The sequence below is a fragment of the Ancylobacter sp. TW_SC_1 genome, assembly GCF_056836805.1.
Genome location: NZ_CM166365.1, coordinates 4,767,162 through 4,823,763 on the forward strand (window position 1 = coordinate 4,767,162; position 56,602 = coordinate 4,823,763).

Sequence of the window (56,602 nt, forward strand, 5' to 3'; positions counted from 1 at the left end):
CTGTCTTTCGGCGTCTTCTTCAATCAGGCGAGCACATTGCGCGTGGGTCCGCGAAGGCCCGGCGGCAGCCTGATGCTGTTTCGCGGCGCGCGGGGAGCGGCCGAACTGATGAAGCTCTCGGATGAGGAGATAGCCAGCCGGTTCAAGGCCGATCTGGAGAAGCTCTTCCCGCAGGCGCGCGGCATCGTCGAGGAGATCCTCGTCCAGCGCTGGCCGCTCGGCGCGCCGTACTCCTTTCCCGGCCGCGCGGCGCTGCAGCCGGCGCTGACGCGCGATCTCGGCAGGTTGCACCTTGCCGGCGACTATCTCGAATTCCCATGCATGGATGCGGCGATCGCGACGGCGGGGGAAGCGGCGACCGCCATCGAGGCCGCGCTCGCGCGCCCGGCGTAATGCGCCGCGCCGCGGGTCATGGCGCCATGCCGTCGCGCGCTGCGGCGGCGCGGCTCTGCTCTCGCGGCGGCATCGTCGAGCGTCTCGTAGACCATCATATGGACCGCCTCGACCTTGAGCGTTTTCATGACGCTCGCGGCTCTCGCGTCATCGTGCGGATTGCGCCGCCGACCCGTCGATCCGATGAGACCATGATCGGCGAGTGCTTGGCGATAGCGCCCGGCAGCGTCCCGCGATGCGCGTTCCGCGTTCCGTGTGATACCCACCGCCGGTAACGCGGTCCTTTCGAACCTCACCCTTGATCGCCTCCGCCCACCGGCACCACGGTTCCGTTGACATAGGACGCGTCGTCGGAGGCCAGAAACAGTATCACTGACGCGATTTCATGCAGTTCGCCATAGCGGCCCATATGCGACGATCGCACGGTCTGGTCGACGACGTCCTGCATCCAGGCTTTGTCGGCGTCGGTCAATGGATCCGTGCCGCGCGGAATTCGGCGCGTGGGCGCGCTCACTCCGCCGGACGCGACGGCATTGACCCGGATGTTCTTGCCGGCGAGCTCGAAGGCGAGCGAGGCCGTAAGCGCGTTCACTCCGCCCTTGGCGGCGGAATAGGGAATCCGGTTGATGCCCTTGGTCGCGATGGACGAGACATTGACGATCACGCCATGGCCCTGATCGAGCATGTACGGCAGGACCGTCCTGCATCCCCAGAGCGTCGGGAACAGGGAACGCTGGATCTCCGCGACGATCCTGTCCTCGTCGAACTCGACGAACGGGCGCATCCAGATGGCGCCGCCCACATTGGTCACCAGCACGTCGATCGTGCCGAATGCCTCCTTGGCGCGCGCCATGACCCGCTCGTTGCCGGAATAGAGTTCGAGATCTTCTTCGAGCGCGACGACATGCCCGGCCCCGCAGGCTGCGTCGATCTCTGCGGCGACCTCATGCACGATGGCCGAACGATCGACGATGACCAGGCGGGCGCCCTCGGCCGCAGCCTCGAGCGCGACCTGCTTGCCGATGCCTTGCGCCGCGCCGGTGACGACAAGGCACTTACCTTCGAAGCGCGGGCCGCGCGACGGCAGGCTGGACATTTCGTATCTCCCAGCTTGTTGAATCTGGAGCGCTTCGGCGCTTCCTGACGTCCAGAGACGGATTTACCAGTCAGGCCGATTCAACCTGACTGGATGCGGCTCCGGTTCGGACGGGGGTAGATCGTGCCGGCACGGACCGGACGTCGCGGGGGAACCCGCGGCGTCTCCGCTCGCCCGCGCGAACAGCCCTCGCGAGGCCATATCGACCCTTCACGGGCGCGAACAGGCCCCTCAGTCCACCATAACGTGATCGCGATGCACGACCGTTTGCGGCGCATCGGAGCGCTCCTTGGTCAGCACGACGTTGAAGGTCGTGCTGGCGAAGGGCTGGTTCAGCCCGACCTTGCGAATCTGCTCCGCATCCGTGATGTGGTCCAGCGTGACCACGAGCTCATCCCGGGTGCCGAAGGCGAAGTCCGTATAGAGGTACTTGTCGCCGGTGAAGTTGAACTGCGTCGTCAGTTGGCGATAGCCCGGCGCGGAGATGAAGTAGTGTACGTGCGCCGGCCGCTCGGCATGACGTCCGCACGCCGCCATGAGCTCGCGGGTGGCACTTTCCGGCGGGCAGCCATAGCCGTTTGGTACGATCGTCCGGGCGCGGTAGCGGCCCTCCCCGTCGGTTTCGATACGCCGACGCAGATTATAGGGCGCCTGCTCGCCGTCGATGAAGGAATAACCTCCCTTCGAATTGGCGTGCCAGATGTCGACGATGGCCCCCGGAATGGGCTTGCCGGCCTCGTCCGTCACCTGACCTTCAATGATGAAGATCTCGCCGGGATCCGTACCGTCGTCCATCCTCGCCTCGCCGGTGGACAGCGGCGCGCCGGGGACATAGAGCGGCCCCTCGATGGTGCGCATCGTGCCGCCGCCGAGTCCGGCCAGCCGTTCGGCCTCGTCGAGGCGCAGATCGAGAAAATGCTCGAGCGCGACGCCGGGAACGAGCAGGCCCAGTTCTCCGTTCTTCGCCGCCTTGCCGATGAAGGAAACGGCGGTCCAGAACTCGTCCATCGACACGTCGCATTCGTCGATCACCTGCATGATGCGGTACAGCAACTGCTCGACGACCACCTTGACGCGCGGGTTGCCGTTTTCAAGGCCAGTGCCGGACGCGCGCGCGGCGAGCTCTCGCATGTCTTCATCGGAGATCAGATTGGCAGGCATGGGATTTCCTCTTGCTATTGTTATCGTAGATATCAGCGGGTGATACGGAGCGCGCCTCAGCGATCGTCCTCGTGAATGGAAGACGGGTGGCGACAGAGTGGCGTCACCTTGATCTCCATGAAGGGGAAGAGCGGCAGCCCCGAGAGAATGTCGTGCAGGGCCTGGGTGGCGGGGACGTCGAAGATGCTGGTGTTGGCGTAGCGCCCGGCGTGGCGCCAGAGATGACGCCAGACACCCTGACGCTGCAGTTCCTGCGCCCGCGCCCTCTCCGCGCTCTTGAGCGCGTCGACCTGCTCGGCGGGCAAGTCGTGAGGAATGCGGACGTCCATTTCGACCTGAAAGAGCATCGTCAAGATCCCGTCTCGATGTGTTGAACCGTATGGAGCGAACGCGTCGCGCGATCACGGCGGAAGCGGTCGAGCTGCTCCTCGGACAGCGTTACGCCGAGCCCCGGCCCCGTCGGCACGCCGACGCCGAAGTCGGCGTAGTCCAGCGGCGTCTCCAGAATCTCCTCGGTCATCAGCAGTGGACCGAAGAGCTCGGTGCCCCATTCGATCTTGCCGAGCGTGGAGAAAAGGTGCGCCGAGGCGGTCGTGCCCACGCCGCCCTCGAGCATCGTCCCGCCGTACAGGCCGATACCCGCTGCCTCGGCGATCGCCGCCACCTTGGCGGCGGCGAACAGGCCGCCGGATTGCTCGATCTTCAGCGCGAACACGTCCGCGGCCGCGATCGAGGCGACCGCAAAGGCGGTTTCGAGGCCGTTCAGGGCCTCGTCGGCCATGATCGCCACCGAGGTCTCGCGCGCCAGCCGGGCAAGAGCGGGAAGGTTGCGCCGGGCGACCGGCTGCTCGACCAGATCGACGCCGGCGTCCGCGAGGGCTGGCAGCATTGCGGATGCGGTGGCTTCGGACCAGGCCTGGTTGATGTCGACGCGCACCGACGCCCGGTCGCCGAGCGCGCGCTTGATGGCGGCGACATGAGCCACGTTCGCCTTGGGATCACCCTTGCCGATCTTCAGCTTGAAGATGTTGTGACGTCGGCGCGCCAGCATCTCCTCGGCCTCGGCGATGTCCTGCTCGGTGTTGCCGCTGGCGAGCGTCCAGGCCACCGGCAGCCGGTCGTGCCGGCGCCCGCCCAGCAATTCGGAGATCGGCAGGTTCACGCGCTGGCCCATCGCGTCGAGCAGGGCCGTCTCGACCGCGCATTTCGCGAAGTCGTTGCCCTGGATGGACGCCGAAAGCGCAGCCATCGTCCTGGCAACGCGGGTCGGGTCGGAAGACAGCAGGATCGGGGCGAAATACTGGTCGATCGCGAGCTTCATACCCTCCGGACTCTCCGGCCCGTAGGCGAGGCCGCCAATGGTGGTCCCCTCCCCTATGCCGACCACGCCATCTGTCATATGGAGCCGCACGATCATCAGCGTCTGACGATTCATCGTCGTCATTGCCAGTTGATGCGCGCGAATGGTCGGCACATCGACCAGAAACGTCTCGACTACCCGAATTCGCGGACCGTCTGACATGGTTACGCTCCGTTTCCATTGCGACGCGCGACAGATCGGCGGCGCGCGTATGAGCGGACTACTTTGATCGTCATATGGTAACAATACCAACTAGATGTTGTTCGAGAGCATTAGTTGCGGGTTTCAGGTGTCTATATTGCCGTGCCCGGCTGCTTCATTTGATAAATTCGCCTGCCATTGCGCGTGCAACGCAGAGAGCCAGGGTCACCCGCATGGCTCTCTGCGTGGCGGCGGTCAGCGTGCGGCCGGGGCGGAGACGAGTTCGGGTTCCGCGGCGACCGCGCGCACCGTCATCGTCGCCAGCGCGGCGGCGGCCAGCGGAACGGCAAGGGCCATGAAGTATCCCGCAGGTCCGGCACCGCTCAGGAGCTGGCCGCCAATCGCCGAGCCGATGATCGCCCCGGAACGGCCGACACCTATGCCCCAGCCGGTGGCGGTGGCGCGGAGCTGCGTGGGGAAGACGTTGGCGATGAAATAGTTCAGCACGAGCTGCTGGCCACCTATGCCGAATCCCGCGAGCGCGATGAACGTGAAGACGAGGGGCCAGCGATCGCCGGAGAGGCCAAGTCCCAGGGCGACGGCGATGCCGACGGCGAACATGCCGATGAGCAGCTTGCGCGGATCGACCCTCGGCAGGAACGAAGACAGCGGCAGGGCCATGACGATGAACGCGGCATTGACGACGACCGTGCCGTACGCGGCCTGCGCCTTTTCGAGTCCGAGCGTCGTCAAAGCGGTCGGCAGCCACTGCAGGAGCAGGAACCAGGCGATCCAGTTGAAGAGATAGATCGCGGAGATCGCGATGGTGAGGTTGCGATAGCGCGGCTCGAACAGGCCGGCGATCGAACCGCCATGCCGCACCTTGGCAGGCGAAACGAGGCGGACATCGGCCGGAATCACGCGGCCGGTCATTTGCCGGAGCAGACGGCGGGCCTGATCCTGCCCGTCATTCGACTCGCGGGAGACGAGATACGCGGGCGATTCCGGCAGCAGGAAGTAAATGATGGCGATCAGTGCAAGCGGCAGGACGCCACCGAGCATGAAGATTCCGCGCCAGCCCAACAGCGGCAGCCAGCTTGCCGCGATGAGGGCACCGAGCATGGCGCCCGCAGGCAGGCCGAGCAGTACGCCCGTGATCATCATGCCGCGCTTGGAAGAGGTGCTGTATTCGCCCGCCAGCGCAAGAAGCGAAGGCGTCGCACCGCCCATGCCGAGGCCGATGAGAAACCGCAGCGCGATGATCTGCGTCGGCGACGTGGCGTAGGCGCCCATGATCGAGAAGACGCCGAACAGGAACACCGCGATCAGGATGGCCTTGCGGCGGCCGTAGCGGTCGCCGAAGCTGCCGAGGCCGATCGCGCCGATCGTCATGCCGATGATGCTGGCGGTGAGGACCCAGGTCATCTCGGCCGGCTTCATGCCGAATTCCTGCGCGATTGCAGGTCCGATGAAGGCGATCGACTGCGTGTCGAAGCCGTCGAGCAGCGCGATGACGAAGCAGAGCGCGACGACCGCCCAGCGGCGGCCCGTCATCGACCCGGCGTCGATGATCTCCTTGATGTCTTGCGTGACGGCAGATGAACCGGACATGCAACCCCCTTGAGTGTTTTATTTTGGGAACGAAACGGACAGGTCGTGCCGCAGCTCGGCGACGACGCGCTCGGCCTGTTCGATGGCGAGCAGATGCGCGGCGGGAGAGAGCTCGACGAGACGCGAGCCCCGCAAGCCGGCATGGAGAGCCTCGGCCATCTCGACGGGCGTGGCGGGATCCTCGCGGCCGGCGAGGATCGTGGCCGGCACGCTCACGTCGTTCAGGCGGGCACGGAAATCCATCCGCCCGATCGCTTCGCAGCAGGCCGCGTAGCCCTCGCGGCCGATGCCGGTGAACTCGGCCATCGCGGCGTCGACGATCGCGGGGGACGTCGCGCGGAACTGTGGCGTGAACCAGCGCTCGGCCGTTGCCGCCACGATCGCCTGCGTGCCCTCGCGCCGCACCAGCGCGGCGCGCGCCTCCCAGGCCTCCCGCGGCGGCATGAAGGCGGTCGTCGCCATGAGCGTCAGGCTCGCCAAGCGAGCCGGGTGACGCAGGGCGAAGGCCTGCCCGGTCATGCCACCGAGCGAAAGGCCGGCAAAATGCGCCCGCTGGATGTCGAGATGATCCAGCAGCGCCAGCACATCGTCCGCGAGATCCTCGATCTCGAAGGACGCCGCGCCGTGGCCGGAGCCGCCATGGCCGCGGGTGTCATAGCGCACGCACCGGTGATCGGCGGACAGTTCGTCGACGACCCTGTCCCACATCCGATGCGTGGTGCCGAGAGAATTCGAGAATATGACCGGGCGGCCGCCGCCCGGACCCGTCACGGAATAGAACAGCCGCGTACCCGACGATGTCTCGAAATACGGCATGCTCACGCCCTCGCGGGACGAAGATGCGCCGCGAGGATCGCCACGCGAGGGCGGGCGACCGCAAGCGCGCGCGCGGCGCGGGCCGAGCGGACGAGTGGCATGCCATCTCCGATTTTGGCTGTCGTGTTTTTATCTGGAGAGGGCCAGGACCCCTCCGTTCGAACGTTTCTTCCCGGACCGGAGACTAGAGGCGACGGCCTCGCGCGGACAGGACCGATTGGGTGTATATTCATGCCGTTTGGGTATAATTGAACTTTGCCCCCCATTGCGGAAGGCGGCATGAAGACTCCGCCGAGCCATGGATGTACCAGAAGCGGTCCGCTGCGTTTGAGGGGGAGCCTCTTCAGACGCCGCATTGATACCCGACAAGTATGCGTTGGCGAGCAGCAATGGATCTACGTCATCTCCGCTATTTCACGGCCGTCGCCAGCGAGGGCTCCTTCAGCCGCGCCGCGGAGAAGCTCAACATGGCGCAGCCCCCGCTCAGCCGGCAGGTGCAGCAATTGGAGGCCGAACTCGGCGTTCGGCTGCTCGATCGCCAGCGGCCTTTGCGCTTGACCGAGGCGGGCCGCTATCTGTTCGACCAGGGGCAGCAGGTGCTTCAGCGTGTCGAGGAGATGCGGGAGATGACGCGCCGCATCGGCATGCGCATGGTGTCACAGTTCAACATCGGGTTCGTTGCGTCGACGCTCTACGACACACTTCCCGAACTGATCCGCGATCTTCGGATCCTCTCGCCCGAGGTCGACGTCCAGCTTCTTGAAATGACGACGCTCGAGCAGATCGCGGCACTGAAGGACGGACGCATCGACGTCGGCTTCGGACGCCTGCGCTTCGAGGACGCGATGATCGTGCGTAAGGTGCTGCGCGAGGAGCCGCTTTGCGTCGCCATCGGAAGCGGCCATGAACGCCTGGCGCGGATGCCTCGCGTCAAAATCGCCGACGTCGCGGCAGAATCGTTGATCCTGTATCCGAAGTCTCCCCGCCCCAGCTACGCGGACCAGATCTTGTCATTCTATCGCGACGCGGGTTTGACGCCGCGCATCGGAATGGAGGCGCGAGACGTGCAGACCGCGCTCGGCCTCGTCGCATCCGGAGCCGGGATCTGCCTGGTCCCGGCCTCGATCCGCCGGCTGGGGCGCGACGACGTACATTTCCTCGATCTCGACGAGGCGTATTCAAGTCCGATCATTCTCAGCCATCGCAAGAGCGACGGATCGGCGATGCTTCTGCAGATACTCGAACTCGCGCAGCGGCTGGCCGCCCGCAAGTGAGCGGCTCGCGAACGAGGCGATGGAGGCCTGAGCGCCGCGGGGCGAGGGAGGCGCGACGACCGGCCCACGCCCTGCTGGCTCACACCCGCTCCAATGCGACGGCGATGCCCTGGCCGACACCCACGCACATGGTGGCGAGCGCGCGATGTCCGCCGATGTCGCCCAGTTCAATCGCCGCAGTGCCGACGATGCGAGCCCCGGACATGCCGAGCGGATGGCCGAGCGCGATGGCGCCGCCGTTCCGGTTCACCCGCTCGTCGTCATCCGCGAAGCCGAGATCGCGCAGCACGGCGAGCCCCTGGCTGGCGAAGGCCTCGTTCAGCTCGACCACATCGAAACGGGCGGGAGCGATGGCGAGCCGTTCGCAGAGCTTGCGGGTCGCCGGAATCGGGCCAATGCCCATTATGCGCGGGGGCACGCCCGCCGATGCCCCGCCGAGAATGCGGGCGATCGGCGTGAGCCCGTGCCGGCGGGCCGCCGTCTCGGACGCCACGATCAGCGCCGCCGCGCCGTCATTGACGCCGGAGGCGTTGCCGGCGGTGACGCTGCCGTCCGACCGGAACGGCGTCGGCAGCTTCGCCAGCGTCTCCAGCGTCGTGGCGCGGGGGTGCTCATCCTTCTCGACGATCACCGGATCGCCCCGGCGCTGCGGGATGGCGACGGGAACTATCTCCCTGGCCAGTCGACCGTTCGCCTGCGCGGCTGCCGCCTTCTGCTGGCTGCGCAGGGCGAAGGCATCCTGGTCCTGCCGCGATATCCGGTAGTCGGCAGCTACGTTCTCACCCGTCTCCGGCATGGAGTCGACGCCGTATTGCGCCTTCATCAGCGGATTGACGAAGCGCCAGCCGATCGTGCTGTCGTGGATCTCGCCGGCGCGCGAAAACGCACTCTCCGCCTTGGGCAGCACGAAGGGCGCGCGGCTCATGCTCTCGACACCGCCGGCGATGACAAGCTCGGCCTCGCCCGCGCGGATCGCCCGCGCGGCGGTGATCACCGCATCCATGCCCGACCCGCACAGCCGGTTGATCGTCGTGCCCGGCACGCCCACCGGCAGCCCGGCGAGCAGCGCCGACATGCGCGCGACGTTGCGGTTGTCCTCGCCGGCCTGGTTCGCGCAGCCGAAGATCACATCATCGACCGCCTCCCAGTCGAGCAAGGGGTGGCGGGCGAGCAGTGCCCTGAGCGGCACGGCACCGAGGTCGTCGGGGCGCACCATGGCGAGGGCGCCGCCGAAGCGGCCGATCGGGGTGCGCGCATAGGCGCAGATGAAAGCTTCGGCCATGATCGCTCCTCAGAGTTCCGTCGCCACGAGGTCGCCGACCGGGCCATCGACGTGCAGCGGCGCGCCGGTCATGGCCTGAAGGTCGTCGAAGGACAGAGACGGCAGCTTCTCGCGCAGCACGAAGCGCCCCTTCACGATGTCGATCACCGCATGGCTGGTGTAGACGCGGGTGATGCAGGCGACGCCCGTAAGCGGGAAGCTGCACTGCTCGACGAGCTTCGGCTCGCCGGTCCTGGTCATGTGCTCGGTGATGACGAAGACCTGCTTGGCGCCGTGGACGAGGTCCATGGCCCCGCCCACCGCCGGCACGCCCTTGCTGCCGACGCGCCAGTTGGCGAGGTCGCCATTCTGGGACACCTGGTAGGCGCCGAGGATCGCAACGTCGAGATGGCCGCCGCGCACCATGGCGAAGCTGTCGGCATGATGGAAGAAGGCGGCGCCCGGCTTCAGCGTCACGGCCTTCTTGCCGGCATTGATGAGGTCCCAGTCTTCTTCGCCGGGTGCGGGGGGCTCGCCGAAGTTCAGAATGCCGTTCTCGGTATGGAAGACCGCCTCGCGTCCGGGCGGCTGGTAGCTCGCGACCATTTCCGGAAAGCCGATGCCGAGATTCACATAGGCGCCGTCGGCGATGTCCTGCGCGGCACGCCAGGCGATCTGCGCGTTGGACAGTCTGGTATCGAGATGGAGATCCGTGGTCATGGGTACGCCGCTCCGGCCCGGACGAGCTCTTCTTCCTGTTGGGGATTGCCGATCTCGATCAACCGGCTGACGAAAATGCCGGGGGTGACCACCGCTTCGGGGTCGATGTCGCCGGCCGGCACGATCTTCGAGACCTGCACGATGGTGGTGGCCGCCGCCATGCACATCAGCGGCCCGAAATTGCGCGCCGCCTTGTTGTAGGTGAGGTTGCCCAGCGGATCGCCCAGATGCGCCTTCACCAGCGCGAAGTCGGCCTTCAGCCAGCGTTCCTGTACATAGGGGCGACCGTCGAACTCGGCCGACGGCTTGCCTTCGGCGAGCTCGGTGCCGTAGGCGGTCGGCGTATAGAAGGCCGGGATGCCGGCCCCGCCGGCGCGGATGCGCTCGGCGAGCGTGCCCTGCGGCACCAGTTCGAGCGCGATCTCTCCCGCCAGATAGCGCTCGGTGAAGGCGCGCGGATCGGATGAGCGCGGGAAGGAGCAGATCATCCTGTCGACCATGCCCGCGTCGATCATCGCCGCGAGGCCGATCCGCCCGGTGCCCGCATTGTTGTTGATGACCGTGAGGTTGCGCGGCCGCCGGTCGATCAGCGCGTGAATGAGCTCGATCGGCGCGCCCGATCCGCCGAAGCCGCCGATCATCACGCTCGCGCCATCGCCGATCCCGGCAACCGCGTCCGCGAGGTCGCTGACCGTCTTGTCCATCTGCACCTCCCGCCAGCGCCCGCTTTGACGTGGAGCGCGTATTCGCGAGCGAGGGATAGAGACGGTCGCGACCGGCCGCAATAATTTTGTACGTTATTTGATCTTTGTTCATATATCGTACAAAACGATCCTATGCCCGCTGTCGAGAGGAGAGAGGCCGATGGAGCCCGCGATAAAGGAAACCGATTTTGTCGGCGGGTTCGCCAAGGGCCTGAAGGTCATTGAAGCCTTCGACATGGCAAAGCCGAAGCTGACCATCACCGACGTCGCCCGGCTCACCGGTCTCGACCGGGCGACGGCGCGGCGCTGCCTGCTCACCCTCGCCGCACTCGGCTACGCCGACTATGATGGCAAGTTCTTCAGCCTCACCCCGCGCATCTTGCGCCTTGGCCATGCCTATCTGGTGGCGACGCCGCTACCATCCCTGCTGCAGCCGCATCTCGACCGACTGTCGGAGACGGTCGGCCAGAGCGCCTCGGCGAGCGTGCTCGACGACGGCGACATCGTCTACATCGCCCGGGCCGCGCAGAAGAGGGTGATGTCGATAAGCCTGGTGCCGGGCTCGCGCCTTCCGGCCTGGTGCGCCTCGATGGGCCGCGTGCAACTCGCCGCACTGCCGGAAGAGGCGATGCGGCGCCACCTCGCCGCCGCCCGCATCGACGCGTTTACTCCCTTCACCCGCACCAATCCCGAGGCGCTGGCCGAGGAGATCGGCCGAGTGCGGGCGCAGGGCTATGCGGTGGTCGACCAGGAGCTGGAGATCGGCCTGTGCTCCATCGCCGTCCCGGTGCTCGACACCGCCGGCCGGGTGGTGGCGGCGATCAATATCGGCGCCTCCTCCTCCCAGGTGCCGGCGGCCGAGCTTGTCGCGCGGTTCCTGCCCGCGCTTCGCGCCGCGCAGGCGGAGATCCGCCCGCTGCTGCGCTGATCGGAGAGCGCCTCCGGCGCCCGAAAACAGGAATGCGAGCCGGCCCACGCCAGATCATAGCAGCGGCTCGGCAGCATCATGTGGATGCCCTTGTTGCCGTCGACGAGCTGCGTAACGCGAAGATTGCCGGCCAGCGAGCAGAGCATGCAGGCTTGGTTGTGCGAGAGACTGGTGCGCTCGCACAGATGCTTCACCATCTCGCGCGTCGCCCGCTTGGCGGCATCGTCAAGGCCCTCGTCCAGCCCGATCGAGATGAGGTAGGCCGCGCTTGCGGCGAAGGGCCCGTCGAGTTCCATGTCCTTGCGCCCGGCTAGGCGGAAGGTGCCGGTGACGCCGGTTTCCAGCGCGGTGATGCAGACCATTCCAGGAAACCGCGGGGCAAGGAACGGCAATACCGTTCGGCGCCGCGATCGCTCCGGCAAGCCCTTCCTCGCACAGGCACGCAGAGCCGGGTTCAGCGCAAGCTTGGCAAGCTTCGAGCGTCCGTACGCCGTGCTCGGGACTGGAGACAATCCCGGTGGCGAGCGCATCGCCGTCGGCGCCCGTGTCATTGGCAAGCAGGCCAGGGGCGGCGACGGCGAACAACACGCCCATGCGAAGCGCAGTAAATGCAGAATTCGCCACCAAAAAGCATCATCTCATATATGCTGACATGCGATACTACAAAATAATAAACTGTCATATATAATTGTGCAGTAAATTATAATGAACAATTACATTAAATAACATATATATGTAATATAGATGTTATTATAACAACAAATAATAACATTGTTGACACCAATATTTGTTGAATTATAGCATGCGCGCTACCTGATGCACCGTTCCTTGACGTCTCGACATGAGCAGCAAATTGCAGCGCATGTTTTTGATTGCCAGCTCGCGAGTGCTGGTGCGTGGCGACAAATCTCCGCCCGCCTTCAGCCTCTTCACCGGGGTGCAGACAGAGCGCTGTTCGGACGGAGCCTTCAGTGCCCAGGCAGACAATACGAGTGGAGCAGATGACAGAGAAAATCCGTGGCGGAAAAATTCTGGCGCGTGCCCTGAAGGACAAGGGCATCGATCATGTCTTCACCCTGTCGGGAGGGTTCTGCAACGCGGCCCTCGAAGGGCTGATGGAGTGCGGTATCGACGTGGTCAACACGCCTCATGAACAGGTGGCGGGCTTTCTGGCGGACGGATACACGCGGCTGACCCGCAAGCCGGCCGTATGCTTCGTGGGCCCGGAGGGCTTCGCCAATGCCGTGGGCTCGATGATCGAGGCCTGGGGGGCGCGCTCGCCGGTCATCTACATCACCGCCTCCAGCACGCTGCGCCGCAAGGGGGCCGGCGGCTTCAAGGAACTCGACGACGTGGCCATCGCCGCGCCGCTCACCAAGTACAGTGTCGGCGTCACGGACGGCCTGCGCCTGCGTGAGACCATCGACCGGGCGTATCAGATCGCCATCGGCGGCTATCCCGGCGCGGTGCACATCTCCGTGCCCGTGGACATCATGTATGCGTCCTATCCCGAGGATGCCGGCATGGATGAGCGCCCGCTCGACTGGACGGCGAAGCCCGCGCCGCGCGCCTGGCCCGATCCGTCCGCGCTCCAGCCCATCCTCGACCTCCTCGCCGGCGCCAGGAAGCCGCTCTTCCTCACGGGCTACGGCGTGTGGTGGTCGAGGAACGAAGGCAAGCTCGACGAGGTGAGTGCCGCGCTCTCCATTCCCGTCCTGAACATGTCGGAGCATCAGAAAGCGCTCGGCCAGAGTGCGCCGGCCTATCTCGGCCTGACGGACCCGCACCAGAACCCGCCGGGCGGCACCGCCATCCAGGAGGCGGACGTCATCGTGGCGCTGGGCTGCGTGCTCGACAACACGCTGGAATTCGGCAATCCGCCGGTCTTCCCCCGGAACACGCCCCTCATCTGCGTCAACGGGTCCGACGAGGAACTGCAGTTCAATCACGGCGCCGACCGCCAGCTTCTGAGCGATCCCGGCGCCTTCCTCGATGCCGTCATGGCCCTCAAGGCCGACGGCAAATGGACCCTTGGCCCCGACTGGCTCGCCCTCAACCAGCAGCGCCGCCGGGCCTGGGCCGAGGAGACCGAGGCCAAGCTCGGCGAGGCGGACGACGTGCTCGCCGCCGGCGCGGGGCGTGAGCGCCGGGGCGGCGAGGCAGTCGGCAAGATCCATCCGCTGCACCTGTCCTTCGAGATCCAGAAGGTGCTCGGTGAAAAGGACTGGCTCGTCTATGACGGCGGCAACACCCACTTCTGGGCCGAGATCGGCGTGAATGCGGCCGGCGCCAAGGGCCAGAAGCTGGCCGGCATCCTGAATGTGGCGAGCTACAGCATGCTCGGCGTGGGCGTGCCGTGGGGCATCGCCGCCAAGCGCCTGCATCCCGACGCCAGGGTCGTGGTCATCAGCGGCGACGGCGCCTTCATGGCCGGTGGCATGTCCATCGAAGTGGCCTTCGAGGAGAAGGTGCCCGTGGTGGTGGTGGTGGACAACAATATGGGGCTCGACTGCATCTCCGAGCAGCAGGAGCGTATCTTCCCCAATGGCATCCATTTCGCCACCGATTTCAGGAACATCCCCTTCGACAAGATGATCGAGGGGCTCGGCGGCCATGGCGAGCTGGTAACCGAGCTGGCCGAGATCGGTCCGGCGGTGGAGCGGGCACTGGCCAGCGGCAAGCCGGCCGTCGTGAACGTCATGACCAAGGGCGTCATCACGCCCGTGATCGAGGACGTCACCATGCGTCGCGACAGCGCCAGCATCGAGTGAGGCGATCATGGCTCTGATTTCCGGCCATTGCCTGAACTCGGTGTTCGGAACCAACGCAGCCGGGCTCCGGCTGCGTCTTTCGAAACCGGGCGGCGCACCCGGGGCGGCGCCCGTGTTCGAGGCGGCCACCGGCCCCGACGGACGCTTCAAGCAGACCGTGGCACCCGCCACGGTCGATCCCGAGGCGGTCTACGAGATCATCTACGACACGGGTGCGCAGCTTGCGGCCGACCCCGTCGCAAGACTGGGCGGCTCCATCCTGCCGGAGAGCGTGGTGCGCTTCCGCATGCCCGATCCGGGCGCGCACTACCACTTCTCCATGGCTTTCACGCCGGGCAGCTTCACCGTGCTGGCGGTTGTGCTGAAGGCCTGAGCGACGGCCGCCTCATCGCCTCCGCAGCCTGCTCCCTCCTCCAGCGTGCCCGGAACCCGCCAGCCCAATGGGTGGCGGCGCGTCGATCGGAGGCGACCTGTGAATCTGGATCCAACCTTCGTGCACGGCATCACCGTGCTGAGCTCCCTCGGCCTTGCCGGCCTGATGAGTCCGGAACTGCTGGTGCTTGGCTTGTTCCTGGCAGGAGACCAGTGCGGTCCGCGCCTGAAGACCGCCGCCTTCAGCGCGGGAACGGTTCTGGGCCTGCTCGCCGCCATGGCGGCTGGCTTCCTCCTCGCGCCGCTCGATCTCCATCATACGCCGCACCCCTCCTGGCACGGCTTCTTCCTGCGCGTGGTGCTGGGCCTGGCGCTGATCGCGGTGGGGATCAGCCGCATCGGCCAGACGCGCAAGACGCGCCCGCCGGGCGCCGGTGCGGGACCGGGACCGGAGGAGGATGAGGAGATCCCGGCCTTTCTTCTCAAGCTTCTGCCCATTGGCGGACGAGCGGAGCGCATGTCGGCGCCGCGCGCCATCGGCATCAGCGGGCTCGTCGGCATTCTCATCGGCGCCGTCAGCCCCAAGAGGCTGCCCATCTGCATGGCGGCGGGCCACCTGCTGACCACCTTCCCCTCCCTGACCGGGCGGGTCATCGGCGCAGCGGTCTTCATGGCCCTCGCTTTGATCCCGAGCCTCCTGCCGCTGGCATTGGTGCTGGTGCGCCCGCAGGCGGCGGCGCTCGCCCGCCGGGCCGTGGAACGGATGGCGGCGCGTTACGGCTTCTGGCTGCTGGCCGGGCTCCTGATCCTTCTGGGCCTCCATCTTCTCTATGCGAGCCTGGCGCTCCTGCCGGTTTCCGCCGCCGCGCAATAGGCCGCGTCCTCTCGCCGACGACGACCGAGGGACGGAAGACGTGCGGCAATTGTGACGATGCGGCCGACTGCACCGCGCATCCGGAATTCGCGTTACAAAGCAGCGGGCAAGGACCTTAGAGGGACCGGGATGATCGGGCGCGAATGTCGAGGCGTGGCCTTTTGGTTCGTGCTGCTTCTCATCGTCCTGAGCCCCGGCAGCCTCCGGTCCGCCGCTGAGACCGCTCGGCTGGAACTCAGCGATCGCGCGACGTCCTTTTCGCTCGATGGCCATCTGTCGGCCTTTCACGATACTTCCGGCCAGATGGACCTGGCGGCCGTCGAGGCCGCAGGGGCGCGCGGCGCCTTCAAGCGGGTGGACGGCACCTTCAATCCGGGCGTGGATAATTCTGGTACGTGGTGGCTGCGTTTCGCCCTGCGCGCAACGCAGCAGACCACCGACGAATGGTGGCTTTCCATCATCGCTCATCCCCTCACAGCGATGGTGGACGCCTACGTGCCCCAGCGCGGGCAGGACGGGCGGATCCGTCATGTGTGGAGCGTCTCGGGAACGGATGTGCCGGTCGCCGAACGCGCGCTGCCGGTGCCCGCCTTCGTCTTCCGCATGTCGCTGGAGCCCGACCGCGACGAGGTGATCTATGTGCGGATGGCCGGCACCCGCCACATCCGGGCGCAAGTGAGCGTCTACCGGCTGCGCGCGCTGGTCGGCCGCATCATGTCCACGACCATCCTGCTGTCGATGATGCTTGGCGCCGGGGGCTTTCTGGGGCTCACCGCGGTGGTGATGGGCTCCTGGCTGCACGAGCGCAGGCTGGTGCTGCTCGGCATCAACACGGTCTTCATGACTGCTTTGCAGATGATGATCAACGGCCTCGCCTTGCCCGTCACCGCGGATTTGTCGACGCGCGCCATCGAGATCATTCACAGCCTGATCGTCTACATGACGGCGCTCAGCCTGGGGCTCACCATCATGGAGGTGTTCCGCGGCTTCCGTGCCATGCCGCGGATCCGGCGCTTCATGCAGGGGTTCCTGGTCTTCTGCGCGATCGGCCTCGTGCTCGCCCCCCTCGGCTTCCACCAGCGGCTGCTGCCGGTCCTGCTTGTGCTCGCCATCGCCTTCTCCCTGATGACCATGTTCGCTTCCTTTCGCTGGATGAAGGCGGGCGAGCCATCGGCCGTGTGGTACCTGATCGGCCTGTCCGCCAATGGGGTCCTGCTCACGGCCTATGCGGGGCGCGTGCTGGGCTTCCTGCCCTTGACCACGATCAGCGCCTGGGTCTTTCCGACCCTGGTCCTGGTGCAGATCGTTGGCATAGCGATCGGAATCACGGTGATGATGCAGACCAGCCTGCGGACCCGGCAGGCCCTGGAGCAGCAGCTCCTGGCCACCTCCCGGCGCAACGAGCGCGTGCTGGAAGAGGCGGTGAACGAACGCACCTCCGCCCTGAGGGAAGAGAACGAAGCGCGCCGGCAGGCGGAAGCCGCCCTGCGCCAGGCCCTGCGCGAGCAGCGCAATCTTCTTTCCATGGTGAGCCACGAATTCCGCACGCCGCTCGCCATCATCGGCGCGGCGGTGGAGGTCGTCCGCAGCGGCGGCAAGAACCTCGCCGCCCTGGAGGAGCGCGAACTGGGCAAGATCGGCCGGGCCGCGCGCCGCCTGACCGCCCTCATCGACACCTTCCTCGCGGAGGAATGGCTCAACCGCGCGCAGCTCCAGCTTCAGCCGCGGCAGGTGGACCTGCGCACCCTTCTCGTCGAGACGGCGCGCGACAGCGGCACGGAAGCGGAGCGCGCCGTCGTCATCGAAGGGCCGCCGACGCTGCCGGCGATCGTCGATCCGATGCTGATGAGGGTGGCGGTGGGCAACCTCGTCAGCAATGCGCTGAAGTACAGCACCGGGCCCATCACCCTGACCCTTGGCGCCTGTGCCGATGCCGGCGCCATCGAGATCCGCGTCGCCGACCAGGGGGCCGGCATCGACCTTGAGGAGCGCGAAGCCGTCTTCGAGCGCTATTATCGCTCGTCATCCCATGCCGCGCTGCCGGGGGCCGGCCTCGGCCTGTTCATCGTGCGGCAGGTGGCAGGGCTTCACGGCGGCACCGTGCGGGTGGAGGATGGACCGGCCGGCGGAAGCATCTTCATCATCACCTTGCCCGACCGCCTCAAGGCGGATGCGGCGTGATGCCGGCCGGAAACGGGGACGGACGGGTCCGGGAGGGAGCCATGGCAAACGCACGCGAAGCGACCCGGGTGATCATCGTGGAGGACGATGCCGATCTCTGTGAAAGCCTGTGCGCTTTCCTCAGGCTTTCGGGGATGGACGCGCGCGCGGCCGGGAGCGTCGCCGCACTTGAGCAGGAGCTAGCCCGAGAACGTGCCGATGTCATCGTGCTCGACATCAATCTGCCGGGGGAAACCGGCTTTGCGGCCGTCCGCCGGCTGGAACTGAAACAGCGGGCTGGCCTCATCCTGCTTACCGGCCGTTCGGCTCCGCACGACCGCTTGCACGGGCTGACCCTGGGTGCGGACCACTATCTCGTAAAGCCCATCGACATGACCGAACTGGTGCTGGTGATCCGCAACCTGCACGCCCGCGTGGGCGGCATGGCGCCTGCCCCCGGCTGGGTGCTTGATGCCGCGCGCTGGACCCTCACATGCCCCGATGGGCGCAGTCTGGTACTGGGCCCGCAGGAAAGCCGGCTCATGGAGCGGCTCATGGCCACTCCCGGCCGGCCTGTGCGACGCGCCGATCTCATGGCCGCGCTCCAGCCCGACGCAAGCGAGACGGCGGAACGGGAGGTGCATCTGGAGGTGCTCATCTTCCGTCTGCGGCGCAAGGTTCAGAAGGCCTTGCAATGTGACCTGCCGCTGCAATCGGTGCGCGGCTTCGGCTATGTGTTCCGGCACGATTGCCCGATGGGCATGGCGATGACGGAACAGGACGGCACTGCGCCTGAACTGCCGGCGGATTCCTTCTGACCTTCCGCGATCCGGCCTCCGCCCCGCCAGACGAAGGATCTTGGCGCGAAAAACACCCGCTTCAAACGGTTCGGTTTTCGGGGATCAGACGAGAGCAGAGCACTGGGAGCGGACGTAGCCGGTCGCCTTCGCTCCCGAGGCGTGGTCGGCCGGCGGGAACGGCCGACCGACCACGCGGGTCGCCAATCGTCAAAGAGCCGCAAGTTCAGTGACGAACTTGGTGCGCAGAAAGGCATCCAGTCCTTCGATGCCGCTCTCCGAACCGTAGCCGGACTCGTTCACGCCCCCGAACGGCGTTTCCGGCGTCGACACCGCCATATGGTTGACGCCGACGAGGCCGGCGTCGAGCGCCTCCTCGGTGCGTGCCGCCAAGGCGCCGGAGCGGGTGAAGACGAAGGAGGCCAGGCCATAGGGCAGCGCATTTGCCCGCTCGATCACCTCGTCGAAGCCGGCAAACGACGTGAGCGGGGCGATGGGGCCGAAGGGCTCATTCGACATGATCGCCGCATCCGCCGGCACGTCCGCCAGCACCGTCGGCGCGAAGAAGTGGCCCTGATTGCCGATACGTCGACCGCCGAGCTTCAGCTCCGCGCCCTTGGCGACGGCATCGTTCACCATCTCCTCCATCGCCGCGAGGCGGCGGCGGGCGATCATGGGACCCATCTGGGTGCCGGCGTCGAGGCCGTTGCCCACCTTCAGCTGCGACGCCAGCTCGACGAAGCGCTGGACGAAGGGCTGGTAGAGCGATTCATGGACGAAGAAGCGCGTCGGCGAGGTGCAGACCTGCCCGGCGTTGCGGAACTTGAAGGCGACCAGCGTGCGCGCCGCGAGGTCGAGGTCCGCGTCGCCATGGACGATGACCGGCGCGTGGCCGCCGAGTTCCATGGTGCAGCGCTTGAGCGTATCGGCCGCCAGGCGCTGCAGCTGCTTGCCGACCGCCGTGGAGCCGGTCAGCGTCACCGCCTTCGGGATCGGCGAGGCGATCAGAACCTTGCTGACATGCGCGGGCTCTCCGAACACCATGTTGAGAACGCCGGCAGGCAACCCGGCCTCCTGGAAGCAGCGGGCGATGGCCACCGCCGTGCCGGGCGTCTCCTCGGCCGGCTTGATGATGATGGAGCACCCCGCGCCGAGCGCGCCGGCGATCTTGCGGATGACGTTCGACGACGGGAAGTTCCAGGCCGCGAAGGCGACCACGGGGCCGACCGGCTCCTTGAGCACCATCTGGCGGACATGCGGCATGCGGGCGGGCACGATGCGGCCATAGGCGCGCTTGCCCTCCTCGGCGTACCAACGGGTCGCGTCGGCGGCGAACTGCACTTCCGGCACGGCTTCGCCAAGCGGCTTGCCGTTTTCCAGCGTCAGGATGCGCCCGATACGCTCCTTGCGAGCCTCGATCAGTTCGGCCGCCTTCATCATGATGGCGTAGCGAGCCTGCGCCGTCATCGCCTTCCACAGCTTGAAACCACGCTGCGCGGCCTCCAGCGCACGGGCGAGATCGGCATCGGACGCGTGCGGCACGGTACCGAGCGTCTCGCCCGTGGCCGGATTCTCCAGCACCTCGCTCTTGCCGTCGGAGCCCTGGCACCACACGCCGTCGATCAGCAGCTCGATGGTCTCGTCATATTTCGGAAGGTCGGTCATTGTCGTCTCCAGGGGCCCGAGGAAGATGCGGGCTGATTGTTGGCCTCAGCGGCAGAGGAAGCCGTCCGGCAGCGGGTCGCCTTCGGCGAGCATGAAACGGTGCTCCCCGGTGATGTGGGCAAGGCCGATGATGTGCGGGTGGATGGCGCCCGGCCGCCCGGGAATCGCGCGGGCGGTCGCGTGGAAATCGACGCCCAGTATGTTGCGGGTGCGGATCGGCTGGTCGAGGCCGATCTCGCCGCGCGCCACCAACTGGGCGAGGCGCGCCGAGGAGCCGGTGCCGCAGGGCGAGCGATCGAATTTGTTCGATTCCAGCACGACCATCTGGCGGCTGATCACGCCCTGATGGTCCGCCTGCGTCTCGTAAAACAGGATCGAGTCGACGGCCTCGCCGGCGCCGGCAATCTCGCCGGCAGCGATCATGCCGTTGAGCCGCGCCTTCAACGCGGCGCCGGTCGCCATGGCATGAAGCGCCCCCGACGGCACCAGCTCCACACTGGCCGCGCGGGCCTCGACCAGCCCGTACCAGTTGCCGCCCCACACCACATCCGCCGAGACGCTGACCCCACCAGCGGCGAGCGGCACATCGGCGGCGGCCACATAGGCCGGCACGTTCTCGAAGGTGACCGCGGCGACGGCACCTTGCGCCCGCGTGACGTGGCGCGCGACCTGGCGCGTGACGTGGACGGTGATCACGCCCGCCGGAACCTCCAGCGTGAACGAGCTTTCCGGCTGTTCGGATGGACCGATGAGACCCATGTGATCCAGCGTCACGGCAAGGCCGATGGTCGCGTGGCCGCACATCTCCAGATATTTGTAGCTGCCGAGGAAGAAGGCACCGAAATCCGCGACCCGGCTCTCCGTCATCACCACGCCCACCATCGCCGCATGGCCGCGCGGCTCGTGCAGCAGGAAGGTGCGCAGGGTATCGAAGCGGGTGCGGAAGTCGTCGCGCCGCGCCGCGACGCTGTCGCCATGGAGCACCGGAACGCCACCGGCCACCACCCGGGTCGGGTGGCCGGCGGTGTGGCTGTCGATGGTCGAGATCCAGCGGCGGAGCGCCATGTCGTTCCCCTGTGCTAGCGGCCGGACTTGATGGTGTCGGCGATCTTCTCACCTGCCATCACCGTGGTCAGCATGGTGTTGGCACTGATGACCGCCGGCATGATCGAGGCATCGACCACGCGCAGGCCCTCGACGCCGATCACCCGCGCCGCGCTGTCGACCACGGCGTGGCGGTCGTCCGGGCGGCCGATCCGGCAGGTGCCGGAGGCGTGCCAGCTGCCGCAGGCGTTCTCCCTGATCCAGTCGCGCAGCGCCTGCGGCGAGCCCATCATCTCGCGCGCCTTCAAGCCCGGCGTTATGACGTTTTCGATCATCAGCTTGCGGGACAGCGCCCCCGTGCCCATGATTCCGGCCGCTATCAGGGTCATGAACCAGTTGGTGCGGCTCACCGCGCCGAGCTTGCGCACCCGCTCGGAGAAGGTGGCGGGGAAGATGCTCTCGATAACCCCATCCATCGCCGGATCGGTGACGATGCCCCACAGCCGGTGCATGCCATCCTCGAGCCGCTTGAGGTCGCGTTCATCGGAAAGCTGGCGGAAATTGACCAAGGGCGCGGTCGCCGCATCGCGTCCGCGCAGCCGCACCTCGCCGGTCGAATAGGGCCGGTTCACGCAGACCAGGATGGACGCCAGCCGCCGGCCGAGCGGGTGCCAGGCCGCGCGGTTGGAGGGCAGCACGAACATGTCGCCCGGCGTCGTGTCCGGCAGGCCGGACGTGTAGCGGTAGCCGAGCTGGATATGGCGACGTTGCGTCGAGGGAAGACGGGCGGATTTCGGTAGATAGGCGGCGAAAGCCACCATCGGGTGGTCCTGCAGGTTCTGGCCGACGCCCGGTCGGTCGGCGCGCACCGCGATGCCGTGCTCGCCCAGATGCGCGGCGGCACCGATGCCCGCGCGCATGAGGTGCGCCGGGGTCTGCAGCGCACCGGTCGAGAGGATCACCTCGCGCGCCGTGAGCGTGACAGGCCCCTGAGGCCCGGCCGCCGTGAGTCCGGTGACGCGGCGCCCTTCGAACAGCAGCTCCTTCATCTCCGTGTCGGGAAGGATGGTGAGGTTCGGCCGCGCTCGCACCTCGCGGGTAAGATAGGCGCGTGCGGTCGAGACCCGTTGACCGTCGACATTGTTGATGGTCATCGGAAAATAGCCGTCGTCGAAGACGCCGTTATGGTCGCCGATATTGCGGATGCCCTGCTTGTCGAGGACGCGCGCGACGGTCTTGGCGAAGGGCGACCAGTCCTTCTCATGTATCCGGCGCAGCGGCAGGGGGCCGTGGCTGCCGTGCAGTTGGCTGTTGCCGAAGTCGAGGTCGGTCTCCAGCTTGCGGAAATAGGGCAGGACATCGTCCCAGCCCCAGCCTTCGGCGCCGGCCTCCCGCCAGTGGTCGTAGTCCCACGGCACGCCGCGAAAGGCGAACTGGCCGTTGATGGAGGTGCCGCCACCCATCACCCGCGCCTGCTCATAGCGGCGTCCCTCGGCCCCGGGCTTGGGATCGTTCAGATGGATGCTCAGATTCTGCCAGTGATAGAGCCGGTTGAAATAGGCGACGATCGGATAGGCGTCGAGCGTGTCGGCCGGCTCAGCACCGGGGGGCGTGTCCGGCCCGGCCTCGACGAGCGCGACCTTCAGGTTCGAGGCTTCCGACAGCCGGCTGGCCAGCACGGCACCCGCCGCGCCGCCGCCGACAACAATGTAGTCATATGCGTGTGCGGACATGTTCTCAGCCGTGATTGAGCCAGACTGTCTTGAAGCGCAGGAAGCCTTCAAGCCCCGCGCGCCCCATCTCCTTGCCGAAGCCGGAGCCTGCGAAGCCGCCCTGTGGGGTTGCGAAATCGGGTTGGCGGCCATGGCCGTTGACCCAGACCGTGCCGGCGTTGAGGCGCGCCGGCAGCGCGAGCGCCTTGGCGGCGCTGGTGGTGTAGAGGCTGGCGGCGAGCGCGTAGCTGGGGTGGTTGGCCATGGCCAGCGCCTCGTCCTCGTCGTCATAGACGTAGACGGACAGCACCGGGCCGAAGAACTCCTCGCGGAAGCCGACCGACGTATCGGGCACGCCGGCGAGCACGGTCGGCTCGACATAGGCGCCGGCATTCATGGTGGCGCAGCGCCGCCCGCCGGTCACAACGGTGGCGCCGTCGGCCACCGTCTGCGCGAGCATGCGGTCGATGCGGGCCGCCTGCTTCTCGCTGATGATGGGGGGGAGACTCGCCCGCGTGTCCCAGGTGGGACCGGCGACACGCGCCTGCGCGATGGCGACGATGCGGTCGGTCAGTTCGTCGAGAAGGCGGCGCGGCGCGATCAGCCGCGTGCCGGCGGTGCAGACCTGGCCGGCATTGGCGAGAAAGCCGCCGGCGATGGTGGCGGCGAGCGCGTCGAGATCATGCGCGTCGTCCATGACGAGCTGGGGCGTCTTGCCGCCCAACTCCAGCGTCAGCGGCTTGGTGCCAGTCATCGCCGCATCCGCCATCACCCGCGCGCCGGTGGCGGACGAACCGGTGAAGGTGATCTTGGCGGTGAGCGGATGGCGCACCAGTGCCGAGCCGGTGGCGCCCGCGCCCTGCACCACATTGAACAGGCCGGCGGGCAGGCCGGCCTCGATGGCGAGTTCGGCGATCATGACCGCCGAGGACGGGGTGAGCTCGGAGGGCTTCAGCACCACCGCATTGCCGGTCGCCAGCGCCGGGGCGGATTTCCAGATGGCGTTGATGGCCGGAAAGTTGAACGGCGCGATGGAGGCGATGACGCCATACGGCTCGGGCTTGAGGAAGGTGGTGCCGCTGTTCGCACCGGCGATCAGCGTGCCCTCGATCTTGTCCGCCCATTCGGCGAAATAGCGCACGGCGCCGGCCGCGCGGACGAGGTCGCGGGTGATGACGTCGGCCACCGGCCGGGTCGTCGTCGCCGCTTCCAGCCGTCCAAGCTCTGTGCGCCGGGCGTCGATCAGGTCGGCCCACGCCTTGAGCACCCGCGCCCGCTCCAGCGCGGTAGCGGTGGCCCAGCCGGAGGTGATGCGGGCGCCGGCGGCGTTGCGCATCGCCTCGTCCACCAGCGTCTCGTCCGCAGCCCGGAGGGTGCCGATGGGCGCGCCGTCCGAGGGGCGAATGAGAGCGATCTCCGCACCATTGCCGGCGACGCGTCGCCCGCCGATCAGATGATCGGTGATGGCGGTGACGCTGTTCGGGTCGAAATCGTGGGACATGTACCTCTCCTGAACCCGTTCCTCAGACGCCCGTCAGGCGGAAGCCCTGCTGGAACGGGTCATTGGGGTCGAGGAAGAAGTTGAAGCTGCCGGTGAGATAGGCCGAGCCGGTCACGGTGCAGCGGATCGCCGGCAGGTCGCCGACCGTGGCCTCGCCGTGGATCCGGCCGGTGAAGACGGTGTCGAGAATGCCGGCGTGGCGGAACGTGTCGCCCGCCTTCAGCTCGCCCTTGCCGTGCAGCATCGCCATGCGCGAAGCGGTGCCGGTACCGCAGGGCGAGCGGTCGATCACGGTCGGCGGGCAGACCACGACATTCTTGCCGTCGAAGCGCACGCCGTCGCCCTCGCCGATGATCTCGATCTGGTAGATCTCGTTCACATGGGCGAGCGTCGGGTGCTGGACCGGAATGTCCTTGAGCCCGGCGCGCAGCTCGGCGGCCGCGCTCACCAGCGCCCAGGCATTGTCGGTGGTCAGGTCGAGGCCGAGGTCCGCGCCCTTGACGATGAGGTAGAAGTCGCCGCCGAAGGCGATGTCGGCGCGCACCTTGCCGAAGCTCTTGGTATCGACGAACACGTCGCGCTGGTAGAGGAAGCTCAGCGGCATTTCGAGCGTGACGGAGACGGCACGACCGTTCTCCACCTTCACCCGTGCCGGCACCACGCCGGCCGGCGTGTCGAGCCGCACCAGCGTCTCGCCTTCCTGCGCCGTGATGTAGCCGGCCTCCACCGCGATGGTGGCAACCGCCATGGCGCAATGGCCGCACATGGGGGGATAGGTGTCCGGCTCCAGGATGAGCATGCCGATGTCGGCATCCGGCGAGCAGGCCTCGGTCAGCACGGCGGCGGGCATGTTGAACGAGCCGCGCGGCTCGAACAGCACGAGCTGGCGCAGCCAGTCGCGGCTCATCAGGTCGGCCCGCTTCTCCACCATGGTGGCGCCGCGGATCGGCCCGAAGCCGGAGGTGATGAGGCGGAGCGGGCAGCCGGCGGTGTGGGAATCGATGCCCTGGATGATACGGGTGCTGCGCATAATGTCTGTGTCCGTTCAGGCGAGCGTCTGGATGGTGACGGCGACGTCGGCGTCGGCGAGGATCTTCGCCACGCTGGCGAGCTGGGCGTCCGAGAAGGGAAGCAGCGGCTCGCGCGGGATGCCGACCGGCTGGCCGAGCGTGTTCATCGCCGCCTTGATGCCGGCATAGAAGCTGCCGGTCTTGAAGCAGCGGTAGATGGCGAAAAGCGCCGGCTCCAGCCGGTCCGCCGTGGCGGTGTCACCGGCGACGCAGGCGTCGAAGTAGCGGCGCACGAGGCGGCCGGAGAGCTGGTGCGCCATGGCGACAACACCGACAACACCGAGCGGCAGCGACGAGCGGATCATCGTCTCGTAGCCGACGAAGACCGCGAGCTCGCCCTTCACCTTCTGGCACAGCTCCGCGACCTGCTGGATGTCGCCCGAGGAATCCTTGATGGCGACGACGTTGGGGATCTCGGCAAGCCGGGCGACGAGATCGGGCGTGATGTTGACGCCGATGCGCACCGGGCTGTTGTAGAGCATCACCGGCAGGCCTGAGGCGGCGCAGATCCGGCGATAGAAGTGCTCGGCCTCGCGCAGGTCGGGCTTCGCATAGATCGGCGGCAGAGCGAGGATGCCGTCGCAGCCGGTGGTCTCGGCGGCCTTGGTCAGTTCCAGCACCACATCGGTGTGCAGGTCCGAGACGCCCGCCAGTACCGGTACGCGGCCGGCGGCGATCTTCACCGTCGACTCGAACAGCTTCACCCGCTCGGCCACGGTCATGGCATAGAACTCGCCCGTCGAGCCGCAGACGATGAGGCCATCGGCGCCATTGGCGATGTTCGCCTCGGCAAGCTCCTCGAAGCGGGGAAAATCGATCGGCCCCTCGGGCAGGAAGGGCGTGACGAGGACACTGTGGATGCCCTGCCAGTTGGTCTTGGTCATGTGCGGTCTCGGCTCTTGAACGTATGTGTCGGGACAAAGCGGGTGCGTGGCACGCGCGACAGGCATGCGATGGACGGTCGGACGATCGGGGAAGCGCCGGTCGGCGCGTCAGGTCTGCAGCAGCGGGCGCATCAGTTCGGCGGTGGCGTGGAAGCGGTTCACGAAGGTGCGCACGCGCTCATTGGTGGGGTGGAGCAGAACCTCCTGCGGTGTGCCCTGCGCGGCGACGGCGCCCTGGTCGAGGAACACCACGCGGGTGGCGACCTCCAGGGCGAAGCCCAGCTCGTGCGTGACCACAAGCATCGTCATGCCCTCGCGGGCCAGCGTGATCATGGTGTTGAGCACCTCGCCGACGAGTTCGGGGTCGAGCGCGGAGGTCGGCTCGTCGAACAGCATCAGCGAGGGCCGCATGTTGAGAGCGCGGGCGATGGAGACACGCTGCTTCTGGCCGCCCGAGAGTCGGCCCGGCATGCGGTCGGCGAATTCCGACATGCCGACCTTAGCGAGAAGGTCGAGCGCGCGGGCGCGGTTGGTCGCCTCGCTCTCTCCGAGAACGGTGCGAGGGCCTTCCATCACATTGGCCAGCACGTTCATGTGCGGAAACAGATTGAACTGCTGGAACACCATGCCGACCCGGCTGCGCATGGCGGCGACCGCGCGACCGCTGATGCGGGCATTGTCGTGCCCGTCCGGCGCTCGGTCGAAGATCGGCGCGCCATCGACGACAATGCGGCCGGAGCTGGGCTGCTCCAGGAGGTTCACGCAGCGCAGCAGCGTCGTCTTGCCGGAGCCGGACGAGCCAAGCAGCGCCACCACTTCGCCGGGATAGACGGTGAGGTCGATGCCCTTGAGGACTTCATGCGAGCCATAGCACTTGCGCACGTCGCGCAATTCGACCAGCGGAGCGGCGTCGGCAGGAAGACGGTTCATGGTTCGCGCCCTCTCAATGACTGTGCATCTCGAGCCGGCGCGCGAGATAGTTGGAGGGGATGAGAATGGCGAGGAAGATGAGGCCGACTACCGTGTAGACTTCCATCGGGCGGTAGGTGAACGACGACACGTAGCTCGCCTGGTAGAGCAGGTCCGGCACCGTCAGCACGGAAAGCAGCGTAGTATTCTTCATCTGGATGATGGTCTGCCCCGCGAGCGGCGGGATCATCTGGCGGAAGGCTTGCGGCAGGATGATGCGGCGCATCGCTTGCCAGGAGCGCATGCCGAGTGCCTTGGCGGCATCGGCCTGTCCGTGGTCGAGCGACTGGATGCCGGCGCGCAGGATCTCGGCATAATAGGCTCCGCCATAGAGGCTTAGCGCCAGAATGCCGGCGGCCTGCTTGCTGATGTTGATACCGGCGAAGATCGGTAGTGCGTAGTAGCTCCACAGCAGCCAGACCAGCAGCGGGACGTTGCGGAAGAACTCGACGAAAAGCCGACCGACGATGCGCAGGAGCTTGATCGGAGAGAGCTGCACCAGGGCGATCAGCAGCCCGATGATCAGGCCGAGGACGCAGGTGATGACCGTGTATTCGAGGGTGACGACCAGTCCCCAGGCGAACAGATGGGCGTTTTGGGTGATGACGGACCAGTCGAACACGGCGCAGCGACCTTGCGGGGAGGGAAAGGTCGGTGCCGGCGGCGGGCGCCGGCACCGTAGGTGACGTCGACGAGGGGGACGACGTCAGAAGTTGAATTCGGGCGGCAGCACGGAGAGGTCGATGCCGCGCGCCTCGAAGGCCTTGCGCAGCTTGCCCTGGGCGAGGCCGAGGGCGCGCTGCTGGTTCACCCAGTTGGTGAGCCAGTTCTCGTAGCCCTCATTGCCTTCCTCGCGGCGCATGCCGATGGTCGCCGGGTTGAGCAGCATCGGGCTCGGCAGCACGATCTGGCCGCTGATCGCCTTGGAGACCTCGATGGCGTCGAACACCGCGAGGATCATCGCGTCGGCGCGGTTCGCCTGCAGCTCCATGATGCCGAGCGGACGGTCTTCCACCACGATGATGTTGGCCTTGGGGGTGAGCGCCTCGGCGACGACCTGCATCGTGCCGCCCTTCTGCACGACGAGACGCACCGAGGGGTCGTTCAGCTCGGCCCAGGTCTTTTTGGTGAAGCCGGGCTTGGTGACGATGGCCCAGGCGTCGGTGAACAGCGGCACGCTGAGATAGTCCACCACGAGGCCGCGCTTCGGATTCGGGTTGAGGCCGAAGGCGATGTCGATCTTGTTGGCCTGGAAGTCGGCGGCGAGGTTGCCCCAGGTGGTTTCGACCGGCACGACCTTGACGTTGAGCAGCGTGGCGATGTCGTTGGCCCAGTCCATGTAGAAGCCGCTCCACGCACCGGTGTTGCGGTCACGGACATAGCCGGGCTCCTCGCCGATCATCACCGGTACGCGCAGCTCGCCGCTCTTGCGGATGCGGTCGAGCACGAGGTTCGGATCTGCGGCGAAGGCGGACTGGAAGGTCGAGAGCGCCAGAGCGGCGGCGGCCACGACCATGAGGATCAGGCGGCGAAAGGTGAGGCCCGTGGCCGGGGACGGCCGGATGGACGAGGCGTTGATCATCGTCGGTTCCCTAGTTCTCTGGTTTGGTGTTGAGGCGTAGGCCTATCTCAGGAAGCCGCTGCCGAGAGGATCGCCCACCTCCTGGATGAGCGTCGCCACGGCCTTGAGGTGCGCGCGTCCCGTGATCCGGGTCGTGGCGGCCACGGCGCCGCCGGCGCCATGGGTGGTGGTGATGAGTTCGCCCGAGAGGTGACCGCCGAACAGGCTGACAGCCTCCAGGCGCGCGCCCGGCATGGCCGCCCCTTCGGCGGCACGCAGCGCCAGCAGGCAGGAAAGGCCGGCGACACCCGGAGAACGGTCGAATTTCTGGCGATCGATGGCGAGGAATTGGCGCACCGCGCCGGCCTCGCCCGCCCCGTAGAACAGCACGGAGTCGATCGCCGGCTGCGCACCGTGCCGACGCGGAAGCGCCTCGTTGAGATGGCGGCGCAGGTCGTCGCCGATGGCGAGCAGATGGTCGATGCCGCCTATATCGAGCTGGAGCCCTGCAGCATCGGCATCGACGAGTGCATAGCAGTCGCCGCACATGGTGATGGCGACATCCAGATCATGCCCGTCGATGCGAGCATGTCGGCCTGCGTCGGCGACGATGGCCGGGGGCATTTCGAGCGCGATGGCGCCCTTGTCGCTCCCAACCCCGACATGCACCGTGAGGATGCCGTTCGGTACCTCAATGGTGAAGCGCGGGTGGCGCGAAAGGCGGCCGAGAGCGCGAAGCGCGGCCGTGTAGCCCATGATCGCGTGGCCGCACAGGCCGGGATAGCCATAGGACGAGATGAAGAAGGCGCCGAAATCCGCAGCGCTGGAGGCCACCGGCACCAGGCCGAAGGCGCCGGAATGGCCGCGCGGCTCATGCAGCAGCATCGGTCGCAGGCTGTCATAGCGCTCGGCGAACTGGCGGGCCTTGCCGACAACGCTGTCCGCGTCCAGCCCTTCGAGCGGCTCGATGAGGATATGGGTGGGGTGCCCCTCGGTATGGGTCTCGATGACGCGGAAGGTGCGGGCGTCCTGCGGCAGTTCGAGGCTCAGCGCGCCCTCGCCGATGCCGCCGCCGAGCCCGGCGCCGAGCCCGAGCCGGCGGTCGGTCTTCTCGAAGCTCATGGTCGAGAGGCGGTCGCTGTCGGTATTGATCCACAGCACCTTGGCCGGCACGCTGCCAGTGTTGCGCCAGCGATGGGCGATGCGGCTGTTGAAATAGGCGCCGTCTCCCGGATTCAGCACTTCCGCGTCGCGGTCGGCGAGGGCCAGTTCGAGGGAGCCCTCCAGCACATAGATGAGCTCCTCGCCCTCATGCGCGTAGAACCCGTCGCTCTCGCGATCAGGGTCGATGGTCCACACCTCGGCGTCCATCATGCGCTGCGAGACGGTGAGCTGCTCGATGATGACGCCGGGCCCGAAGGAACCGACGATGCGCCCCTGTCCATGGCGCACCACGGGGAAGTCGCGCCCCTTGGTGCCGCCCAGCAATTCCGCGAGTGTGCGACCGAACACTTCGGCGATGGCATTGAGCCGCGCGGGCGAGAGGAAGGCCACGCCGCGCTCGAACATGCTCAGGTGCGAGGCGGCGATCTCCGTCCGTTCCGAGAGCTCGCGCAGCGACATGCTGGCCTCCTGGCGCAGGCTCCGTACGCGTGCACCAAGATGGTTGAAGGCGGTAACCGGCGCCGTTTCACTCTCCGGCGCGGCGGTCGCCTCTTCCTCGCTTTCAAGAAACCGGCGGATGCCCGAAAGGCTCTGCCCCTCGACGCGGCGCATGCGGTCGATGCGGCGGATGCGCTCGATATCCGCCTCTCCGTAAGAACGGTGGCCGCCGGAAGATTTGTTGGGCGTGAGAAGCCCCTGGGTCTCCCACGAGCGGATGGTCGAGACCGCGACTCCGGTCACCTTCGCTACATGACCGATCGAAAAGGGGAAGCGGGCGGCAGCCGTCTGGGTCATCTCGATCTACATACCGACTATAGATATAGCGAACATGCGCAGACGGTATGTCGATTTATTGAACGAGTCAATCGAGCATGCGGGAGCCCGTGCCCATGCCTTCGCGCTGGATCGCGCGGTCGAGAATGATGTCGAGGTCCAACTCCTGTGGACCTGGACAGACAGTCGCCAACGTGTGGTGCGAAGCCCGAACTTCGCTGCAGAGGCTCAGGTGGCAGCATCAGGCGATGCTGCAAGAGCCATGTCTATCCCGCTCATGCGGGGCGCCGCAGGCACAGCGAGGCGCTCGTTGGCGCGCTATGGCGTAAGAATGGCAGTGGCGTGCCGACGTGGATGAAAGTGAGAACTACGTCTTCGCTGCGGCTCTCTAAGATGCGTACTTCAAGGTGGCCGACGACGCGCCAAAAGATCTCTGGCGTCGACTGACGGCGTTCAGATGGACATGCCGCCTGACACCTCGATGCGCTGCGCGTTGATCCAGCGGTTCGCCTCCGAGAGGAGAGACGCGACCATGGGGCCGATGTCGTCCGGCTGCCCCACCCGCCCGAGTGCCGTCATCTCAGCGACGCGGCGGGCCAGGTCGGGATTGTCGCGGACCATGCCACCGCTGAAATCAGTGGCGATGGATCCGGGTGCGACGACGTTCACCGCGATGCCGCGCGGGCCGAATTCCTTGGCCATGTAGCGCGTCAGGATCTCCACCGCGCCCTTCATCGCGCCATAAGGAGCGCAACCGGGAATGATGATGCGGGTCAGGCCGGAGGACAGGTTGACGATGCGCCCACCGTCCAAGATGAGCGGCAGCAGCTTCTGCGTCAGGAAGAACACACCTTTGAAGTGGACATGGTAGAGCGCGTCCAGTTCTTCTTCCGTCGTCTGCTCGATGGAGTTGTGATGTGAGGTGCCGGCATTGTTGACCAGATAGTCGAACCGGTCGGCCCCCAGTTCGGACAGAGCCTCGCGAACGCTCTGGGCGAAGGCTGCGAACGAGCCGGTATCGCTGGTGTCGAGCGGCAGCGCGATCGATCGGCAGCCAAGCTCGGCTACCTCGCCGACGACCCGATCAGCCTCGGCACGGTTCACGCGGTAGGTGAAGATTGTGTGCACGCCGCCCTTCGCCAGAGCGAGAACGGTGCTGCGCCCGAGGCCGCGACTGCCGCCGGTGACGACCGCGATCTTGCCGGAAGCCATAGTGCCCAAGTTGCCGGTCATTTCTCCCTCCTCTTCCGCGGTCATCACCGCACCGTCACTGTCTTGGTGACATCCACATTGCCTCGGACGGCATTTGAATAGGGGCAGATGGCATCCGCGCCGCGCACGAACTCCTCGGCGGTGGCCTGATCGACGCCGGCGACGACAATGGCGAGGCTCGCATGCAACACGAAGGCATCGGCCTCGTTGCGGCTGAGGCCGATCTCGGCCACCACCTCGACATCGCCGTCGGCGAAGCGGTGGCCGGACTGCCGCGCCACGCGCAGCAATGCGTTCTCGAAGCAGGCCGCATGGCCGCCCGCGAAAAGCTGCTCGGGATTGGTGGCCCCGCCCATGCCGCCCAGTTCCCTCGGGATGGCGAGCGCGAGGTCGAGGATTCCATCCTCACTCCGGATCGTGCCCTTGCGGCCGCCGGTCGCTGTAACCCTGGTCGAGTAGAGAATGGTCATGATCATTGCTCCCTTGGTGATTAGCTTGGGTGTGTCGTCGGGGCAGGCTTAGGATGTCACTTCGATCCAGCGGCGAAGCCCCTCCACCGTGCGGAAATCCGCGACGCTGCGCGTGGGAATGCCAGATGCGAGATCGGCCGCCATCCGCGCCAGCGCGTTACCGGGACCGAGCTCGAGCACACGGACCGGCCGCGCGGAGCGGCAGGCATCCATGCAGGCCGCCCAGGCCGGCACCTCGCCCGCGCTGTAGCCGGCAAAGGTAATTGGCCGCGGCGCGATTGGACCGATCACGGCCCAGGTCGCAGCAGGCAAGGAGACCGCCGCGCCTTGCGGCGCGACGGCATTGGTGGCCGCTATTGGGTCGCCTCGCCGACCTTGCGGGCGGCCTCTTCGATGACGGCAGCGACTTGCGCGGGGTGGGATTCGTAGACCGAGTGGCTGGCGCCTTCGACCACGATGAACGGCGCCTTGGCGCGCTCGTAATAAAAACGCTCGAGGTCGGGATTGATGATCTGGTCGTGGCCGGCAACGATCCCCCAGCTCGGCTTGGTCTTCCACGCCGCGGCGGTCAGCGGAGTGCTGAATACCTCGGCCTTGGCAAGCACCTGCGAGCGGGCTTCGAAATCGGCCTGTTCCCTCGGCAGGTCGGGTGCGAACAGCTTCGGGAACAGTTCGGGGTTCAGATAGGTGTAGCCGTCTGGCGTCTTCTCGATCGCGCCTGGGGTCTTGGCGAGCACGCTCGGCGTCTTCTTGCCGAGCTCACCTTCATCCTCACCGACATCGGGGGCATGGGCGGCGACATAGACGAGACCGGCCACCTTCGGATGGACGCCGGCCTCGGTAATGATCGAGCCTCCATAGGAGTGGCCTACCAGGATTGCAGGGCCATCCTGCATGTCGAGCACGCGCTTGGCGGCCGCGACGTCGTCCTGGAACGAGGTCTCGGGTTCCTGGACCATCGATACCCGGAAACCATGTTTCGTCAGGATTTCGTAGACCGGTTTCCAGCCGGAGGCATCGACCCAGGCGCCATGCACCAGGACGATGTTCTTGATCGGATCGGCCTGTGCCGCGGCGGGCGCAGCCAGGACGAGCAGCGAAGCGAACAGTGCAGCTGAATGGATACGGCGAAACAACATGGCATCACCTCCGAAAGTGAGAGTGGTTGGCCCTGAGGAACAATCCCGGCCGACCAGTACGCTGGCACGGACGCTGGGGAACTGCGAGTAAAGCTGTGAAAACGAGTGAAGTTGAATAATAGGTAAAATCTTCTTCCTGATTTCATAAATGTGCAGACGACGATTTTGCGTTTCTACGACCACAATTAGAAGGATGAACCGCAGACAGAAGTCAGTATATGCGCACAAAACGTTGCCGCTTCCCGCGAAAGCACGATCGCTGCAAATTCGAACACTGAATTTCAGCGATTTACGGGCTCTATGCCCCGTCGGCATATAGGCTCGCAAATGGCAGGGCTTTCATTGGAGGCTACGATGACCCACGGGTTGGCGCCGGATATCGACATTGCAAAGGCTGCGGATCGGGGCACTGACGGCAGCGTCCGACCTCTCCGCTCAGACGCAGATGATCCCGGACAGCAGGTCGCCGATGCCCTGACGGCCATCCTTCTCCATGCCGAAGCGATCCGCCGGCGATCGACCGACATGGGCAGCGAGCAAACGGAGATCGCCTCATCCGCTCGGCACATCGTCAGCAGCGCGAAGCAGGCGTGGAATGCTCTGGGGGGCCGCTGCGCGACATGACCCAAGGGAATCCAGCACCATGAACACCGCTCCGACGACGATCCACGTTATCCTGATGGCGCTGGCGCCCGTCTTCTTCGTCATGGCGCTCGGCTACGGCGCGGGAAGGTTTCGCGTCGTCGATAACCGCCAGGTCGCCAGTCTCAATGCGTTCGTCATGAGCTTCGCCTTGCCGGCATCGATCTTCGTGGCGACCGCTTCAGCGCCGCGCAGCGAGGTGCTGGCGCAGGGGCCGCTCTTCGCAGTCCTTGGCGCAGTCATGCTGCTGCTCTATGGCGCGTGGTATGTTGCCGTTTCCGGATCGAAGGCGGACGCCTCGCTGCAGGCGCTGACGATCGCCTTCCCGAACATGGCAGGCGTCGGCCTGCCGATCGCGTCTGCAGTCCTTGGTCCCGGCGGCGTGGTCCCGGTGGCCGTCGCGCTGTCGGCCGGCTCGCTGCTGGTCAGCCCGCTCACGCTGATATTGGTGGAGATGCACGCCGGGCGGGACGAGGCCGCCGCGGAGTCGTCGCGCACGCGGATAGTGCGGGCGCTCAGGCGCGCACTGACCAAGCCGGTCGTGTTGGCGCCAGCGCTCGGCATCGTGCTCTCGCTGTCCGACGTCGGCATCGGGTCCGTTGCGCGGGCCAGCCTTGAGCTGATTGGCAGTGCCGCCGCCGGGGTAGCGCTGTTCCTGACCGGACTCGTCCTTTCCGCACAGTCCTTCCGGTTGGACGGGAGGGTTGTCGGCGCGACATTGGCGGGGGATATCGTTCGGCCTGTCCTAACGGCGGCGATCGTGCTGAGCCTGCCCATACCCATGGATATCGCGAAGGTTGCGATCCTGCTCGCGACGATTCCTGCAGGCTTCTTCGGCATCCTGTTCGCCGTGGATTATCGGCTTGATTCGACGGCGGCGGGATCCATGGTCATCGCCAGCAGCGTCTTCAGCATCGTGACCCTCGCTGTGGTGATAGCCTTGCTCTTCCCGAGCTGAAAGCGATGGCGCGGCTGATCTCGAAATCTGCCGTCGTCAGCGCGAAACCGTCTGTATCTCGGCGAATTCCTGAATGCCACGCACGCCGTGGAGGCCGCCAACCCCGCCCTGCCAGACGCCGCCACCCGCCGCGAAAGGAGAGGGTGCGACGCCATTGATGGAAACGGTTCCGGCTCGAAGCCGACCGGCGACGGTCGCCCCGAGGTCGGCGTCGCTCGTCCAGATCGAGGCCGACGTGCCGTATCCGCTGTCATTGGCCATGTGAATCGCGTCATCGATGTCGCGATAGGGGATTGTGACGACGACTGGGCCACGGAGCGGCGCACGGGCGATCTCCATCGTGTTTGCGGCATTTGCGATCACCGTGGGCAGCAGAAACGCTCCCGACACACCGGGCAAATCCAGCGGTGCGCCGCCTGCGATCAGATCGGCGCCGTCCTTGCGCCCCCGCTCGATCACATGAAGCAGGATCTCGCGTTCTTGCGCGGAGATCAGCGGACCGATGAAGGTCGCCGGGTCCAGCGGATCGCCAAGGCACATCGCCTTGACGCACGCGCGCAGGCACTCCACCAGCTCGGCCTGCCTGTGGCGAGGGACAAAGACCCGGTTCTGAGTGACATGCCATTGACCGCTGGCGAAGAAGCTGGCGTAGCGCAAGCCTTCCGTCGTCGCGGCAATATCGGCGTCGGGTAGAATAATGACGGGTGCGCGGCCCCGGGGCTCCATCGTAAGGCGTTTCGAGCCAGCTGCGGCAGTTCCCGCGATGTGTTGTCCGCACAGGCTGGAGCCGGCGAAAGCGACATGGTCGACGGCCGTATGTCCCGCGAGATAGGTGGCGGCATCCAGTCCGGTCACCAGTATGCTGAGCACGCCTTCCGGCAGTTCCGCCTGCTCCATCAATTCGCCGATGACCTGGCCGTCAAGGGCTGTGCGCGGGTCCAGCGCGAGGACGACCGAGCACCCGGCAAGCAGGGCCGGTACAAGCCACCCCAGGGCGGTGCGCTGCGGCGCATTCCACGACGCGAATGCCGCCACGACCCCGCAGGGACGTTGGGAAGCGAGTGTCCTTTCGGCTCGATCAGCTGGGCGGGTGGGCTGAACGATCGTCCGTGCTGCCTCGACATAGGCGAGCGAGTGTATGCGCATCTCATCGGCGAGACGCACGTTGAAGTGCCGGGGCACGCCGTTCTCGCGCGTCACGAGAGTGACCAACGACTGAGCCTCGGCAGCGTATAGCTGGAGGAATCGGTGGACCACTTTCAACCGCTGCTCGATCGGAGCTTTCCCCCAACTCGTGATCCCACGCGCTTCTCGTGCCAGTTGCACGGCTAGATCGATATCGGCGCGCTCGGCCAAGGGAGCGGCGCCGATCCAGGAGCCGTCGAACGGCGAACGCACGTCGCAGTGTTGGTTGCCCTGTGGTTCGACGCGTCGTCCACCAACGAAATTCAGGCGATAGACCGCCATTCCACGTCCTCTTTCGATGCCAGCGAGGATTGGCGACGCTCCGGGGGAGCGCGTCGGCTGGTAAGCTTCGCGAGGATGATGGCGCGGGTCGCGGACGCGATCGCGTTTAACGATGTTAATCGGCGTGAATTCGTTGCCGGCCTGCTAGCTCCGACGTGCCAGCATGTCCCGCGCTGCGGTTGCGTAGTGTGGCGCGCAGCCAGGAGAGACGCGTCCGCGACACTCGGCAAGGAGCGCGGCAGTGTCCGGGCGCTCGTGCAGGCTATGGTTGAGAATAGCGGCCTTCAGCTCCAGATGATGGGCCGATTGCTGCTGCGCGACCAGCAGGGCGTTCTGGACCAGCCGATCTATGCTCTCCGTGCTGCCGCCGCCGATGATCTCAAGCTCGGCTTGCACGAGGACGAGATCGGCAAGATTACAGGCACCTCCGGCCGCCCTCGCATGTTCGATCGCGCCCACCGCCGTCGAACGCGCGGCCTCAATCAGGCCGAGCCCCGCCTGGCCGCGCGCAAGGCTGGCCATCATCTCCGTGGCGAGAACCTGGTGACCCTCGATGCGACAATAGGTGAGCGCGCGTTCAATGGCAGCGACGCCCTTGGCCGTGTCGCCGCGTTGAACGGCGAGCTGCCCCATCAGGCCTTCCCCCACCACGCGATAAGGGGGCAATGCGTGACGGCTGGCATGCTCGAGAAGGCGGCGTATGCGCTGGTCTGCCAGATCGGCGTCTCCGTTCCACAAGGCGACAGTTGTTGAGTAGATGAGCGCAATGCAGATGGAGACCGGATGGCCACGGCGATCCGCTTCGTTGATGACCTCGGTGGCGAGCTGGGCCGATCTCGGTATATCTCCGCGCAGCCACGCCACCCGCGCCAATACCTCGATTGCCCGCACCCGGTGATCAAAGCCGAAATAATCGACATTAGGGGCGTCCGCGAATGGCAGACGTTCAAAGCCGCGCTCGGTGAACAACTGCCCCTTGAGCTGGTCGCCGAGAAGATGATGGCCGCATCCCATCATCCAGTCCGCCATCGCGAGCGCTCCCGGGGAGCCGATGCGCTTGCCGAGGTCCATGCAGCGCTCGGCCACGGACAACGCCCCGCCGAAGTCGCCGAGCCGGGTGATGAAGATGTGTTCTCCGGCGAGCAGATGAAGTTCATGAGAAGCTTCGTTCAGGCGTGCCGCGAGCGATTGTCCGCTGCGTATGGCCGAACTGATGGTGCCGCGGTTGCCTTGAGTGAACATGGCACCGATCGCCAGCCCCTCGAGCAGCAGCAACTGGACATGCTGGCCCTCCGTTTCCTCGCCAAGCGCCTCGAGCCCCAATTGGCACCAATGCTCGCACTCGGCCAGAAGCGAGAGGCCAAGAAAGAGCGGAGCGGCGACTGCGGCTAGGTGGACGAAATCCGTGGCGTTGGTCCTGTCGTCGCGCGCCCAGTCGAGTGCGGCGCGAACGTCGCCCAGGCGTGGCGCGTGAGCAGAAAGATCCCGCCCGCTGAAGATCGCCGTGTCCAGCTTGTCATCTTTCAGGACATGAAGGACATGGTGAAGGTGACGGAGAGCGATCCGGTCCCGTTCGCCGGCCTCGTCCAGCTTGCGGGCGGCAAACGCCCTTGTCGTGTCGAGCAAGCGGAAATAGACCGGCGATCCGCCGGCCGATGTCCAGATGAGGGACTTGTCCACCAGCCCGGTCACCGCGTTCGCCACCGACAGCCGGTCTTCCTCGCTGTCGCCCGCGACCGCCAAGGCGTCCTTCAGCGTAAAAAAGCCGGTGAATACCGCCAGCCGTTGAAGAACGTTCTGATCTCGTGGCGACAGCAGCGCGTAACTCCAGTCAAACAGTGCCCCAAGGGTCTGATGACGCGCCGGCGCGCTGCGGCGCCCCAGACCATGCAGCTGGAAGCCTTCCCGCAGCATGTCGGCCACACCCTCGATGCCGAAAGTGCCGGCACGGCTCGCGACCAGTTCAATGGCAAGCGCGACGCCATCGAGACGGCGACAGATGTCGCCCACCAACTCGGCCTGCGCGTCCTCCAACGGTACCCGATGCCCACTTGTCGCGGCGCGGTCCATGAACAGCTGGACGGCCGGAAAGGCGAGCGCATCGGCGGCCGTCAGGCCGATGGCCTCCGGAGGGGTCTCGAGCGGCTGAAGGATGTGGACGTGCTCTCCGCTGACCCTGAGGGCTTCCCGGCTCGTGGCCAAAATATGCAGTTCATCCAGCTCGGCGAAAAGCCGCTCGCAAAGGCTGGCTGCCGCATCGACGAGGTGCTCGCAGCTGTCCAGGATCAGCAGCGTTCCTGTTCCCTGCAGATGCGCGATGATCGCCTCTTCGGTGTGTCCGGGCTTCGAGACCAGCCCCAGCGTGCTGGCCAATGCCGAAGCCAGAAGAGACGGATCGCGAACCGGGCTGAGGTCAAGGAAAATCACATCACGGCTGCGCGCACCTTGGACATCCTGGCCGATCAGCACCGCGACGGTGGTCTTGCCGATCCCGCCGGCGCCCACGATCGTGATAAAGCGCTGCTGGTCCAATTGCCTGATGAGGCTCTGCACGAGGTTGTTCAGGCCGATGATGCGGGCTGGCGGCAGCGGAAGTCGCTGCTGCGGTCGAGATGGAGATGCAGGGGCGCCGGAGGATGGGACGGAGGCCGGCATGGTGGCCGCGTTCTGCGCCCAGCTGACCGGCGCTACGAAGCAATAGCCGCGGCCGACGAGGTTCTCGATATATTGGCCCCTGCCTCCGTCATCACCGAGGCTCCTGCGCAGCGCCGAGATGTGGACGCGCAGATTGGCTTCCTCGACGGTGAGGCCCGGCCACGCGTGCTCCAGAAGCTGGCGATGCGTCAACACGCGCCCGGAATTTTCCACCAGCGCGATAAGCAGATCCATCGCCCGTGTGCCGAGGTGCACGGACACGCCGTCGCGCAACAATTGTCGCCGCGATGGGCTCAATGCGTAGACGCCGAAATTGGCGACCCCCGTTGCGCCCGTCCCGGCGGGAATCTCAGTCATTACATTTCCCCGGATACTCCCTGGTGCGATGCGCACGATGTTGCGCCGTCACATCATTTCGGCGCACATCGATAGCGGCCGGCTGCGTGAAATATGTGTCGAGGAGACGGCGAACTTTCTATGGTACCTCGCCAGGCCGCCTACAGGCACTCAAGCAGTGGCCCCGCCGCCGAGTGCCGGTGAGGAAATTAGTCGCGAGAATGGTAAGAGTCGAGTAGATATGGCAGCTCCTTGGCCGCCGCAGTTCGACCGAGAGCAGCCGAAGCTCAAGACGCGCGTATGCGAACTCAGACGACGAGAAACAGCTGCACCGAGGTGCGCGATGGTCTTCGCGAAGGATGGGAAAGACGACGCGACCGGCAGGCTGGCGGGGCCGTTTCACTGGATTCTCGGCATACTGGCGGCGACTTGCCTGGCCGTACCTGCCGACGGCGGCGAACTCTCTTTTGCTATCGGCCACCCGCCTCAGTCGTATGTAGTGCTCGGCGGGAATGCATTCGCCGACGCACTGAAGAGGGAAACCAACGGCGCGGTGACGGCGCGGGTCTTTTCCATGTCCTTGCTGAGCATGATGGAAACCTCAAGCGGTTTACGCGAAGGCTTGGCCGATGTTGGTACGGTGATGAATCCGTACCATGCGGCGGAGTATCCTCATGTGAACCTGATCCACGACGCCTCAATGGCGCTCGAAGACTTCACAGGGCTAACACGTAACCTGCAGGGCGCGGCCTATGCGGGGGCGATGGCCGAGTTCGTGCTGATGCGGTGTCCCGAATGCGATGCCGAGTTCGCCCGCCAGAACCAAGTCTATACTGGTGCGGCCGCCACTACGCCCTACACACTCAACTGCACCCGACCCATCCGGACACTCGACGACTTCCGAGGCGCGCGTTTGCGCATCGGCGGCGGTAATTGGGCGCGCTGGGCAGCCGCGCTCAATGCCACGCCGGTCACATTGTCCGGCGACGAGATGCTCGAGGCTCTAAGCCAGGGCATTCTCGATTGCATCCTGCTCGACATTCCGGATGTGACGAATTTCGGCTTGTCGGGCACGTTAAACCACATCACGACCGATGTGCCCGGAGGCGTGTTCGTGGTTGCGTTTGCCAATGTCAATCGTGACGTATGGCACGGGCTTTCGAGCGCCCAGCGTGTTGCCTTCATGAAGTCTGTTGCGCATGGGACGGCGGTAACGAATTGGGCCTTCAGGCAAGGTGAGGTGGAGGCGCTTTCGCAAGCCGATGCAGGCGATAGGGCTGTCCACAATGCCACTGGCGAAGTACGCGCCGCTACGACGCGTTTCATACGCAGCGATCTTGACGATCTGGCCGGGATTTATGCCGCCAGAGGCGTCACTCGCGGTACCGAGATGCTCGATGACTTCTTCGCCCTTCTTGGCAAATGGGCTGTCCTGGTCAGTAACGTCGATTCCGCGGAAGATTTGGAGCGCATCTACTGGACGGAGATTTACTCGAAGGTCAACGTCGATCGGCACGGATTCTGACGGTCACCAATGGCTATGGAGAGCGGCGCGATGGGCAAGATTCGCATGAACGCCGCAGCGTTGCACGCAGGAGAACTGCTTGGCGGCATCGCAATCGTCGTGATGATGGTGCATGTGAGCCTCGACGTCGCGGCAAGAAAGCTGCTTGGTACGCCACTGCCCGGTACGCTTACTATCGTCGCATATTACTACATGGTGATTGCCGCTTTTGCTCCTCTCGCTGCGGTCGAGAGGGTGCGCGGGCACATCGCCGTCGACGCGGCGCTGGATTTGGTGCCGCGTCGACTTAGACATCACGTGCAGAATTGGACGGGTCTCGTCGCCGGCATCGCGATTGCCTTGGTGGCATGGCGCGGCTGGACCGATGCAGTACGCGACTGGAACATTGGCGCGGTGCAGGTGCAGGGCAGCGATATCGTGCCGGTGTGGCCGGCGCGTTTCGTCGTTCCGCTTGGAGCCAGCCTTCTGGCACTAACCTTGTTCGGACGTTTCACCACCTATCTGATAGGAAACACTCACCCCCTCCGCAATCAATGAGCTCCGACCATGGACGGCACCGAGGTCGGGCTAGGAGCGCTGGCTGCACTTGTCACACTCCTCATCCTTGGCATGCCGATCGGACCCGCGCTTATCGCCGTTTCCTTCGCCGGCCTGTGGCTCCTCAAGGGATGGCACGTCGCGGCCGGGGCTCTTGGCATCATCCCCTATCATTTCGCAGCGAACTGGGTCCTGAGTTCGCTGCCGATGTTCCTGCTTCTCGGCCATGTCTGTCACCAGGCGCGGCTGACAGACGGGCTGTTCCGAGCGGCGCGAGCGTGGTTGGCGGGGGTGCCAGGCGGCCTCGCTATCGCCTCCGTTTTCGGTGCCACCGGTTTTGCCGCGATGTGCGGATCATCGGTGGCTTGTGCCGCGACCGTCGGGCGCATCGCAATCCCGCAGATGTTGAAGGCGGGATACGACGCCCGTCTGGCGACAGGTACCGTCGCTGTCGCGGGCACGATAGGCGCGCTCATCCCACCGTCCATCGTCCTGATCCTCTATGGCGTCATCGCGCAAATCCCTGTGGCACCTCTCTTTCTCGGCGGCATCGGGGCGGGGCTGCTCACGGCAATTGGCTACATGGCGGTCATCATCGTGCGAGTCAGCCTCAATCCGCGCCTCGCGCCGGCCATCGGTCGGAGTTCATGGACTGAGCGCATATCGAGCCTGCGCGAGATCTGGCCCGTTCTCGTGGTGGTCGTCAGCGTATTCGGCGGTCTCTTCGGCGGCGTCTTTACCGCGACCGAAGCCGGTGCGGTGGGGACCACGATTGCCATTTGCCTCGCTTTGATGCGGGGGACACTCACCAGGCGCGGGTTCGTGGATGCGGTCAGGGAAACGGCTTTGACGACGTGCAGCCTGATGCTGATCGGCATAGGCGCGAGCTTGCTTGCGCGATTGCTGACCGTTGCAGGGACCGGCGCGTTCATCACTGAAGTCGTGGCGTCCTTCGGCGCCGACCGGACCTTACTCCTCGTCGCTATCGCCTTGGTCTACTTGTTCCTGGGGCTTTTTCTCGAACCCATCAGCATCATGCTGATCACGCTGCCGATCATCCTGCCCATTGTCTCGCAAGTGGGATTCGACCTCGTCTGGTTTGGTGTCGTTCTGACCAAGCTGCTCGAAATCGGAATGATCACGCCGCCGATCGGCTTGAACATCTTCGTTATAAAAGGGGTGGTGGGCGAGTTCGTCCCGACCTCCGCGATCTTTCGCGGGGTATTATGGTTCATCGTTAGGGAACTCGCGGTCCTGGCAATGTTGATCGCGTGGCCCGCCATTGTTCTTTTTTTGCCGGCAATCGCTGGCTGATCAAGAAATTGCTGCGCGCGACTATGCTCCGAAGAAGGTGCGCGTGAACGCCGTCTACCCAGGCGACATCCACACGCCGATCTGGAGGCGGGGTAAGGAGGTTCGTCCGAACCATTGCCGCCCCCGACTGGCTGGCGCCGTTTGGTCGGATCGGCTCACCGTGGCCTTGGCCTGGCGGATAGCGATGTCTGTCAACGGCATTGGAGGCGCCCTTTGTTGGCATCGCGATTTGTTGGCATCCGCGAATGCCAACGGACCCCGGAGAGCCGCCGTGAGCCTCAAATTCAGCTAAGTCGAGGAAATTTCCCGCTTTTTGAGCTACCTAGAGCCACCTAAAGCGGGGAAATGGCGCCAGGGACGGCGCCCAAGAGGAACCACATTCCAAGGTGGTTACGGACAAGTGGGACGCTAAATCGACCACTGATCCGAAAGGCTTTTCCGATGGGGTATTCCCACCGGAGGGCGACGACGAATGAGTGCCAATATCGTCGATCACGAGGGAGGAGATGCGGCGCGAAAGCGAGCCGACATCGATCAGTCGATCGTCGGCATTGTTTTCCCCGAGGAAGCGACCAGCCTGCCGGCGGCGTCCAATTGGAAGAAGTCGGTGCGCTCGCCGAAGCCGGTAAAGCAGCCCACTTCGGGCTGGCTGGCGGACTGCACCAGGGATGATAAGGGCCAGCCGCTCGGCAACCTGGCGAACGCGGCGCATGCTCTGCGCTGCGATCCGGGCATCGCCAACATCTTCGCCTATGACGCCTTCCGCTCGTCATTGATCCTCGAAAGCCCGGTGCCGGCGCCCGGCGAGGGTGATGTGCTGCCGGATGACGACTTCCAGGCGCGCCAGGTATGCGACAACGACGTGAACCGCCTGCAGGAATACCTGCAGGATGGCGGACTGCCGCGGCTCGGCAAGGACACTACCTATCAGGCCGTCGACATCATCGCGCATGAGCGCGCTTTCCACCCCGTGCGCGACTACATCGAGGCGCTTGTTTGGGACGACAAGCCACGAGTGGTGACGTGGCTGCAGACCTATCTCGGCTGCGAGCCGACGCTCTACACGTCGCAGATTGGCAGCATGTTTCTGATCGCCATGGTGGCCCGCATCTTCGAGCCGGGCTGCAAGGCGGACTACATGCTGGTGCTGGAAGGTCCACAGGGCGCGATGAAGTCGAGCGCCTGCAGGATCCTCGGCGGCGACTGGTTTTCCGATAGCATGCCGGACGTGACCAGCGGCAAGGATGCAAGCCTGCATCTCCCCGGCAAATGGCTGATCGAGATTGCCGAGCTGTCCGCCATCGGCAAGGTGGAGGACGCGGCGCTCAAAGCCTTCATCACCCGCTCCGTAGAGCGCTACCGGCCGCCTTATGGGCGCATGGAAGTCGACCAGCCTCGCCAGTGTGTATTCATCGGCACAACGAACAAGTCGGCCTACCTGCGCGATGAAACGGGCGGGCGGCGCTTCTGGCCGGTCAAGGTCGGGAAGATCGATCCGAATGCATTGCTTCGCGATCGCGACCATCTCTTTGCCGAAGCGTACCAGCTTTATCTGGCCGGCCGTCAATGGTGGCCGAGCGCGGATTTCGAACGCGAGCACATCAAGCCTCAGCAGGAAGCCCGCTTCGAAGCCGATGCATGGGAAGAGATCATCGGCCCGTGGCTGCTCGGCAAGACCCGCGTCACCGTCAAAGACGTGGCCCTTTACGCCCTGAACATCGAGACACCGAGGATCGGCACGGCCGATCAACGGCGCATCGCCGCCTGCCTCGAACGACTCGGCTGGGGCCGGGTTCCTCGCGGGCCGAATGGCGAACGGTGGTTTGGGCTGATAGAAGGAGGCGCACGGTGACGCTCAAGAACCAGAGGCGTCTGACGCACCCCGACGCACTGACGCACTCCGACGCAGTTTCCATAAACCGTACGTGCGTACACGCGCGCGCGCACACATACCCTTTATATACAGAACTGTGTCGGAGTGCGTCAGTGCGTCAGACTCCGTCAGGAAAAGCTGGCGAGTTGATAGGGCAGTCGTTGGAAGAGTTGGCGAACCGTGTTCGCCGCCTTGTTCCCTCGCATCGTGACCCCGAGGCCTTCCACGAAGCCAAGTCCGAGATCGAGGCGGAGCTGCGGCGGCTGTCGCGGGTCCTCCCCATGGCGAGGCATACGGGTCGGGCCGAGCACGAGGCTTTGCCAGACGGACCCGATTTAGTCGCTAAAGTTCCCGGCTTGAGGAAGGGTTGAGGATGCAGGATTTGCATAACTCATCCCTCTTCGGCGACACCGGTTTCAGATCGGCGGAGACCCTTTCCAAGAAGGGTTTCGCCGAAATGATCGGCGTCTCGGCTGGCCGCGTCTCCCAGCTCATCACCGCCGGCCTTCCCGTCGAGCCGAACGGGCGCATCCATGTCGGACGCGGCAAGGCCTGGGTGGCTTCGAACGTCGACCCGAACCGCCGGCGGGCCTCGCTCGATAGCATGGCCCCCTCGCCTGCTCTCCTATCGCCCCGTGCCCTGCGCGACACGGCGGAAGCGGAGATCGCCCGCCTGAAGGCCGAGCGCATGGGGCGGGCGCTGATCGACCGCGCCGCGACGCTGCGCACCGTCGAGAGCCGTGCCCGCCTCGAGCGAGACGCCTGGCTCGGCTGGGTGAACCGTGCGGCGCCGGAGATCGCCTCCTGCTCCGGCGCCGACCTCTCCGCCGTCGTCGCCGCACTCGATCGCCTCGTGCGGGCCCAACTGGTCACGCTGGCCGATATGCCGCTGGAGGGTATTCCACATGACTGATCTTGCCGACCTCACCACCGAGCTGGTCGACGCGGCCTGGCGGCGCGGGCTTCGGCCCGAGCTGCAGATGACCGTGACCGAATGGGCGGATGCCAACCGCACCCTGCCGGGCACCAACGCCGAGCCCGGGCCGTGGCGCACCTCTCGCGTGCCCTATCTCGCCGAGATCATGGATTGCCTCTCCACCGCCTCGGCAATCGAGCGGGTGGTGCTGATGAAGGGCGCGCAGACCGGCGGCACGGAAGCCGGCCTCAACGCCATCGGCTACTGGATCGCCCATGCGCCGGGCCTCATCCTCGCCGTCTGGCCCTCCCTCGATATGGTGCGCCGGAACTCCCGCACCCGCATCGAGCCGCTGATCGAGGGCACGCCGTCGCTGCGCAGCCGCATCGCGCCCGCCCGCGCGAAAGATCCCGGCAATACGGTCGGACTGAAAGAGTTTCCCGGCGGCGCGCTCATCATGACCGGCGCCAATTCGGCAACCGGCCTGCGCTCCACCCCGGCGCGATACCTGGTGCTCGACGAGGTGGATGCTTTTCCGGCGGACGCCGACGGCGAGGGCGACCCGGTGGCACTCGCGGTGCAGCGCACTGTCACCTTCCGCGGCCGGCGCAAGATCTTCCTCATCTCGACGCCGACCGAGGCCGGCGTGTCGCGGATCGAGAAGGCCTATGCGGAGAGCGACCAGCGCCGCTACTTCCTCCCCTGTCCGCATTGCGACACCTATCAGGCGCTCACCTGGCGCGGCGTGACCTGGCCGGAGGGCGAGCCTCGCAAGGCCTTCTACACCTGCGAGGCCTGCGGCGGCGTAATCGAGGAAGCCGACAAGCCGGCGATGCTGGCGAAGGGCGAATGGCGCGCCACGGCACAGGGCGACGGCCTTACCGCCGGCTTCCACCTCTCGGCGCTCTATTCGCCCTTCGAGAGCTGGGGCGAGATCGCCGCCGACTTCCTCATCTCGAAACGCGATCCCGCCCGACTGAAAACGTGGACCAATCTCAAGCTTGGCGAACCCTTTGAGGATCGGGACATGGCGCCGCTGGCGCCGGACACACTCGCCGCCCGCGGCACCGCCTGCGACGTGCCGTGGACCGAGCTGCTGCCCGAAGGCATCGCCGTCATCACCGCCGGCGTCGATACCCAGGACGATCGTATCGAGGTGGAGTTCGTCGGCTGGGGCCGCGGCGAAGCGAGCTGGTCGCTCGACTATGAGATCATCCACGGCGACACCTCGCGTCCCGAGGTGTGGACCGCCCTCGATCGCCTGCTCGCCCGCCGCTTCCGCCACCCGAAGGCCATTCCCGACCTTCCCGTGCTCGCCGCCGCCATCGATTCGGGCGGGCATCGCACCGACATGGTGATGACCTTCTCGGCCGAGCGGCTGAACCGGCGGATTTGGGCAATCAAGGGTCGCGGCGGTCCCGGCGTGCCGCCCTGGCCGAAACGCCCGCCCAAGGCGCGCATCGCCCATCTGGCGCCGGTTCACATCGTCGGCGTCGACACGCTCAAGCACGGGCTGCTTTCGCGGCTGCGGATCGACGATGGCGGCGCTGGAGCCTGCCACTGGCCGGCCGAGCGCGACTATCACTGGTTCACCGGCATCGTCGCCGAACGCCCTGTGCGCCGCTATCTCAAGGGCGTCGCCCGCGTCGAATGGGTGCCCGATCCCGGCGTGCGAAACGAGCCGCTGGATTGCCGCGTCTACGCGACGGCGGCGCTGCACGGGCTATATGCCGCGGGGATGTCTCTCGCCGAGGCCGTCGTAAAATGCGAGTCGGCAGCCGCCTCGGCGGAAATGCAGCCAGCCCGCGCGCAACCGAGCCAGCACAGCGTCCTCCGTTCGAAATGGCTAGCGGGAGGCTGAAGATTCACTCCGGCCGAGAGTTCACGATTAGATCCGACAGCCGCTAGCGCCAGCACTGGGCAACTTCGTCCACTCTGTTCCGGATATCTCTCACTCGCCGGATCACCGGACATCTGTCACTGGCGCAGGGAACTGGTAAGCTGATCGGGACCTTGTGTTGGAGCTTTTAGTGTCCGAATCATATTCCGAGGCAGCCATGCGGCATTTCGCGGATGCCGACCACCTGGCTGAGAAAGATCGTTGGGATGGAGCGGGCTATCTGATCGGATATGCCGTCGAATGCGCAATTAAGTCGGCAATTGAGGCGACACGCCCCACAGCCGAAGCACCTCACAAACACCTACCGTGTTTGATCGAGCGGGCGAAGAAGTCCCTGCAAGGACGCCGGCCGCATTCAGTCTTCACGGTCCTTGAACGGAATGGCTTTATGCAGGGATGGCACGTAGAGACCCGATACGCGGCCGATGGAGGCATCGACGAGACCGTTTACAAAGTGTGGCGTGCTGACGCCAGCCGCATGCTTGCCGCGGCCAATCTGAGGCGTCATTCACGATGATCCGTTATGACGAAGCGCTTCCCCGGTTTGCGTCCGTCGTGAAAGAGGCGATTGGCGAGCAGGAGCTCCTGAAGCATCTATTCCTGCGCGATGCCGCTGGACGTCTGACCTTGGTCACAAGCTGTGCACTGGAGCCTGCCGTTATCGAACAAATTAGCCGGAAGGTGGAGGATCTGGCGCCATGGGTAGATCAGTCGCTCCCGGTTGCATCTCCCGAAGATCTCTTCGACGAGGATCTTGCTGCACCCGATGCCGGAGTCTTTGAGTACATCCGGCAAGAGAATTTCGTAGGCTTCGTTCGTATCGTCGAGCGTCGTCTTGTCGGACAGGATTGGCTTCGGGCGCCGATGCCGACGATCGACGGGGTGCCTCCTATCGTTGTCTTCGCCAGTCACAAGGGCGGCGTGGGCCGCTCCACGGCACTGTCGGTCGCGTCGGCGGCGATGTCACGCAATGGACAGAACCTGCTGGTCATCGACCTCGATCTGGAAGCACCAGGGCTTGCTTCCATGCTCCTCAAGGAAATACCTGCTTTCGGCGCATTGGACTATTTCGTGGAATCTGGTGTCGCCGAGGTAGACGAGGGCTTTCTCGACGACATGGTTGGGACCAGCGAACTGGCCACGGAAGGATTGCTCCATGTCGTGCCCGCCGTCGGGCAATCGAGCGTGGACCATCCTGAGAACGTCCTGGGGAAAATCGCACGAGCGTACATCGAGCGAATGAATGCAGATGGCAAAACTATCTCCTTTCTCGACCGCACTCGTGAGCTAATTCAGCGACTGTGCGATCGCACGCGTTATGACGCCGTCTTTATCGACGCGCGGGCGGGCCTGAACGAGGCGACGGCCGCCGCGATTCTTGGGCTGGGCGCGGACATCCTTTTGTTCGGTGTCGACACTCCGCAAACCTTCGACGGCTATCGCTTTTTCCTCGCCCACCTTCAGCGGTTCCGGCCGAGCGCTTCGGGCGACGACGATTGGCGTTACCGCCTGCGCATGGTTCAGGCAAAGGCACAGGCCGACCCCAAAGCTCAATCGGAGTTTCGCACGCGAACTTTCGAGCTGTTTTCAGATACGCTTTATGACAGCGAGGAAGGCATTGAGGAGCAAGCTTTCAATTTCGATTATGATGATCCGAACGCACCGCACTACGCTTGGCCGATCTTCTATGATGGAAACTATGCCGAGTTCGACCCGATCGCCCATGGGGACCAGTTCGCCGAGCATATGTATGATCGAACCTTTGGGGCGTTCATTGGAGCGCTGCGCAACACGATCGGACCAGCAACGTGAAGGTATCTAAGGCTACTCCGTCCGATATCCGCCTGTTGCGTGAAACCTTGGCCGAGTTACGTCCCGGCTCGTCTCACCAGGCCCATGACGCGCCGGCGCTAGAGGACATCTTTGCGCCCGCCCGGCACGCCCATGCTCTCGACCCCCAGAGGTCGCTTGTGGTTGGAAATCGGGGCGTGGGAAAGAGCTTTTGGTCATCCGTACTCACGCATCCGGCGGCGCGCAACGAGGTTGCGCGAATCTATCCGCGCCTCAAACTGAAGCAGATCCACGCTGTTCTCGGCTTTCATGAAGCGGCAGGTAAGGATGACGGACCCGCACCGTCGCGGGATGCTCTCGCTCGTCTTGGCCGGGACGGTTTCGAACCCGAACAGATCTGGCGTGCGGTCCTCATCCAGGCGCTGCGCGCTGAACTTCACCAGGCAATACCTACAACGCTAAAGGAGACGATCGGCTGGATCGAGGAGGATCTCGACAGGTTCGAGGCAGCTCTACGGCATGCCGATCGTACCTACCTCGATCGTGGAGAGACCTTCCTCCTCGTCTTTGACGCTTTGGATCGGCTCGGCTCGGATTGGGCGGCAATCACGCCTCTCACTCGGGGAATTCTGCGTCTCGCGCTCGATATGCGCGGCTTTCGTGCCATGAAAGCCAAGATCTTTATGCGCACTGACCAATCTAAAGACGATTCCTTGTTCCGTTTTGCTGACGCCTCTAAGATCAGGTCAGACGCCGTGCTTCTGGTCTGGCGGCGCCCCGAACTCTTCGGGCTGCTATACAACCATCTCGCAAAGACTAATGAGGCCGCGGCGGCTCTTGGGCGGCTTGCCGGCGAACAGGTTGAGTCCAGTGCCCTGGAGGACCTGCGTGACGATGAATCCGCACAGGAGCAGCTGTTTTATCGGCTGGCAGGGGAGTTCATGGGTGCCGGTCCGAAACGGGGGAGGACCTATAATTGGATCTATGATCATCTCGCCGATACCTTCGGTGAGACCAGTCCACGGAGCTTCCTAACAGCCATCCAGTGCGCGTCGCAAACTAATCCCGCGCCGAAAGAGACGGTGATTGATCATGCCGGCATCCGCGCCGGCGTGCAAGAAGCCTCTCAGGTGCGAGTTCGCGAACTGAGCGAAGACTATGAGTGGATCGAGAAAGTCATGCGTGCCCTTGCTGGCCTCGAGGTGCCCTGTGATCCGGGGATTTTTCTAAGGCGGTGGGATGAGCGCGAGACCGTGCGGCAGATACGAGCCGACGCTGGTATGGCGACGCGAAAGCTTCCGCTTGAATTGACTGCCAGCAGTGAGACGCCGGAGCTCGACCTTTTAGAAGCTTTAGAGAATATTGGAGTAATCGAATTTCGGACAGAAGACCGAATTAACATGCCGGACATTTTTCGTGTCGAAGCAGGAATAAAGCGCCGCGGCGGGGTTCGGCCACCTGGAACTACCAGAAACTGAAGCGCGGTTTCGTACCCCCCCATCTACTTAGCGTGGCAACTAAGATAATATGCTGTGGAGACACGGTGTGTTTTTCGTATTCTTCGTGGCGGCTAACAACGCGACTAATTACCTAAATGCCGCAGCTTCCATTGCGTAAGGCGCCTGTCTGACCCCGAACTTTTCCAGCTCCTTCTGGCCGGAATTCTGGGAGCACCTCATAAGAACCATGACGAAGTCTCTCAGGCTCTCGACCTTCTCACCGTCGCTCCGACCCAGACGATGTTCTGCCGGTAGATCGGCGATCTGAAACAAGCGCCCTCAGGGTGCCGACCGAGCAAGCGCTCATGTTTCTGGAATTTCACTCTCCTCATCGTACACTGCCATCAAACGCCATTGCTGCTCATAAACCCTGGATAGACGGGAACACTTTGGACAACTAAGGATTTTTCCGTCACCCAGCAGGGTAAGGCGATCCTTTTGTTTCGAGCCACAACCGTCGTGAAGACATTTCCACTCGAAGGTGGCGACATGGAAGCCATACCTGCCATCTACCCTAACTATTCGATACTGCTCTCGACACTCAACGCACTTCACATGACCGCTCTCAACATCAATAGCGGTGCATTGAACTCTCTCACCGCATGCCCCACAGTGAAATGCTGGTCCACGAACAAACGTGACAGCCCCCGCATCGTCTGAGAGTAGCAACTCCACACGTCCTATAACGGATCGGCACCGACGAACCGCCTTTACCTCGTTGAATCCTAGACCTCTCCTCATATCTTTAACTGTTGGTGTATGTATATGCGCGCTCAAAGCATTGTATTCTCGCGCTAACCAGCGACGCTCGAAACGTTCATCTTTCAGAGTGACGAGTGGGAGATTTTCGCTTCCCTCGATCTCAATTTCTATTTTGGCCTCGGCCGCATCATCAATAAGAAGAATATGCTTCATGACTTGATTTGGTTGCCAGTTAACTTCCTCCGCGGTGTCGTCTTTGCAGTACATATCCAGCCGCTCATAGGCCAGACATTCAAGGCAGCAGCGGAGCTCCAAACATGCGTGCCTCACAAAGCCTAAGGGAATGAGGCGCTTAGCCTCATCCAGATGCGCTCTTGCCAGTTCGCGATAGGACAATTCCCTCTCCCCTTCGTCGGAGCGCCTTACCCATGCGCCGCATGGCAGGCCTGTCGCCGTTGCCGGCGCTGCACACCCCCAGCCTAGTCAGGCGCACCCCAGATTCTTCGTAATCAAATTCGCGACCTAGCAGCTTCGAATACCAGAGGTAAGCTCAGTGTCATCTGAAAGATAGGCAATGGCGTCACGGAGATTCCCAACTGTCATCGGATGGACGGAGCCTGGTATCCTTGACCCGCTTGGGATAGGCAGCTTGTTATGATTGACCTGATCTGTCAGGCGCCTTCCTCCGCCGTACCACGGCATCGTCGGCGACGAACTCGGCGCCTGCAACCCTTCAGGCGCCCATCTTCCTCAACCGCACCCCCGGCCCCTCACCGTTCTCGTCGACGAATATAACGCCGGCGCTTTCCAGCGCCGTGCGGATCGCCGCAAGGTTGTTCACGGTGGGAGTGCGGCGCCCTTTCTCGAAATCGCGGACAGTGCTCTCGCTAAGGTTGGAGCGCGATGCCAACATTGACTGGGACCAATCCAGAAGACCGCGCGCGGCCCTAGATTGTGCCGCGGTCAGCGGAAGACGCACGGTTTCCATAAATGCTCCACGAAAATCGTTGACGGATGATTTCATCAACGCTATCCGTTGACTGTCAACGAATTCCTAACACAGGAGCACGCGCATGGACACCCATGTCCGCGAACGGGACCGGCTTGCCCGCTCTCGACGGGAGACCCTTCGCCTTGGCTTGAGCACCCTCGTCGTGGGCGCGCCCACCGTTGGTCTCGCTTGTGCCGCCGTGCAGGATCCGCCCTTGTCGCCACGCGAGCGCATAGAGCGCGCTGTGGCTGAGATCGAAGCGGCGATGCGCCAGGCCTATCCGGGCTGGCGTCTCCAATGCACCGATCGCGTGATCCGCCCGCTGACACTTACGGGCGACGGATCGCTCCAAGAAATGGAGCCCTCCAGCCACGCCGTGCTGATCTACGCGTCTGACGAACGATACGGCGAGGAAGAGGCGCGGCTTTTCATCCATCGCAAGCCCGATGGAGAGCGCGCATGACGGGAGATCTGTTCGGCCATTCCGTGCGCGCTGAGGATCTTCTCTCCCGGCGCCTGCGGCTCGAAATGGTGCCCGGCGATTCCATGGAGCCCACGCTCCGCAGCCGCTGGGATTTTGTGCTGGTGCGGCCCGTCAACGCCTATGAGGGCGAGGGCATCTATCTCGTCAGCGATGATTTCGGCAGATGGAAGATCACGCGCGCGTCAAGCACGCTCGGCGGCAAGAGGGGGCATGTCCTGCTCTATGTCGATAACAAGCGCTACAGCGAGCGCCTGGTAACGCGCGAATGGTTCGATGAGAACGCGCTTGCGATCGTGGTCGCCGACATCAAGGTGCGCGACCATCAGCTGTTGCAGTCGGCTGCTAGCTCCGAGGTGCGGCAATGACCGACAATCGCCCGCCGCAGGTGCGCTTCCTTGATGACATCCAAGACCTGGCGCGAATGGCCTCAATAACCGAGCCGCTGATCGAACAGGCTCTACGTCGCGCCCGGCCTTGTGAAGGCGGTGGTGGTGACGTGATCATCCTCATGAGGAATGAGATGGTCGAGAATGTTTGCTTCGCAATCACGGACATTCTGAAGCGCGCGGAGAGCCTGGCCGCCCGCTGCGGTGAAATGGAACAGCAAATCGACGGCTCGACCAAAGATTGGCCTAAGCAGTTGATTGACTAGATTTGTTTCGAGGCGGGCTCACTCAGGGCCTCACCACAGCGCGATGAGAAAGCGGCCGAGCTAGGCCGAGCAAGGCCGAGCAAGGCCGAGCAAGGAAACGATACGCTTGCATTGTTATCGGAACCAGTGCATATGTATCGTTATGGGCGGACACGGTCAGGACAAGCGGTATTTGCTTTCGACGCTGGTGGCCGTCGCCGGCGTTAATCCGATCACGTTCAACTCCTGGCGCCAGCGCAACGGGCTCTTTCCCTGGAGCCTCAAGGCGAAGGGATGGAAGCAGTACTCAGCCTCGGACATCTGCGTCGCCTACTGTGTAAATGGCCTGATCAAAAGCGGCTGTGCCGCACAATTCGCTGTCGACGTTGGAATGATACTGCTACCGCGCTTTGAAGAAATGTGGTCCTCTGACGGTGTTGATGCATTCGATAACTGCATCGCCCTCATTTCTACCATCGACCATGGATCGAGCAACAAGTCGAATATAGAGATCGACATAGAATTTCACGATCCGTCAAAATCAATATTGGCGATTGTGCGCGGGCGCTTTGGCTGGGGCACGGCACAAATCGTGGACCTTTATGACGTGATGCTCAACGTCATCCGTTCACTCAAGGCGCTGCAGCCTGAAACCGTCATGACCGCCGAGGAAACGCGAAGCTTCGTGTTTTCGTCGCTCGCCAAAGCAATCACCAAGGCACAAACGGATGAGGAGGATTGATCTCAAATGGCACGATCCTCTCTCACCCGCATCTTCAGCCGCCTCTGGAAGCGCTCCTATGAGGGCGCGGCGACGGGCCGACGCACGACAGGCTGGGGCTCGATGCGCAACCAGCATGCGGCAGCCGAGGCAGCGCGCAAGCCGCTAGCCCGCCGCGCGCGTTATCTGGTCGCCAACAATCCGCATGCGGCTGCGGCCAAGGCGGCATGGGTAGCGGCTTTGGTCGGCACCGGCATCGTGCCGGCGATCACCGCGGAACTGGCGGCGCGCTGGACGGCATGGACCGACGAGGCCGACGCCGACGGCCTGTCGGACTTCTACGGCCTGACGGCGACCATGGTCGGCGGCATGGTGGTCGACGGCGAGGCACTGGCGCTCAAGATCGCCACCCCGGCGGGCTTGCGTATCCGTGTGCTCGATCCCGACCAGCTCGACGCTTCCCTTACCCGCCAGCTCCCCGACGGCGGGCGCATCGTCAACGGTGTCGAGTTCGACGCCTTCGGCACCCGCACCGCCTACTGGATCGTGAAGGAGCGCCCGGAGATCGGCCTCGGCCTCACCCTCGCCCCCGTGCGGGTGCCCGCCGAGGACGTGATCCACATGTTCCGGGTCGACTTTCCCGGGCAGGTGCGTGGCATTTCGTGGTTCGCGCCGGCCCTGCTCCGTCTTGCCGAGCACGACGAATGGCACGGCGCGCAGCTGACGCGCCAAAAGATCGGCGCCCTGCTCACCGGCTTCGTCACGACCAAGGACGGCGCGGTGCCCTTCTCCGGCGACAGTCAGGGCGACGCCTTGATCGGGTCCATGGAACCCGGCGCACTCAACGTGCTGCCGCCCGGAAAGGATGTGAGCTTTTCGGACCCGCCAGCCATTGCGCAGGAAGCGAACGATTTTGCCCGCATCACCCTGCGCGAGATCGCGACGGCGCTTGGCCTGCCTTATGAGGTGCTGACCGGCGACCTTTCCAGCGTCAATTACTCCTCGATCCGCGCCGGCCTCGTCGAGTGGCGCCGCCGGATCGAGATGATCCAGCACAACGTCATCGTCTTCCAGGCGCTTCGGCCGATCTGGCATCGCTGGGTGATGATCGAGAGTCTCGCCGGCCGGATCGACGGCCGGATCGAGGGTCTTCTCCCTGTGCGCTGGATCACGCCCAAGCAGCAATGGGTTGATCCCGCGAAAGACGTGCAGGCGGAGATCGACGCCATCAATGCCGGGCTGATGAGCCGGCGCGAGGCGGTCGCTGCCCGCGGCATGGACATCGGCGCGCTCGATACCGAGATTGCCGCCGACAAGGCCCGCGAAGCGACGCTCGGCCTGTCCTTCAATGCAGCGGCCCGGCCGGCTCAACCCGGCGAGGTGGCGGCATGATGGAGGACCGCATTCAGCCGCTTTGGGCCGAGTTCCGCCGCAAGGCGCTGCCCCACTTCAAGCCCAGACACCTGTCGCTTGATGAGCTGCGCCGCCTCGAATGCGCGGCGATGCACTGGCATCGCGACGTCAAACACGTCCTCGAGGCGCGTGAGCGCACCTATGGGAGGAAGCGGCCTTGAACACACCCGGCCAGATACTCACCCGCCGCGCCGCTCGCCCAGCCTCCAGCTGGGATCCCGAAACGTGGAGCTTCCTTCTGGTGCTCTCGACGGGAGCGCCTGTCTCGCGTTGGGATGCACGCGGTGAATTCGATGAAATTCTCTTGCTGTCGCAGTCCGATTGGCCCCAGCGGGTGCCGCTCCTCGACAGCCACAGAAGGGAGAGCGTGGATTATCGGCTTGGGTTGGTCGACAGCATTCGTGCGGTCGGCGGGGAACTACTCGGCCGTGCCACGCTCTCCCGCCATTCCGAGCGCGCCCAGCGCATCGCCGCCGAGCTGACCGATGGAGGCACCTTCCCTTCATCGATGGGTTACAGCGTCCGCAGCGAAGATTGGCTGGAGCGGACCAATCAAAAGACCGGCCGCCGCGAGAAGATCGCCAAGAGGATCGAACTTCAAGAAGGCAGCCTCGTTCTGTTCCCCGCCGACCCGCATGCAGGC

54 protein-coding genes and 1 pseudogene (2 of these 55 only partly in view) are annotated in these 56,602 nt (G+C 65.0%); 26 read left to right on the forward strand and 29 right to left on the reverse strand.

The window, feature by feature from the left end; translation table 11 throughout:
• Positions 1 to 393, forward strand: the end of a protein-coding gene (locus tag AC1PZ7_RS22585; protein WP_482357416.1) for an NAD(P)/FAD-dependent oxidoreductase. 960 nt of this gene lie to the left of the window's left edge; the window shows 393 of its 1,353 coding nt (coding positions 961-1,353); its start codon lies beyond the left edge, outside the window; it ends in the stop codon at positions 391 to 393.
• A 292-nt stretch (positions 394 to 685) separates the two neighbouring features.
• Here the strand turns inward: AC1PZ7_RS22585 and benD are convergent, their stop codons facing one another.
• The 6 genes from benD to pcaD form a co-directional block, all read right to left on the reverse strand.
• Complete coding sequence (benD, locus tag AC1PZ7_RS22590; protein WP_482357417.1) at positions 686 to 1,489, reverse strand: benzoate diol dehydrogenase BenD; 804 nt, start codon at positions 1,487 to 1,489, stop codon at positions 686 to 688.
• A 231-nt stretch (positions 1,490 to 1,720) separates the two neighbouring features.
• Complete coding sequence (locus AC1PZ7_RS22595) at positions 1,721 to 2,650, reverse strand: dioxygenase family protein (RefSeq protein WP_482357418.1); 930 nt, start codon at positions 2,648 to 2,650, stop codon at positions 1,721 to 1,723.
• Positions 2,651 to 2,706: 56 nt separating this feature from the next.
• On the reverse strand, positions 2,707 to 2,997 hold the full coding sequence (gene catC, locus AC1PZ7_RS22600) for a muconolactone Delta-isomerase (protein WP_482357419.1): 291 nt from the start codon (positions 2,995 to 2,997) through the stop codon (positions 2,707 to 2,709).
• 2 nt (positions 2,998 to 2,999) lie between these two features.
• A complete protein-coding gene (locus AC1PZ7_RS22605; protein ID WP_482359709.1) occupies positions 3,000 to 4,172 on the reverse strand; it encodes a muconate/chloromuconate family cycloisomerase in 1,173 nt (390 codons plus the stop codon).
• A 234-nt stretch (positions 4,173 to 4,406) separates the two neighbouring features.
• A complete protein-coding gene (locus tag AC1PZ7_RS22610) occupies positions 4,407 to 5,762 on the reverse strand; it encodes an MFS transporter (RefSeq protein ID WP_482357420.1) in 1,356 nt (451 codons plus the stop codon).
• Positions 5,763 to 5,780: 18 nt separating this feature from the next.
• Positions 5,781 to 6,578 carry a 3-oxoadipate enol-lactonase gene (pcaD, locus tag AC1PZ7_RS22615; protein ID WP_482357421.1) on the reverse strand — a complete coding sequence of 266 codons (798 nt, stop codon included), beginning with the start codon at positions 6,576 to 6,578 and terminating at the stop codon, positions 5,781 to 5,783.
• 389 nt (positions 6,579 to 6,967) lie between these two features.
• On the opposite strand from pcaD, the gene AC1PZ7_RS22620 reads away from it, so the two are divergent.
• On the forward strand, positions 6,968 to 7,852 hold the full coding sequence (locus tag AC1PZ7_RS22620; protein ID WP_482357422.1) for a LysR family transcriptional regulator: 885 nt from the start codon (positions 6,968 to 6,970) through the stop codon (positions 7,850 to 7,852).
• 79 nt (positions 7,853 to 7,931) lie between these two features.
• Here the strand turns inward: AC1PZ7_RS22620 and pcaF are convergent, their stop codons facing one another.
• From pcaF to AC1PZ7_RS22635, 3 genes are read right to left on the reverse strand one after another with little or no spacing between them, the layout of a single operon-like run.
• Positions 7,932 to 9,134 (reverse strand): 3-oxoadipyl-CoA thiolase, encoded by a 1,203-nt coding sequence (pcaF, locus tag AC1PZ7_RS22625; protein ID WP_482357423.1) that lies wholly within the window; start codon positions 9,132 to 9,134, stop codon positions 7,932 to 7,934.
• Positions 9,135 to 9,143: 9 nt separating this feature from the next.
• Positions 9,144 to 9,833 (reverse strand): CoA transferase subunit B, encoded by a 690-nt coding sequence (locus AC1PZ7_RS22630; protein WP_482357424.1) that lies wholly within the window; start codon positions 9,831 to 9,833, stop codon positions 9,144 to 9,146.
• Positions 9,830 to 10,537, reverse strand: coding sequence for a 3-oxoacid CoA-transferase subunit A (locus tag AC1PZ7_RS22635; protein ID WP_482357425.1), 708 nt, complete (start codon positions 10,535 to 10,537; stop codon positions 9,830 to 9,832). The genes AC1PZ7_RS22630 and AC1PZ7_RS22635 overlap by 4 nt, the downstream gene beginning before the upstream one ends.
• Positions 10,538 to 10,709: 172 nt before the next feature.
• Between AC1PZ7_RS22635 and AC1PZ7_RS22640 the strand changes: the two genes are divergently transcribed.
• Positions 10,710 to 11,465 (forward strand): IclR family transcriptional regulator, encoded by a 756-nt coding sequence (locus tag AC1PZ7_RS22640; protein ID WP_482359710.1) that lies wholly within the window; start codon positions 10,710 to 10,712, stop codon positions 11,463 to 11,465.
• A 68-nt stretch (positions 11,466 to 11,533) separates the two neighbouring features.
• Here the strand turns inward: AC1PZ7_RS22640 and AC1PZ7_RS22645 are convergent.
• Positions 11,534 to 11,830 (reverse strand): annotated as a pseudogene (locus tag AC1PZ7_RS22645) (acetamidase/formamidase family protein); the annotation flags it as partial.
• On the opposite strand from AC1PZ7_RS22645, the gene AC1PZ7_RS22650 reads away from it, so the two are divergent.
• The 6 genes from AC1PZ7_RS22650 (at position 11,793) to AC1PZ7_RS22675 (ending at position 18,460) form a co-directional block, all read left to right on the forward strand.
• Positions 11,793 to 12,116, forward strand: a complete 324-nt coding sequence (locus AC1PZ7_RS22650; protein WP_482359717.1) for a hypothetical protein — start codon at positions 11,793 to 11,795, stop codon at positions 12,114 to 12,116. The pseudogene AC1PZ7_RS22645 and the gene AC1PZ7_RS22650 sit on opposite strands and share 38 nt — an antisense overlap.
• Positions 12,117 to 12,466: 350 nt before the next feature.
• Positions 12,467 to 14,236 (forward strand): thiamine pyrophosphate-binding protein, encoded by a 1,770-nt coding sequence (locus AC1PZ7_RS22655; protein ID WP_482357426.1) that lies wholly within the window; start codon positions 12,467 to 12,469, stop codon positions 14,234 to 14,236.
• 7 nt (positions 14,237 to 14,243) lie between these two features.
• Entirely contained in the window at positions 14,244 to 14,609 is a 366-nt protein-coding gene (locus tag AC1PZ7_RS22660; protein ID WP_482357427.1) for a hydroxyisourate hydrolase, read from the forward strand.
• A gap of 99 nt (positions 14,610 to 14,708) precedes the next feature.
• Positions 14,709 to 15,482, forward strand: a complete 774-nt coding sequence (locus AC1PZ7_RS22665) for a GAP family protein (RefSeq protein ID WP_482357428.1) — start codon at positions 14,709 to 14,711, stop codon at positions 15,480 to 15,482.
• A 57-nt stretch (positions 15,483 to 15,539) separates the two neighbouring features.
• Positions 15,540 to 17,663, forward strand: a complete 2,124-nt coding sequence (locus AC1PZ7_RS22670) for a sensor histidine kinase (protein ID WP_482357429.1) — start codon at positions 15,540 to 15,542, stop codon at positions 17,661 to 17,663.
• A gap of 41 nt (positions 17,664 to 17,704) precedes the next feature.
• Entirely contained in the window at positions 17,705 to 18,460 is a 756-nt protein-coding gene (locus tag AC1PZ7_RS22675) for a response regulator transcription factor (protein WP_482357430.1), read from the forward strand.
• 189 nt (positions 18,461 to 18,649) lie between these two features.
• On the opposite strand, the gene AC1PZ7_RS22680 is transcribed toward AC1PZ7_RS22675, so the two are convergent.
• The 14 genes from AC1PZ7_RS22680 to AC1PZ7_RS22745 form a co-directional block, all read right to left on the reverse strand.
• A complete protein-coding gene (locus AC1PZ7_RS22680) occupies positions 18,650 to 20,104 on the reverse strand; it encodes an NAD-dependent succinate-semialdehyde dehydrogenase (RefSeq protein ID WP_482357431.1) in 1,455 nt (484 codons plus the stop codon).
• Between the two features lie 45 nt (positions 20,105 to 20,149).
• Positions 20,150 to 21,169, reverse strand: coding sequence for a proline racemase family protein (locus AC1PZ7_RS22685; protein ID WP_482357432.1), 1,020 nt, complete (start codon positions 21,167 to 21,169; stop codon positions 20,150 to 20,152).
• Between the two features lie 14 nt (positions 21,170 to 21,183).
• Entirely contained in the window at positions 21,184 to 22,881 is a 1,698-nt protein-coding gene (locus tag AC1PZ7_RS22690; RefSeq protein ID WP_482357433.1) for a GMC family oxidoreductase, read from the reverse strand.
• Between the two features lie 4 nt (positions 22,882 to 22,885).
• Entirely contained in the window at positions 22,886 to 24,361 is a 1,476-nt protein-coding gene (locus tag AC1PZ7_RS22695; protein ID WP_482357434.1) for an aldehyde dehydrogenase family protein, read from the reverse strand.
• A 22-nt stretch (positions 24,362 to 24,383) separates the two neighbouring features.
• Entirely contained in the window at positions 24,384 to 25,391 is a 1,008-nt protein-coding gene (locus tag AC1PZ7_RS22700) for a proline racemase family protein (RefSeq protein WP_482357435.1), read from the reverse strand.
• Between the two features lie 15 nt (positions 25,392 to 25,406).
• The gene (dapA, locus tag AC1PZ7_RS22705; protein ID WP_482357436.1) at positions 25,407 to 26,315 is read right to left on the reverse strand and encodes a 4-hydroxy-tetrahydrodipicolinate synthase; all 909 of its coding nucleotides are present in this window, start codon (positions 26,313 to 26,315) and stop codon (positions 25,407 to 25,409) included.
• Positions 26,316 to 26,423: 108 nt separating this feature from the next.
• Positions 26,424 to 27,245 (reverse strand): amino acid ABC transporter ATP-binding protein, encoded by an 822-nt coding sequence (locus AC1PZ7_RS22710; protein WP_482357437.1) that lies wholly within the window; start codon positions 27,243 to 27,245, stop codon positions 26,424 to 26,426.
• 13 nt (positions 27,246 to 27,258) lie between these two features.
• The gene (locus AC1PZ7_RS22715) at positions 27,259 to 27,906 is read right to left on the reverse strand and encodes an amino acid ABC transporter permease (RefSeq protein ID WP_482357438.1); all 648 of its coding nucleotides are present in this window, start codon (positions 27,904 to 27,906) and stop codon (positions 27,259 to 27,261) included.
• 84 nt (positions 27,907 to 27,990) lie between these two features.
• Positions 27,991 to 28,866 carry a transporter substrate-binding domain-containing protein gene (locus AC1PZ7_RS22720; RefSeq protein WP_482357439.1) on the reverse strand — a complete coding sequence of 292 codons (876 nt, stop codon included), beginning with the start codon at positions 28,864 to 28,866 and terminating at the stop codon, positions 27,991 to 27,993.
• Positions 28,867 to 28,908: 42 nt separating this feature from the next.
• A complete protein-coding gene (locus tag AC1PZ7_RS22725; protein WP_482357440.1) occupies positions 28,909 to 30,804 on the reverse strand; it encodes a proline racemase family protein in 1,896 nt (631 codons plus the stop codon).
• A gap of 432 nt (positions 30,805 to 31,236) precedes the next feature.
• The gene (locus tag AC1PZ7_RS22730) at positions 31,237 to 32,040 is read right to left on the reverse strand and encodes an SDR family NAD(P)-dependent oxidoreductase (protein WP_482357441.1); all 804 of its coding nucleotides are present in this window, start codon (positions 32,038 to 32,040) and stop codon (positions 31,237 to 31,239) included.
• Entirely contained in the window at positions 32,040 to 32,465 is a 426-nt protein-coding gene (locus AC1PZ7_RS22735) for an organic hydroperoxide resistance protein (RefSeq protein ID WP_482357442.1), read from the reverse strand. Before AC1PZ7_RS22735 ends, AC1PZ7_RS22730 begins: the two co-directional genes overlap by 1 nt.
• Positions 32,466 to 32,513: 48 nt before the next feature.
• A complete protein-coding gene (locus tag AC1PZ7_RS22740; RefSeq protein ID WP_482357443.1) occupies positions 32,514 to 32,777 on the reverse strand; it encodes a hypothetical protein in 264 nt (87 codons plus the stop codon).
• A 41-nt stretch (positions 32,778 to 32,818) separates the two neighbouring features.
• The gene (locus AC1PZ7_RS22745; protein WP_482357444.1) at positions 32,819 to 33,604 is read right to left on the reverse strand and encodes an alpha/beta hydrolase; all 786 of its coding nucleotides are present in this window, start codon (positions 33,602 to 33,604) and stop codon (positions 32,819 to 32,821) included.
• A 354-nt stretch (positions 33,605 to 33,958) separates the two neighbouring features.
• Between AC1PZ7_RS22745 and AC1PZ7_RS22750 the strand changes: the two genes are divergently transcribed.
• Together AC1PZ7_RS22750 and AC1PZ7_RS22755 are read left to right on the forward strand one after the other, a co-directional pair.
• A complete protein-coding gene (locus AC1PZ7_RS22750) occupies positions 33,959 to 34,228 on the forward strand; it encodes a hypothetical protein (RefSeq protein ID WP_482357445.1) in 270 nt (89 codons plus the stop codon).
• A 19-nt stretch (positions 34,229 to 34,247) separates the two neighbouring features.
• A complete protein-coding gene (locus tag AC1PZ7_RS22755; protein WP_482357446.1) occupies positions 34,248 to 35,204 on the forward strand; it encodes an AEC family transporter in 957 nt (318 codons plus the stop codon).
• Between the two features lie 36 nt (positions 35,205 to 35,240).
• Here AC1PZ7_RS22755 and AC1PZ7_RS22760 read toward each other — a convergent pair whose 3' ends face one another.
• On the reverse strand, positions 35,241 to 36,671 hold the full coding sequence (locus AC1PZ7_RS22760) for an aldehyde dehydrogenase family protein (protein ID WP_482357447.1): 1,431 nt from the start codon (positions 36,669 to 36,671) through the stop codon (positions 35,241 to 35,243).
• A 144-nt stretch (positions 36,672 to 36,815) separates the two neighbouring features.
• A complete protein-coding gene (locus AC1PZ7_RS22765) occupies positions 36,816 to 39,683 on the reverse strand; it encodes an ATP-binding protein (RefSeq protein ID WP_482357448.1) in 2,868 nt (955 codons plus the stop codon).
• A 322-nt stretch (positions 39,684 to 40,005) separates the two neighbouring features.
• Between AC1PZ7_RS22765 and AC1PZ7_RS22770 the strand changes: the two genes are divergently transcribed.
• The 6 genes from AC1PZ7_RS22770 (at position 40,006) to AC1PZ7_RS22795 (ending at position 47,688) form a co-directional block, all read left to right on the forward strand.
• Entirely contained in the window at positions 40,006 to 41,187 is a 1,182-nt protein-coding gene (locus AC1PZ7_RS22770) for a C4-dicarboxylate TRAP transporter substrate-binding protein (protein ID WP_482357449.1), read from the forward strand.
• 30 nt (positions 41,188 to 41,217) lie between these two features.
• A complete protein-coding gene (locus AC1PZ7_RS22775) occupies positions 41,218 to 41,724 on the forward strand; it encodes a TRAP transporter small permease (protein ID WP_482357450.1) in 507 nt (168 codons plus the stop codon).
• 9 nt (positions 41,725 to 41,733) lie between these two features.
• Positions 41,734 to 43,038 (forward strand): TRAP transporter large permease, encoded by a 1,305-nt coding sequence (locus tag AC1PZ7_RS22780; RefSeq protein ID WP_482357451.1) that lies wholly within the window; start codon positions 41,734 to 41,736, stop codon positions 43,036 to 43,038.
• A gap of 472 nt (positions 43,039 to 43,510) precedes the next feature.
• Positions 43,511 to 44,890: a virulence-associated E family protein gene (locus AC1PZ7_RS22785; RefSeq protein WP_482357452.1), complete on the forward strand. Its 1,380-nt coding sequence runs from the start codon at positions 43,511 to 43,513 to the stop codon at positions 44,888 to 44,890.
• 394 nt (positions 44,891 to 45,284) lie between these two features.
• On the forward strand, positions 45,285 to 45,824 hold the full coding sequence (locus AC1PZ7_RS22790) for a hypothetical protein (RefSeq protein ID WP_482357453.1): 540 nt from the start codon (positions 45,285 to 45,287) through the stop codon (positions 45,822 to 45,824).
• Entirely contained in the window at positions 45,817 to 47,688 is a 1,872-nt protein-coding gene (locus AC1PZ7_RS22795; protein WP_482357454.1) for a phage terminase large subunit family protein, read from the forward strand. Before AC1PZ7_RS22790 ends, AC1PZ7_RS22795 begins: the two co-directional genes overlap by 8 nt.
• Before the next feature lie 394 nt (positions 47,689 to 48,082).
• Here the strand turns inward: AC1PZ7_RS22795 and AC1PZ7_RS22800 are convergent, their stop codons facing one another.
• Complete coding sequence (locus AC1PZ7_RS22800; protein ID WP_482357455.1) at positions 48,083 to 48,235, reverse strand: hypothetical protein; 153 nt, start codon at positions 48,233 to 48,235, stop codon at positions 48,083 to 48,085.
• Positions 48,236 to 48,240: 5 nt separating this feature from the next.
• Here AC1PZ7_RS22800 and AC1PZ7_RS22805 point away from each other — a divergent pair, with 5 nt between their 5' ends.
• Complete coding sequence (locus AC1PZ7_RS22805; RefSeq protein ID WP_482357456.1) at positions 48,241 to 49,539, forward strand: KGGVGR-motif variant AAA ATPase; 1,299 nt, start codon at positions 48,241 to 48,243, stop codon at positions 49,537 to 49,539.
• 176 nt (positions 49,540 to 49,715) lie between these two features.
• Positions 49,716 to 50,996 (forward strand): hypothetical protein, encoded by a 1,281-nt coding sequence (locus tag AC1PZ7_RS22810; protein ID WP_482357457.1) that lies wholly within the window; start codon positions 49,716 to 49,718, stop codon positions 50,994 to 50,996.
• Between the two features lie 324 nt (positions 50,997 to 51,320).
• Here AC1PZ7_RS22810 and AC1PZ7_RS22815 read toward each other — a convergent pair whose 3' ends face one another.
• Together AC1PZ7_RS22815 and AC1PZ7_RS22820 are read right to left on the reverse strand one after the other, a co-directional pair.
• Entirely contained in the window at positions 51,321 to 52,115 is a 795-nt protein-coding gene (locus tag AC1PZ7_RS22815; protein ID WP_482357458.1) for a hypothetical protein, read from the reverse strand.
• 337 nt (positions 52,116 to 52,452) lie between these two features.
• The gene (locus AC1PZ7_RS22820) at positions 52,453 to 52,743 is read right to left on the reverse strand and encodes a helix-turn-helix domain-containing protein (protein ID WP_482357459.1); all 291 of its coding nucleotides are present in this window, start codon (positions 52,741 to 52,743) and stop codon (positions 52,453 to 52,455) included.
• A 49-nt stretch (positions 52,744 to 52,792) separates the two neighbouring features.
• Here AC1PZ7_RS22820 and AC1PZ7_RS22825 point away from each other — a divergent pair, with 49 nt between their 5' ends.
• From AC1PZ7_RS22825 to AC1PZ7_RS22855, 7 genes are all read left to right on the forward strand, one after another.
• Positions 52,793 to 53,173 carry a hypothetical protein gene (locus tag AC1PZ7_RS22825; protein ID WP_482357460.1) on the forward strand — a complete coding sequence of 127 codons (381 nt, stop codon included), beginning with the start codon at positions 52,793 to 52,795 and terminating at the stop codon, positions 53,171 to 53,173.
• Positions 53,170 to 53,559, forward strand: a complete 390-nt coding sequence (locus AC1PZ7_RS22830) for a hypothetical protein (RefSeq protein WP_482357461.1) — start codon at positions 53,170 to 53,172, stop codon at positions 53,557 to 53,559. The genes AC1PZ7_RS22825 and AC1PZ7_RS22830 overlap by 4 nt, the downstream gene beginning before the upstream one ends.
• The gene (locus AC1PZ7_RS22835) at positions 53,556 to 53,846 is read left to right on the forward strand and encodes a hypothetical protein (RefSeq protein WP_482357462.1); all 291 of its coding nucleotides are present in this window, start codon (positions 53,556 to 53,558) and stop codon (positions 53,844 to 53,846) included. The genes AC1PZ7_RS22830 and AC1PZ7_RS22835 overlap by 4 nt, the downstream gene beginning before the upstream one ends.
• 172 nt (positions 53,847 to 54,018) lie before the next feature.
• Entirely contained in the window at positions 54,019 to 54,567 is a 549-nt protein-coding gene (locus AC1PZ7_RS22840) for a hypothetical protein (RefSeq protein WP_482357463.1), read from the forward strand.
• A 6-nt stretch (positions 54,568 to 54,573) separates the two neighbouring features.
• Positions 54,574 to 55,938, forward strand: a complete 1,365-nt coding sequence (locus AC1PZ7_RS22845; protein WP_482357464.1) for a phage portal protein — start codon at positions 54,574 to 54,576, stop codon at positions 55,936 to 55,938.
• The gene (locus AC1PZ7_RS22850) at positions 55,935 to 56,120 is read left to right on the forward strand and encodes a hypothetical protein (protein ID WP_482357465.1); all 186 of its coding nucleotides are present in this window, start codon (positions 55,935 to 55,937) and stop codon (positions 56,118 to 56,120) included. The genes AC1PZ7_RS22845 and AC1PZ7_RS22850 overlap by 4 nt, the downstream gene beginning before the upstream one ends.
• Positions 56,117 to 56,602: the 5' portion of a prohead protease/major capsid protein fusion protein gene (locus AC1PZ7_RS22855; RefSeq protein WP_482357466.1), read on the forward strand. The gene runs 1,359 nt beyond the window's last position; 486 of the gene's 1,845 nt are visible here — the first part of the coding sequence; its start codon is at positions 56,117 to 56,119; the stop codon falls past the right edge of the window. The genes AC1PZ7_RS22850 and AC1PZ7_RS22855 overlap by 4 nt, the downstream gene beginning before the upstream one ends.

Coding starts and splice junctions, on each gene's coding strand:
- benD (WP_482357417.1), bottom strand. CDS start 1,489: ATGTCCAGCCTGCCGTCGCGCGGCCCGCGCTTCGAAGGTAAGTGCCTT.
- AC1PZ7_RS22595 (WP_482357418.1), bottom strand. CDS start 2,650: ATGCCTGCCAATCTGATCTCCGATGAAGACATGCGAGAGCTCGCCGCG.
- catC (WP_482357419.1), bottom strand. CDS start 2,997: ATGCTCTTTCAGGTCGAAATGGACGTCCGCATTCCTCACGACTTGCCC.
- AC1PZ7_RS22605 (WP_482359709.1), bottom strand. CDS start 4,172: ATGTCAGACGGTCCGCGAATTCGGGTAGTCGAGACGTTTCTGGTCGAT.
- AC1PZ7_RS22610 (WP_482357420.1), bottom strand. CDS start 5,762: ATGTCCGGTTCATCTGCCGTCACGCAAGACATCAAGGAGATCATCGAC.
- pcaD (WP_482357421.1), bottom strand. CDS start 6,578: ATGCCGTATTTCGAGACATCGTCGGGTACGCGGCTGTTCTATTCCGTG.
- AC1PZ7_RS22620 (WP_482357422.1), top strand. CDS start 6,968: ATGGATCTACGTCATCTCCGCTATTTCACGGCCGTCGCCAGCGAGGGC.
- pcaF (WP_482357423.1), bottom strand. CDS start 9,134: ATGGCCGAAGCTTTCATCTGCGCCTATGCGCGCACCCCGATCGGCCGC.
- AC1PZ7_RS22630 (WP_482357424.1), bottom strand. CDS start 9,833: ATGACCACGGATCTCCATCTCGATACCAGACTGTCCAACGCGCAGATC.
- AC1PZ7_RS22635 (WP_482357425.1), bottom strand. CDS start 10,537: ATGGACAAGACGGTCAGCGACCTCGCGGACGCGGTTGCCGGGATCGGC.
- AC1PZ7_RS22655 (WP_482357426.1), top strand. CDS start 12,467: ATGACAGAGAAAATCCGTGGCGGAAAAATTCTGGCGCGTGCCCTGAAG.
- AC1PZ7_RS22660 (WP_482357427.1), top strand. CDS start 14,244: ATGGCTCTGATTTCCGGCCATTGCCTGAACTCGGTGTTCGGAACCAAC.
- AC1PZ7_RS22670 (WP_482357429.1), top strand. CDS start 15,540: ATGCGGCCGACTGCACCGCGCATCCGGAATTCGCGTTACAAAGCAGCG.
- AC1PZ7_RS22675 (WP_482357430.1), top strand. CDS start 17,705: ATGGCAAACGCACGCGAAGCGACCCGGGTGATCATCGTGGAGGACGAT.
- AC1PZ7_RS22680 (WP_482357431.1), bottom strand. CDS start 20,104: ATGACCGACCTTCCGAAATATGACGAGACCATCGAGCTGCTGATCGAC.
- AC1PZ7_RS22685 (WP_482357432.1), bottom strand. CDS start 21,169: ATGGCGCTCCGCCGCTGGATCTCGACCATCGACAGCCACACCGCCGGC.
- AC1PZ7_RS22690 (WP_482357433.1), bottom strand. CDS start 22,881: ATGTCCGCACACGCATATGACTACATTGTTGTCGGCGGCGGCGCGGCG.
- AC1PZ7_RS22695 (WP_482357434.1), bottom strand. CDS start 24,361: ATGTCCCACGATTTCGACCCGAACAGCGTCACCGCCATCACCGATCAT.
- AC1PZ7_RS22700 (WP_482357435.1), bottom strand. CDS start 25,391: ATGCGCAGCACCCGTATCATCCAGGGCATCGATTCCCACACCGCCGGC.
- dapA (WP_482357436.1), bottom strand. CDS start 26,315: ATGACCAAGACCAACTGGCAGGGCATCCACAGTGTCCTCGTCACGCCC.
- AC1PZ7_RS22710 (WP_482357437.1), bottom strand. CDS start 27,245: ATGAACCGTCTTCCTGCCGACGCCGCTCCGCTGGTCGAATTGCGCGAC.
- AC1PZ7_RS22720 (WP_482357439.1), bottom strand. CDS start 28,866: ATGATCAACGCCTCGTCCATCCGGCCGTCCCCGGCCACGGGCCTCACC.
- AC1PZ7_RS22725 (WP_482357440.1), bottom strand. CDS start 30,804: ATGACCCAGACGGCTGCCGCCCGCTTCCCCTTTTCGATCGGTCATGTA.
- AC1PZ7_RS22730 (WP_482357441.1), bottom strand. CDS start 32,040: ATGACCGCGGAAGAGGAGGGAGAAATGACCGGCAACTTGGGCACTATG.
- AC1PZ7_RS22735 (WP_482357442.1), bottom strand. CDS start 32,465: ATGACCATTCTCTACTCGACCAGGGTTACAGCGACCGGCGGCCGCAAG.
- AC1PZ7_RS22745 (WP_482357444.1), bottom strand. CDS start 33,604: ATGTTGTTTCGCCGTATCCATTCAGCTGCACTGTTCGCTTCGCTGCTC.
- AC1PZ7_RS22750 (WP_482357445.1), top strand. CDS start 33,959: ATGACCCACGGGTTGGCGCCGGATATCGACATTGCAAAGGCTGCGGAT.
- AC1PZ7_RS22755 (WP_482357446.1), top strand. CDS start 34,248: ATGAACACCGCTCCGACGACGATCCACGTTATCCTGATGGCGCTGGCG.
- AC1PZ7_RS22760 (WP_482357447.1), bottom strand. CDS start 36,671: ATGGCGGTCTATCGCCTGAATTTCGTTGGTGGACGACGCGTCGAACCA.
- AC1PZ7_RS22765 (WP_482357448.1), bottom strand. CDS start 39,683: ATGACTGAGATTCCCGCCGGGACGGGCGCAACGGGGGTCGCCAATTTC.
- AC1PZ7_RS22770 (WP_482357449.1), top strand. CDS start 40,006: ATGGTCTTCGCGAAGGATGGGAAAGACGACGCGACCGGCAGGCTGGCG.
- AC1PZ7_RS22775 (WP_482357450.1), top strand. CDS start 41,218: ATGGGCAAGATTCGCATGAACGCCGCAGCGTTGCACGCAGGAGAACTG.
- AC1PZ7_RS22780 (WP_482357451.1), top strand. CDS start 41,734: ATGGACGGCACCGAGGTCGGGCTAGGAGCGCTGGCTGCACTTGTCACA.
- AC1PZ7_RS22785 (WP_482357452.1), top strand. CDS start 43,511: ATGAGTGCCAATATCGTCGATCACGAGGGAGGAGATGCGGCGCGAAAG.
- AC1PZ7_RS22790 (WP_482357453.1), top strand. CDS start 45,285: ATGCAGGATTTGCATAACTCATCCCTCTTCGGCGACACCGGTTTCAGA.
- AC1PZ7_RS22795 (WP_482357454.1), top strand. CDS start 45,817: ATGACTGATCTTGCCGACCTCACCACCGAGCTGGTCGACGCGGCCTGG.
- AC1PZ7_RS22800 (WP_482357455.1), bottom strand. CDS start 48,235: ATGACGCCTCAGATTGGCCGCGGCAAGCATGCGGCTGGCGTCAGCACG.
- AC1PZ7_RS22805 (WP_482357456.1), top strand. CDS start 48,241: ATGATCCGTTATGACGAAGCGCTTCCCCGGTTTGCGTCCGTCGTGAAA.
- AC1PZ7_RS22820 (WP_482357459.1), bottom strand. CDS start 52,743: ATGAAATCATCCGTCAACGATTTTCGTGGAGCATTTATGGAAACCGTG.
- AC1PZ7_RS22825 (WP_482357460.1), top strand. CDS start 52,793: ATGGACACCCATGTCCGCGAACGGGACCGGCTTGCCCGCTCTCGACGG.
- AC1PZ7_RS22830 (WP_482357461.1), top strand. CDS start 53,170: ATGACGGGAGATCTGTTCGGCCATTCCGTGCGCGCTGAGGATCTTCTC.
- AC1PZ7_RS22835 (WP_482357462.1), top strand. CDS start 53,556: ATGACCGACAATCGCCCGCCGCAGGTGCGCTTCCTTGATGACATCCAA.
- AC1PZ7_RS22845 (WP_482357464.1), top strand. CDS start 54,574: ATGGCACGATCCTCTCTCACCCGCATCTTCAGCCGCCTCTGGAAGCGC.
- AC1PZ7_RS22850 (WP_482357465.1), top strand. CDS start 55,935: ATGATGGAGGACCGCATTCAGCCGCTTTGGGCCGAGTTCCGCCGCAAG.